The sequence below is a fragment of the Undibacterium sp. TJN25 genome (assembly GCF_049339885.1).
GTDB lineage: Bacteria > Pseudomonadota > Gammaproteobacteria > Burkholderiales > Burkholderiaceae_D > Undibacterium.
On record NZ_JBMPPM010000002.1, the window covers coordinates 563384 to 621054 of the forward strand.

Annotated in this window: 47 protein-coding genes and 1 tRNA gene (2 of these 48 running past the window's edge); 20 read left to right on the forward strand and 28 right to left on the reverse strand. The window is 56.5% G+C overall.

What is annotated here, in order from left to right:
- A protein-coding gene (locus tag ACO0LO_RS06265) for an FUSC family membrane protein (RefSeq protein ID WP_422963333.1) crosses the window boundary here: on the forward strand, positions 1-737 show its 3' portion. It extends 1471 nt beyond the left edge of the window; the window shows 737 of its 2208 coding nt (coding positions 1472-2208); the start codon falls outside the window, past its left edge; its stop codon occupies positions 735-737.
- Positions 738-837: 100 nt separating this feature from the next.
- Here the strand turns inward: ACO0LO_RS06265 and ACO0LO_RS06270 are convergent, their stop codons facing one another.
- Positions 838-1920, reverse strand: a complete 1083-nt coding sequence (locus tag ACO0LO_RS06270) for an NAD(P)/FAD-dependent oxidoreductase (RefSeq protein WP_422963334.1) — start codon at positions 1918-1920, stop codon at positions 838-840.
- 137 nt (positions 1921-2057) lie between these two features.
- Positions 2058-2381: a ferredoxin FdxA gene (gene fdxA / locus ACO0LO_RS06275; RefSeq protein WP_422963335.1), complete on the reverse strand. Its 324-nt coding sequence runs from the start codon at positions 2379-2381 to the stop codon at positions 2058-2060.
- Positions 2382-2890: 509 nt separating this feature from the next.
- On the opposite strand from fdxA, the gene ACO0LO_RS06280 reads away from it, so the two are divergent.
- Positions 2891-3871 (forward strand): 2-hydroxyacid dehydrogenase, encoded by a 981-nt coding sequence (locus ACO0LO_RS06280; RefSeq protein WP_422963336.1) that lies wholly within the window; start codon positions 2891-2893, stop codon positions 3869-3871.
- Positions 3872-3898: 27 nt separating this feature from the next.
- On the opposite strand, the gene ACO0LO_RS06285 is transcribed toward ACO0LO_RS06280, so the two are convergent.
- Together ACO0LO_RS06285 and ACO0LO_RS06290 are read right to left on the reverse strand one after the other, a co-directional pair.
- On the reverse strand, positions 3899-4153 hold the full coding sequence (locus ACO0LO_RS06285) for an acyl-CoA-binding protein (RefSeq protein WP_422963337.1): 255 nt from the start codon (positions 4151-4153) through the stop codon (positions 3899-3901).
- Positions 4154-4337: 184 nt separating this feature from the next.
- On the reverse strand, positions 4338-5036 hold the full coding sequence (locus ACO0LO_RS06290) for a UPF0149 family protein (RefSeq protein WP_422963338.1): 699 nt from the start codon (positions 5034-5036) through the stop codon (positions 4338-4340).
- Positions 5037-5187: 151 nt separating this feature from the next.
- On the opposite strand from ACO0LO_RS06290, the gene ACO0LO_RS06295 reads away from it, so the two are divergent.
- Positions 5188-6189 carry a serine/threonine protein kinase gene (locus tag ACO0LO_RS06295; protein ID WP_422963339.1) on the forward strand — a complete coding sequence of 334 codons (1002 nt, stop codon included), beginning with the start codon at positions 5188-5190 and terminating at the stop codon, positions 6187-6189.
- Between the two features lie 81 nt (positions 6190-6270).
- Here the strand turns inward: ACO0LO_RS06295 and ACO0LO_RS06300 are convergent, their stop codons facing one another.
- The 7 genes from ACO0LO_RS06300 to ACO0LO_RS06330 all read right to left on the reverse strand — a co-directional run bounded on the left by ACO0LO_RS06300 (position 6271) and on the right by ACO0LO_RS06330 (position 14892).
- Positions 6271-6810 carry a response regulator gene (locus ACO0LO_RS06300; protein WP_422963340.1) on the reverse strand — a complete coding sequence of 180 codons (540 nt, stop codon included), beginning with the start codon at positions 6808-6810 and terminating at the stop codon, positions 6271-6273.
- A complete protein-coding gene (locus tag ACO0LO_RS06305; protein ID WP_422963341.1) occupies positions 6810-8102 on the reverse strand; it encodes an HD domain-containing phosphohydrolase in 1293 nt (430 codons plus the stop codon). The genes ACO0LO_RS06300 and ACO0LO_RS06305 overlap by 1 nt, the downstream gene beginning before the upstream one ends.
- On the reverse strand, positions 8099-9577 hold the full coding sequence (locus ACO0LO_RS06310; RefSeq protein WP_422963342.1) for an ATP-binding protein: 1479 nt from the start codon (positions 9575-9577) through the stop codon (positions 8099-8101). The genes ACO0LO_RS06305 and ACO0LO_RS06310 overlap by 4 nt, the downstream gene beginning before the upstream one ends.
- Before the next feature lie 93 nt (positions 9578-9670).
- Positions 9671-10513, reverse strand: coding sequence for an HDOD domain-containing protein (locus ACO0LO_RS06315; RefSeq protein WP_422963343.1), 843 nt, complete (start codon positions 10511-10513; stop codon positions 9671-9673).
- Entirely contained in the window at positions 10506-10826 is a 321-nt protein-coding gene (locus tag ACO0LO_RS06320) for a hypothetical protein (protein ID WP_422963344.1), read from the reverse strand. Before ACO0LO_RS06320 ends, ACO0LO_RS06315 begins: the two co-directional genes overlap by 8 nt.
- Entirely contained in the window at positions 10813-13512 is a 2700-nt protein-coding gene (locus tag ACO0LO_RS06325; RefSeq protein WP_422963345.1) for an EAL domain-containing protein, read from the reverse strand. The genes ACO0LO_RS06320 and ACO0LO_RS06325 overlap by 14 nt, the downstream gene beginning before the upstream one ends.
- A gap of 51 nt (positions 13513-13563) precedes the next feature.
- Positions 13564-14892 carry an ATP-binding protein gene (locus tag ACO0LO_RS06330; protein ID WP_422963346.1) on the reverse strand — a complete coding sequence of 443 codons (1329 nt, stop codon included), beginning with the start codon at positions 14890-14892 and terminating at the stop codon, positions 13564-13566.
- 238 nt (positions 14893-15130) lie between these two features.
- Here ACO0LO_RS06330 and rpiA point away from each other — a divergent pair, with 238 nt between their 5' ends.
- Positions 15131-15802, forward strand: a complete 672-nt coding sequence (gene rpiA, locus ACO0LO_RS06335; RefSeq protein ID WP_422963347.1) for a ribose-5-phosphate isomerase RpiA — start codon at positions 15131-15133, stop codon at positions 15800-15802.
- Between the two features lie 72 nt (positions 15803-15874).
- Here the strand turns inward: rpiA and ACO0LO_RS06340 are convergent, their stop codons facing one another.
- Together ACO0LO_RS06340 and argA are read right to left on the reverse strand one after the other, a co-directional pair.
- Entirely contained in the window at positions 15875-16147 is a 273-nt protein-coding gene (locus ACO0LO_RS06340; RefSeq protein ID WP_422963348.1) for an oxidative damage protection protein, read from the reverse strand.
- Between the two features lie 102 nt (positions 16148-16249).
- On the reverse strand, positions 16250-17560 hold the full coding sequence (gene argA / locus ACO0LO_RS06345) for an amino-acid N-acetyltransferase (RefSeq protein WP_422963349.1): 1311 nt from the start codon (positions 17558-17560) through the stop codon (positions 16250-16252).
- Between the two features lie 276 nt (positions 17561-17836).
- Here argA and hrpA point away from each other — a divergent pair, with 276 nt between their 5' ends.
- The gene (gene hrpA / locus ACO0LO_RS06350; protein WP_422963350.1) at positions 17837-21982 is read left to right on the forward strand and encodes an ATP-dependent RNA helicase HrpA; all 4146 of its coding nucleotides are present in this window, start codon (positions 17837-17839) and stop codon (positions 21980-21982) included.
- A gap of 91 nt (positions 21983-22073) precedes the next feature.
- Here the strand turns inward: hrpA and pepF are convergent, their stop codons facing one another.
- From pepF to ACO0LO_RS06365, 3 genes are all read right to left on the reverse strand, one after another.
- Entirely contained in the window at positions 22074-23930 is a 1857-nt protein-coding gene (pepF, locus tag ACO0LO_RS06355; protein ID WP_422963351.1) for an oligoendopeptidase F, read from the reverse strand.
- A 198-nt stretch (positions 23931-24128) separates the two neighbouring features.
- Positions 24129-25520: an ATP-dependent RNA helicase DbpA gene (gene dbpA, locus ACO0LO_RS06360; protein WP_422963352.1), complete on the reverse strand. Its 1392-nt coding sequence runs from the start codon at positions 25518-25520 to the stop codon at positions 24129-24131.
- A 41-nt stretch (positions 25521-25561) separates the two neighbouring features.
- Positions 25562-25744 carry a hypothetical protein gene (locus ACO0LO_RS06365; RefSeq protein ID WP_422963353.1) on the reverse strand — a complete coding sequence of 61 codons (183 nt, stop codon included), beginning with the start codon at positions 25742-25744 and terminating at the stop codon, positions 25562-25564.
- A 410-nt stretch (positions 25745-26154) separates the two neighbouring features.
- On the opposite strand from ACO0LO_RS06365, the gene ACO0LO_RS06370 reads away from it, so the two are divergent.
- Both ACO0LO_RS06370 and ACO0LO_RS06375 read left to right on the forward strand, forming a co-directional pair.
- Entirely contained in the window at positions 26155-26853 is a 699-nt protein-coding gene (locus ACO0LO_RS06370) for a dienelactone hydrolase family protein (RefSeq protein ID WP_422963354.1), read from the forward strand.
- 232 nt (positions 26854-27085) lie between these two features.
- On the forward strand, positions 27086-27787 hold the full coding sequence (locus ACO0LO_RS06375; RefSeq protein ID WP_422963355.1) for a cysteine hydrolase family protein: 702 nt from the start codon (positions 27086-27088) through the stop codon (positions 27785-27787).
- A 159-nt stretch (positions 27788-27946) separates the two neighbouring features.
- On the opposite strand, the gene ACO0LO_RS06380 is transcribed toward ACO0LO_RS06375, so the two are convergent.
- A tRNA-Met gene (locus tag ACO0LO_RS06380) sits at positions 27947-28023 on the reverse strand.
- A gap of 146 nt (positions 28024-28169) precedes the next feature.
- On the opposite strand from ACO0LO_RS06380, the gene ftrA reads away from it, so the two are divergent.
- From ftrA to ACO0LO_RS06405, 5 genes are all read left to right on the forward strand, one after another.
- The gene (ftrA, locus tag ACO0LO_RS06385; RefSeq protein ID WP_422963356.1) at positions 28170-29135 is read left to right on the forward strand and encodes a transcriptional regulator FtrA; all 966 of its coding nucleotides are present in this window, start codon (positions 28170-28172) and stop codon (positions 29133-29135) included.
- A 111-nt stretch (positions 29136-29246) separates the two neighbouring features.
- Entirely contained in the window at positions 29247-30278 is a 1032-nt protein-coding gene (locus ACO0LO_RS06390; protein ID WP_422963357.1) for a helix-turn-helix transcriptional regulator, read from the forward strand.
- Positions 30279-30347: 69 nt separating this feature from the next.
- Complete coding sequence (locus ACO0LO_RS06395; protein ID WP_422963358.1) at positions 30348-33140, forward strand: diguanylate cyclase domain-containing protein; 2793 nt, start codon at positions 30348-30350, stop codon at positions 33138-33140.
- Between the two features lie 161 nt (positions 33141-33301).
- A complete protein-coding gene (gene ppnN / locus ACO0LO_RS06400) occupies positions 33302-34672 on the forward strand; it encodes a nucleotide 5'-monophosphate nucleosidase PpnN (protein WP_422963359.1) in 1371 nt (456 codons plus the stop codon).
- Between the two features lie 98 nt (positions 34673-34770).
- Complete coding sequence (locus ACO0LO_RS06405; RefSeq protein ID WP_422963360.1) at positions 34771-35727, forward strand: chemotaxis protein; 957 nt, start codon at positions 34771-34773, stop codon at positions 35725-35727.
- 125 nt (positions 35728-35852) lie between these two features.
- Here the strand turns inward: ACO0LO_RS06405 and ACO0LO_RS06410 are convergent, their stop codons facing one another.
- The 3 genes from ACO0LO_RS06410 to arfB form a co-directional block, all read right to left on the reverse strand.
- Entirely contained in the window at positions 35853-36305 is a 453-nt protein-coding gene (locus ACO0LO_RS06410; RefSeq protein WP_422963361.1) for a hypothetical protein, read from the reverse strand.
- Positions 36306-36477: 172 nt separating this feature from the next.
- Positions 36478-37515, reverse strand: a complete 1038-nt coding sequence (locus ACO0LO_RS06415) for a M14 family zinc carboxypeptidase (RefSeq protein ID WP_422963362.1) — start codon at positions 37513-37515, stop codon at positions 36478-36480.
- A 118-nt stretch (positions 37516-37633) separates the two neighbouring features.
- Positions 37634-38032, reverse strand: coding sequence for an alternative ribosome rescue aminoacyl-tRNA hydrolase ArfB (gene arfB / locus ACO0LO_RS06420; RefSeq protein WP_422963363.1), 399 nt, complete (start codon positions 38030-38032; stop codon positions 37634-37636).
- Between the two features lie 177 nt (positions 38033-38209).
- Between arfB and ACO0LO_RS06425 the strand changes: the two genes are divergently transcribed.
- From ACO0LO_RS06425 to ACO0LO_RS06445, 5 genes are all read left to right on the forward strand, one after another.
- Complete coding sequence (locus ACO0LO_RS06425; protein ID WP_422963364.1) at positions 38210-39058, forward strand: PA4780 family RIO1-like protein kinase; 849 nt, start codon at positions 38210-38212, stop codon at positions 39056-39058.
- 29 nt (positions 39059-39087) lie between these two features.
- The gene (locus tag ACO0LO_RS06430; RefSeq protein ID WP_422963365.1) at positions 39088-39324 is read left to right on the forward strand and encodes a hypothetical protein; all 237 of its coding nucleotides are present in this window, start codon (positions 39088-39090) and stop codon (positions 39322-39324) included.
- A 142-nt stretch (positions 39325-39466) separates the two neighbouring features.
- Positions 39467-41473, forward strand: a complete 2007-nt coding sequence (locus ACO0LO_RS06435) for a CocE/NonD family hydrolase (protein WP_422963366.1) — start codon at positions 39467-39469, stop codon at positions 41471-41473.
- Between the two features lie 73 nt (positions 41474-41546).
- Positions 41547-43592: a M13 family metallopeptidase gene (locus ACO0LO_RS06440; RefSeq protein ID WP_422963367.1), complete on the forward strand. Its 2046-nt coding sequence runs from the start codon at positions 41547-41549 to the stop codon at positions 43590-43592.
- A gap of 150 nt (positions 43593-43742) precedes the next feature.
- Complete coding sequence (locus tag ACO0LO_RS06445; protein WP_422963368.1) at positions 43743-44609, forward strand: lysostaphin resistance A-like protein; 867 nt, start codon at positions 43743-43745, stop codon at positions 44607-44609.
- Positions 44610-44699: 90 nt separating this feature from the next.
- Here the strand turns inward: ACO0LO_RS06445 and ACO0LO_RS06450 are convergent, their stop codons facing one another.
- Together ACO0LO_RS06450 and ACO0LO_RS06455 are read right to left on the reverse strand one after the other, a co-directional pair.
- Positions 44700-45416, reverse strand: a complete 717-nt coding sequence (locus ACO0LO_RS06450; protein ID WP_422963369.1) for a site-2 protease family protein — start codon at positions 45414-45416, stop codon at positions 44700-44702.
- An 82-nt stretch (positions 45417-45498) separates the two neighbouring features.
- Positions 45499-46446: a DUF2167 domain-containing protein gene (locus tag ACO0LO_RS06455; protein WP_422963370.1), complete on the reverse strand. Its 948-nt coding sequence runs from the start codon at positions 46444-46446 to the stop codon at positions 45499-45501.
- Positions 46447-46784: 338 nt separating this feature from the next.
- Here ACO0LO_RS06455 and ACO0LO_RS06460 point away from each other — a divergent pair, with 338 nt between their 5' ends.
- Positions 46785-47546, forward strand: coding sequence for a DNA-3-methyladenine glycosylase (locus ACO0LO_RS06460; protein WP_422963371.1), 762 nt, complete (start codon positions 46785-46787; stop codon positions 47544-47546).
- 69 nt (positions 47547-47615) lie between these two features.
- Here ACO0LO_RS06460 and ACO0LO_RS06465 read toward each other — a convergent pair whose 3' ends face one another.
- The gene (locus tag ACO0LO_RS06465; protein WP_422963372.1) at positions 47616-47882 is read right to left on the reverse strand and encodes a hypothetical protein; all 267 of its coding nucleotides are present in this window, start codon (positions 47880-47882) and stop codon (positions 47616-47618) included.
- 114 nt (positions 47883-47996) lie between these two features.
- Positions 47997-48821 carry an NAD(+) diphosphatase gene (gene nudC, locus ACO0LO_RS06470; protein ID WP_422963373.1) on the reverse strand — a complete coding sequence of 275 codons (825 nt, stop codon included), beginning with the start codon at positions 48819-48821 and terminating at the stop codon, positions 47997-47999.
- Between the two features lie 329 nt (positions 48822-49150).
- Here nudC and ACO0LO_RS06475 point away from each other — a divergent pair, with 329 nt between their 5' ends.
- Complete coding sequence (locus tag ACO0LO_RS06475) at positions 49151-49654, forward strand: DUF3016 domain-containing protein (protein WP_422963374.1); 504 nt, start codon at positions 49151-49153, stop codon at positions 49652-49654.
- A gap of 83 nt (positions 49655-49737) precedes the next feature.
- Here the strand turns inward: ACO0LO_RS06475 and gshA are convergent, their stop codons facing one another.
- From gshA to ACO0LO_RS06495, 4 genes are all read right to left on the reverse strand, one after another.
- Positions 49738-51327, reverse strand: coding sequence for a glutamate--cysteine ligase (gene gshA, locus ACO0LO_RS06480; protein ID WP_422963375.1), 1590 nt, complete (start codon positions 51325-51327; stop codon positions 49738-49740).
- A gap of 142 nt (positions 51328-51469) precedes the next feature.
- Positions 51470-52099, reverse strand: coding sequence for a 3'-5' exonuclease (locus tag ACO0LO_RS06485; RefSeq protein ID WP_422963376.1), 630 nt, complete (start codon positions 52097-52099; stop codon positions 51470-51472).
- Positions 52100-52214: 115 nt separating this feature from the next.
- The gene (locus ACO0LO_RS06490; RefSeq protein WP_422963377.1) at positions 52215-55448 is read right to left on the reverse strand and encodes an efflux RND transporter permease subunit; all 3234 of its coding nucleotides are present in this window, start codon (positions 55446-55448) and stop codon (positions 52215-52217) included.
- Positions 55449-55451: 3 nt separating this feature from the next.
- Entirely contained in the window at positions 55452-56642 is a 1191-nt protein-coding gene (locus ACO0LO_RS06495) for an efflux RND transporter periplasmic adaptor subunit (RefSeq protein ID WP_422963378.1), read from the reverse strand.
- A 499-nt stretch (positions 56643-57141) separates the two neighbouring features.
- Between ACO0LO_RS06495 and ACO0LO_RS06500 the strand changes: the two genes are divergently transcribed.
- Positions 57142-57671: the 5' portion of a Glu/Leu/Phe/Val family dehydrogenase gene (locus ACO0LO_RS06500; RefSeq protein ID WP_422963379.1), read on the forward strand. 502 nt of this gene lie beyond the right edge of the window; only the first 530 of its 1032 coding nucleotides appear in the window; its start codon is at positions 57142-57144; its stop codon lies off the right edge, out of view.

Below are 57671 nucleotides of genomic sequence, written 5' to 3' on the forward strand. Positions count from 1 at the left end.
CTGCGACGATGCAGATCCTGCTGCAGATCAACCTGCTGGTGCCCACCAATGCGCATGTCGTCAGCGAAAGGCTGACCGATACGCTGATTGGCGCCATTATCGCGACATTATTCAGTTTCGTGCTGCCCAGCTGGGAATACCGCGCGTTGCCGCAACTGGTCAAGAACGTGCTGGCGGACAATCAGCGCTACATCATTGCCGCCCGCGACCTGCTGCAAGCCAGGATTACCGATGACTTTGTCTACCGCATCAGCCGCAAGCGCCTGATGGACAGTCTGGCGGGCTTGAGTTCTGCGCTGGTGCGCATGCTGGATGAGCCTGAAAGCAAGCGCAGGGCAGTGGAGGATATCAACCTGTTCGTTGTGCAGAATTACCTTGTGATTGCGCACGTGGCGTCGCTGCGGCTGCTGCTGCGCCGCCACGTGCGCGGCCAGCCCTCCACGTATGTCAATAGCATGCTGGAAGATATCTGTGCCAGGGTATGGGACAATCTGGCCCGTGCGCAGCAGAGGTGGGATGCCATCATGCCGTCCAAGGTATCGGCGGTGGAGTCCAAGGTGGAGGGGACTTTTGACGTGGATTACGAACTGGATCCGGCCAATCCCGAGCCCGGCGTGCAGGCATGGTCCGGCTGGCGCCTGCTGCAACGGCGCAGCAAGCTGATTGCCGAGGACGCCAACAAGATCGTCATACACAGCACCGCTATTGCGCATAATCTGGTCAACGTGGAAGACTAGTTTGTCGCCAGGCGTTTGATGAACCGGCAGGCGTTGCCGGCCCCATAAACAAAAAGGCATCGCGGTTGCCCGTGATGCCTTTTATTTCAAGCGTGCATGCTTAGTCGAATACCGGTGTTTCCACGCCCAGTATCTTGTGCAGTTTCGGCGATGTCGTCGTGTACTGCATGTGGATTTTCTTTTCAGGGAAAATATACGGCGCCGCGCCGAAGGCTGCCAGCGCAGCTTCATGGAAACCGGACAGTATCAGTTTTTTCTTGCCGGGATACGTGTTGATGTCGCCCACCGCGAAGATGCCCGGTACATTGGTTTCAAACTTCTCGGTATTGACCACTTTCAACTGCTTGCGCTCTATATCCAGGCCCCATTCGGCGATAGGGCCGAGCTTTGGCGACAGGCCAAAGAAGACCAGCAGGTTGTCCAGTGGCATGCGGCGGGTTACGCCGTCAGCGCCGGTCACCTTGATTTCGGACAGCAGGTCGTCCTTGGTTTCTATGCCGGTGACCTGGCCTATTGTCAGCTGCATTTCATAGTTGTCGCACAGTTCTTTCATCTTGGCGACAGAAGCCGGCGCAGCGCGGAAATCTTCACGGCGGTGCAGCAGTACAACGGATTCGGCTTTGCCGGCCAGTGCCAGCGCCCAGTCCAGCGCGGAATCGCCGCCGCCGCAGATCACCAGGTTTTTACCATGGAACTGTGTAGGGTCTTTAACACGGTAGAACAGCTGCTTGTTCTCAAACGCATCGATGCCTTCGACTTTCAAGGTGCGCGGCTGGAATGAACCGACGCCGGCGGCAATGAAAATGGTCTTGGTAATGAAGCGCGTGCCTTGCGACGTTTCCAGGTCGAAGCGGCCATCTTCACGTTTTTGTACCAGAGAGACTTCCTGGTTCAAATGAAAGGTTGGCTCAAACGGCTCGATCTGTTTCAGCAGGTTGTCTGTCAATTCCTGGCCGGTGCAGACCGGTACGGCAGGAATGTCGTAAATAGGTTTGTCCGGATAAAGCTCCACGCACTGGCCGCCGACAACGGGCAATGAATCGATCACGTGCGCCTTGATTTCCAGCAGCCCGAGTTCAAAAACCTGGAACAGGCCAACCGGCCCGGCTCCCACGATGACTGCATCAGCTTCAATCGGATGCGCCGCCTGTCCGTTGGCGGAAGTAGATTGCTTGGTTTCCATACGACTCTTTATTCCTGATAAATACTATTTTCAGACGATAAGCTGCCAGGGACGTTCATCCCAAATATAACCGGCTATCGGTGCTACGATTTGCGCGAAGACTTGTTACGACCCTACCACGATACGCTTTTGCGCGCTTATCGTTGCAGGTGCTGCAGTTTGTCTTTGACGTCTTTCCAGTCGTCTGCGTCGGGCAGCGGGCTGACGGTTTTGGTGATCGATGGCCACTTGGATGTCAGTTCTATATTGATCTTGATATATTGCTGCTGGTCGGCAGGAACATCTTCTTCCGCATAAATGGCGTTGACCGGGCATTCGGCGACACAGACGGCACAATCGATGCATTCATCCGGATCGATTACCAGGAAATTCGGTCCTGCACGGAAGCAGTCCACCGGACATACATCCACGCAATCGGTGTAGCGGCAGCGGATGCAGGATTCGGTCACAACGTGGGTCATAACGTTCCAATCTTAAGTATTCTGGGTGTTCTAGGTGTTCTCTATGCGCATCGGGATAAAGCTATGCTGCAAAGCATTGTATTTTAAGGCAATTTCACATAACTCACAAATCAGGCTTAGATAAATTATGAATAAGCAAATGCGTTCCCGGCATTGGCCATCTGCTTGTCGCCGTCCTTGTGCACTATCCTGAATCTCCGGCAGGCCAAGGCGTGCTTGGTAATATGCTATCTATTGTCATGCATGCGCGATGGCAAAAGCCCGGGTGCCTTGGCAACTGCCTGATTTTGATGAAGCCCCCGCGGATTTGTTTGCGTGCATTTTACGGATGAATTATTTGCCGCCTGGGCTGAATAGAAATCATCTGCCCCGCAGGCGTCATGCTTGCCGCGAATCAGTTAAACTTATTTCATCGGACAGGCGTTGCGGAAATTTTATCGGCGCCGGCCTGCATTTAACCAAACAACATTTAACCGAACAACAGATGTTTTATTTTGAAAGTGGAATTCATGAAACCTGCCATCCTGGTCGCCCGCGCCGTTTTTCCGGAAGTGCTGGAGCGCCTGTCCCAGCATTTCGACGTTGAGTCCAACCAGGATGACGTTCTGTACACACCGGACCAGCTGGTCGCCAGGCTGCAGGGCAAGGCCGGCGTGATGTCCACTTCCAGCTCACGCTTTGATGCGGAACTTCTGGCCCGCTTGCCTGACCTGAAGATCGTCGCCAATATGGCGGTCGGCTACGACAATATCGACGTTGCCGCCTGCACCGCGCATGGCGTCATGGCCAGCAATACGCCAGATGTGCTGAATGAAACCACCGCCGATTTCGGCTGGGCGCTATTGATGGCGACAGCGCGCCGGATTACCGAATCGGAGCATTGGCTGCGCGCCGGGAAATGGCAGAAGTGGCGCTACGATTATTTTCTCGGCGCCGACCTGCACGGTTCCACGCTGGGCATCATCGGCATGGGCAGGATAGGGCAGGCGATAGCGCGCCGCTCCATGGGATTCGATATGCGGGTGATCTACCATAACCGCTCACGCCTTGGCGAGCAGCAGGAGGCGCATGCCAATAATGCACGCTATGTCGGCAAGGAAGAATTGCTACGCACCGCGGACCATGTCGTGCTGGTGCTGCCGTATTCCGCGGAATCGCGCCATACGATAGGCGCGGCGGAGCTGGACATGATGAAGCCGGGGGCAACGCTGGTCAACCTGGCGCGTGGCGGCATCGTTGACGATGTCGCGCTGATCGCTGCCTTGAAAGCGAAGAAAATTGCGGCGGCAGGGCTGGACGTGTTTGAGAATGAACCCAAATTCCATCCGGATTTCCTCGGCCTGGACAATGTGGTGCTGACGCCCCACATCGCCAGTGCTTCCACCCCTACCAGGAAGGCCATGACCAACCGCGCGGCGGACAACCTGATTGCAGCGCTCGACAGCAAGCAGCGCCCGCCGAACCTGCTGAACCCCGAAGCCTTCCGGTAACGCAGCGGGAAGACAGGCCTGCAGCGCTTACGCCTGCAGGTCGGTGATCAGGTCGATGTATTGCTGCATTGCGGCTTCCTTGTCCGTGCCGGCCAGCGCGGCCCACGCGTCGTACTTGGCGCGGCCTACCATATCGGTAAAGCCTGGCCTGTCGCCGCCGGCGTCGCCTGAGCTGGCTTGCTTGAACAGCGCATATATTTTTAGCAGAGTCATGTTGTCTGGACGTTCAGGCAGATTTTTTGAATCTGCCTGGGCTTGGATAAACTGGTCTTGCAGGCTCATGCGCTACTCCATGGAAAACAGGTGAAAATGGCAGGCCTGACCATAGCACAGTTGCTTTGATAGCCTGAAGCTCAACGCTAGAGGGTTTATTCGGTCCGCACGGGCATCCGGGCCTGGAATAAAAGAAGGGCGCATTGGAAGCGCCCTTGATACATGCAACGAACCGTTCGGCCTATGCAGAGGTTTAGTGGATCGTAGGCTCGGCGCCACAGCACTTTTTGTATTTCTTGCCGCTGCCGCAATCGCATACGTCGTTGCGGCCGACCTTGGGCGCTTCACGCTTGACAGTGGCGACGCCGGATTTGCGTAAAGGCGCCCAGAAACGGCGGATCTCCGGTATTGCCGCCTCCAGTTCTATCGCCAACTTGTGGCATTTCAACGGTGTATCGACCAGCACCATTTCTTCTTCTTCTATCTCTTCGGCGCCCAGCAGGTAGACAGGGCGCAGCATCGGGGCGATATTGGAGTCGCGTATCGGCTGCCAGGCTTCATCGCGCAGCTGCATGCCTTCCCAGAAACCCCAGGCCCAGGTTTCTCCGTCGATCAATTCCTTGCCGTCCTGCTCCATCACGCAGAACAGGGGTTCAAATTCTTGCGGCGCCACTTCAAACGTGATGGCAACCTCATTCATGAAGCGGGCGATCAGGCTGGTGATGCGCTCCATTTCCTTCTCATTCTTGAAATTGGGTTCGCCATCGTCCGGCAGGCCCCACACCAGCGGCAGCCATTCGGCCATGGGAATGACCTCCGGGCCTATCGCGATGGCGGTCATGTAGCCATGCAGCGCATCCATCGTCATGCCGTCATCGCCAACGCGGTCAGACATCAGGAATTTATCCAGTTCGTTGAATTCTTTATCGGAAAGGGGTTGGTCCAGATGCATATTGTGGCTCGTGGTAAGGGGTAAATACCGGCAGTGTAACCCAGCTTTTACGCCGAGGCACGCACTGTGCTCCGGTCGGCGGCGGTATCGGCATGCAGTTTTACATTGTATTCAATGCTTGGGCAGGCTGCTGGAGAAAGTACAATAGCGCATGACTGAAACTACCGCCCCCACTTCCTTTGCCGATTTAAGCCCAGACAGCGTGCTGGATGCGCTGGACTCGCTGGAATACACCGGATTTCGCTGCGATGGCCGCCTGCTGGCGTTAAATAGCTATGAAAACCGGGTTTACCAGCTGGGGATCGAAGATGGTCCGCCGTTGGTAGCCAAATTCTACCGGCCCCGGCGCTGGTCCGACGCGCAGATACTGGAAGAGCATGCGTTTGTCCAAACGCTGGTGGAGCGCGAAATTCCCGTGGTACCGGCGCTGGCAACGCCGGACGGGCAGACGCTGCACAATTACCAGGGTTTCCGTTTTTCTGTCTTTCCCAAGCATGGCGGCAGGGCGCCGGAACTGGATAATCCTGACACACTGGAGTGGCTAGGGCGCTTCATCGGCCGCATACACGCCGTCGGCGCCACGCAGACCTACCAGAGCAGGCCCTCGCTCGACATGGACAGTTTCGGCCGCAAACCGCTGGATTTTTTGCTGGCCAACGGTTTTATTCCGCCGGATCTGCTGAGTGCCTATCAAAGCACCGCGGAAATGGTGCTGGACGGGGTCGCCCGCTGCTATGACCGCGCTGGCGACGTGCAGGTGATACGCTTGCATGGGGATTGTCATATAGGTAACGTTCTATGGACCGACGCCGGCCCGCATTTTGTCGACTTTGACGACAGTCGCATGGGGCCGGCAATACAAGACCTGTGGATGCTGCTGTCGGGCACGCGTGCCGACATGACGGTGCAGTTCAGCGACATCCTTGCCGGTTATGAAGATTTCCATGATTTCCAGCCGCGCCAGCTGCACCTGGTGGAAGCGCTGCGCAGCCTGCGTCTGCTGCATTATTCCGCCTGGCTGGCCCAGCGCTGGGATGACCCCGCGTTCAAGCAGGCGTTTCCCTGGTTTAATACACAGCGCTACTGGCAGGACAGGGTGCTGGAATTGCGTGAACAGATCGCATTGATGGATGAGCCGCCGTTACAGGTGTAGCAGTGGGCTATGACAGATAAACCGAGGTACTTGTCGCATGCTCTTCATTTCCGGTTTGACTGTCACAAGCCACGGGCGGATTTAGTCCTGGCCATCCAGCAACACCGATCCACCCGGACCCCAGTTGACCTTGGTGATGCCGGGTTCGAGATTTTCCAGTTGCCGGATTTCTTTTTCTTCGACGGTCATCGTATCGCTCTGAGCACGTTGCTCATCCGCTAATTTTCGTTCTTCCACCAGTTGATCGTGGCGCGTGACAGCCAGTTGAACAATTTGCTCAAGCTCGGATGTCGTCCAGGGCTTGACGATATATCTGAACACCTCCGCCTCGTTGACCGCACCCATGATGGTGTTGAAGTCCGCCGAAGCGCTTAGCATCATCCTGACCATATCGGGCTGGATTTCCCTGGCGATACGCAGGAAACCCACGCCGTCGAGCCGCGGCATATGATAGTCCGACAGCACGAAATCGAAGCGTTCTTCGCCAAGGCGCTGGATTGCCGCTTGAGGATCAGTAAACATTTCAATATCGATGTCCAGTCTCTTTGCAATCGGCCTCAAGCTCCGATGCAAGGCGTGCAAAATATTCTGCTCATCGTCCACCAATAAAATTCTGCGCATTATCTTCTCCGGTGAATACGAATGATCAAGTGGGCATCCTGGGCTGCGCAGTATTGCACCAATTTTTCTATCATACGCTCACTCAGCACGTGTTCGGCGGGCAATAGTAAAATGCCGTCGCGCGACAGCAAGTCCCTTGAAAGTATCATGCCGGGCTGCAAATCCTGTGCAGCTACTTCGACGTCGTCGATGATCTCTTCATCGCCTATACCCATGACCACGTATTTGAAGGCTGCAGCCACCGCTTCATCATAACGGTTGCCGGCGCCCCGCAAAATCAGTTTTTGCGCTTCTTCGGCGGGTACGCGCCGCTGAAGCAGTACGCCTTGTTGCAAATTGTCATAGTCACTGGCAATCGACAGGATGCGGGAGCCCAGCGGAATGCCGTCTCCGCCCAGGCCGTCCGGGAAGCCGCCGCCGTCGTGACGCTCATGCTGGGAGCGTAATATCCGCGCCGTTACCTGCAGATCTTCCAGGGGCATCAGCAATTGTTCCGCGCGCAGCGTGTGCTTATGGAACTGGCCCAACTGATCGCCGTTCATTACATTAAGCGGGACTGCCAGCAATTCGTCCGAAAAGCCGATCTTTCCTATGTCCGCGAGCAAACCGGCCACAAATATCTCTTGCGCTTCGCGCTCGGTCATTGCCATCCTGAGTGCGATTTTCCGGGCCAGGTCCGCTACCCGGCGAGAATGCCCAGCCAGTTTGCCGCCTCGCATCTCGATGACGTTGGAAAATACCTTGATCGATGTCAGAAAATTGTTTTTCAGTTTTTCATTGGCCGTCTGAAGAGCAAGGGTGCGTTCCTGCACCTTTGCTTCCAGGCTGGCATTCAATGCTTTCAGTTCTTCATTCTGGCGCTGGGTCAGCTCTTCAAGACGCCGTTTTTCGGCTTCAAGCGCCTTGCGCTCCAGCGCATGGCGAACCACCAGCAGAATGTCATGGTCGTCCCATGGTTTCGTGATGTAGCGATAGATTTCGCCCCGGTTGATCGCATCGATAATAGACTGTACATCGGCGTAGCCTGTCAGCAGCAGCCGTACCGTATCAGGCCAACGGGACCGCACCTGCTCAAGAAATGCTGCGCCATCCATGACGGGCATGCGCATGTCGGAAATGACCAGATCCACACTTTCATTTTCAAGCAGCTCAAGGCCTTCCCGTCCGCCGGGCGCGGCCAGCACGGTGTAGCCTTTGGCACGGAACAGGCGACGCAGGGATGCAAGGATATTGGGTTCGTCATCCACGCAAAGAATTCTCGCTGGCGCAGCTATTGCGGGATCGTCCATCATTGTTCACCGCTTTCGTGGCTGTGGCTTGAACTGCTGTTGTCAACGTGCGTGATCGGCAGGACGATGGTAAATACACTTCCCTTGCCGGCTTCGCTTGAGACCAGAATCTGGCCGTTGTGTTTTTTGACTATGCCGTAAGAAAGCGACAGGCCCAGCCCGGTACCTTTTCCTATCGGCTTGGTCGTAAAAAAAGGATCAAAAATGCGGGATACCAGTTCCTTGGGAATGCCGCAGCCGGTATCTGATACTTCCAGGCTGACCGTGTCATCTTGCACTGTTGTGCGTATGCGTATGGTGCCGCGTTCGTTGCCGATGGCGTGCGATGCATTGACCACCAGATTCATGATGACCTGGTTGATTTGGGACGGCAGGCACTCGATGTCGGGTATAGGCCCATAATCCTTGATGACATCGGCCTTATATTTGATTTCGTTATTCACGATATTCAGTGTTGAATCTATTCCCTGATGCAAATTCGCCCATTGCCATTCCTGGTTATTGTCGACGCGCGAAAAATCCTTCAGGTCCTGGACGATCTTCCGCACCCGGACAATCCCTTCTTTGGATTGCTGCATCAGCACCGGTATGTCTTCCTTCAGAAAATCCAGCTCTATCTGGTCGCGCAGTTGTTTTAATCTCGCGGTCACTTCCGGGGCGGAAATATGCTGTTCACTTTCCTCGTAGGCCTGCAGCATCTGGAACAATGACGCCATGTAGTTTTCCAGCGTCCCGAAATTCGAAAAAATATAGCCGACAGGATTATTGATTTCATGCGCAACGCCAGCCGCCAATTGCCCTATGGAGGCAAGCTTTTCGGATTGCAGCAGTTGTTCCTGCGCCTTGCTCAACTGGGCGTTGAGTTCGGTCAATTCGGTGTTGCGCCTGATGAGCTCATGCTCAACGGTTTCTCTTTGCCGGATATCTGCCGCCAATTGCGCAGTTCTCTTTTTAACAAGATTTTCTAAATTGTCATGCGCTTGCCTCAGTGCGCTCTCCGCTTCACGTCTTTCGGTAATATCTTCAAGACTCTCGATTGCGCCGACGATTTCTCCCTTGCTGTTGTATAAAGGCGCCGCAGTGAAATGTATCCACAGGCCGCTTAGTCCCAGGTTGGGGAAGAAATCGTCCGCCTCATAAGCCCCCTTGATCAGCTGCGATCCCTTATATTTCTGGCTGTAAAATTCCGAGATGTGGCGTTCGGAGTCGTCGCCTATGATCAAATCGGCCAGGACCGGGCGCTTGCTGCGGTAAAAAGGTACCCATTGCCTTCTGGTCTGCACCATGGATGCGGACGAGTATCCGAGAATATGTTCGCACGCCTTGTTCCAGTGCGTGATCACATGGTCGTTGTTGATGACAAAGGTAGGAACGGGGTTGCTGTCCAGGAATTGAGAAAGTTCGAATCCCATCAGATTCAGCGCCGCCTGGTCCGGCGTCTTTTCGGCGCCAAGCAAAGAGTTGGCGGCGGATTCCACAGCAGGTTCCGTCTTGCGCCCCGTGAACGGAACTTCACCTTTGGCGGGCCCGGTTATGGGAATTTTATTGTTATCATTATTCACATCGGGCCTTTAATTGATGAGTATCCGGCAGATTTCTTCAAACTGTTTTTCTGTTTCCTTAAAAATGGCGGCGCTGTTCTCCTGAGTCAGTTTCAGCTTATCCCAGGCGTTTGTGCAGATACGGGGCACCAGCGCTTCCTCGTCTTCGGCAAGATCGAGCGCGTGGGCAATGGCATCGCCAACATGAACGACAACGGTAAGCATGTTGCTCTCGGCATGCTCCGTATCGTGATGATGCGCCACGGCCTCCTGCATTTCTTCTGGAAATTTCCAATACTCCGTCAGCGCTTTTCCTACCATCGCATGGTCGATGGCCAGAATCTCGCGTTCTGCATCCTGGATATAGCAATCGCGCTGTGCCCGCAGGAGAATGACCTGCTCATATTGTTCCTCATAGCGTGTCGCCAATACGAGTTTGCCTATGTCGTGCAGCAAGCCGGCGATAAATGCATGATCTTCGCTTGATTTAGCGTGTCGGGCCAACTGCTTCGCACAGACAGCGGTGGCGATGGAATGTCGCCAGAAGGCACGGAAATCAAATAGCCCCGACCGGGACCTGTTGAAGCTGCCTGTAATTGCCGTCGTGGTAATCAGCGTCCGGACGCTGCGAAATCCCAGCACGGCAATTGCTTCCTGGATGCTGGTAATTTTGTGCTGCATGCCGTAAAAGGAGGAATTGGCCAGCCTAAGCGTTTTCGCCGTCAGCGCGAGATCGTGGGAAATCTTTTTGGCAATGCTGTCAACATCCACTTCCTCCTGGTCCATGCTGCTCAGCAGTTCGGTTACGATAGCCGACAGCGCAGGCAGGTCCTGGATTTTCCTGATGACATCTACGGCAATAATGCTATTCATATTTTATGCCGACCCGATAAAGGCAGAGGTAATCCATTAACAGGCGGTTGGCTTTTTCCGCCTGCGAGTGCCGAAACAGCTTGGCCAGCCGGTGTTTCACGCGCTCCTGCTCCACGCGCGGATCAACGGTCGGTTCATCCGCGTCGGCGATACTGATGTCGGTCACGCCACGGCGCAGCAGCGATTTGATGGACGACGCCGTCAGAATGGTTCCCGCCTGCAGCAGGACATTTCCGTGCGCATCCTTCAGGTCGATGGCAATCTGCATGCCGTCTTCTGCCTGTTCCAGCGCAAGCTGTTTAATGCTGGCCATGGTGAACGTCCTTGAATGTGACCAGCTTTCCCCTGGATCGCGAACTTTCGCCCATGATGCGCCAGCTTACCTCGAAAGCCCGTCCTGTAATGGACATTTGAAAAACGTCCCCTTCATTGGCATGCTGCGCAAGACGGCTGAATTCGGGCAGAAAATCGTCGATATCCGCCCCCAGCATGGGCGCGGCGGTGAGAAACAGGATTTCGGCGGCGGTATTGATGAAAGCGATCATGTTGTCGTCGTCTATGCCGATCAGCGCAAGTGGAATGTGCTGCAGGGCCTCCCTGACGATTTCAAGGCTGATTTCGTCGCGTTTGATCTGTTGCTGCTTTTGAAGAAGAATGTCGGCAAGCTGGCGGTTGGCCTTTGCCAGCTCCTGGTTGCTTGCCTGTATCTGAAAGCTCAGGCGGCGATTTTCATCCGCCATTTCCTTGTAGATGAACGCTTCTTCTATATTCGCGCGAAGCTGCTCGTCGTCCCACGGTTTGGTCAGAAATTTGTAAATCGCCCCCTCATTGATGGCGTCGGTAATGGACTGTAATTCGGTGTAGCCTGACAATACGATGCGCACGGTATCTGGATGGCTGATTTTTGCTGCGCGGAGGAATTCAACGCCGGTCATATTCGGCATCCGCTGATCCGAGATGATGACATCAACCTTGTGGCTATCCAGCACTTGCAATCCCTCGCTGCCACTGTTGGCCAGCAAAATTTGATAGCCCTCACGTCGCAGCAGTCGTTTCAGGGATGCCAGGATATTCGGCTCGTCGTCGACCATCAATAAAGTACGCGGAGGCTTTTCCATGCGCAGAAGATGCGCCGGCAAACGCTGGCCGGCCAGCAACAGCATCTTCAGTTCCTGAGCAGGCAGCGGCCTGGAAAAAAAGTAACCTTGTATCTCATCGCACATCTGGTCGCAAAGAAATTCACACTGTGCTTCGGTTTCCACGCCTTCTGCGATGACCCTCAGCCCAAGGCTGTGCGCCATTGAAATCACGGCTTTGGAAATGGCGGCATCGCCTGCATTGGTATTGATATCCTTGACAAAGGATTGGTCCAGTTTGACGCAGTCGAAAGGGAAATGCTTCAGGTAGCTGAGTGCGGAGTAGCCCGTGCCGAAATCATCCAGCGCCAGTGTGATACCGAGCGTCTTGAGGTTTTTCAGGATGCTTCCGATGGAAATATTATTATTCATCAGAATGCTCTCCGTGATTTCCAGGGAAATCATGGACGGATCAATTTTTTCGGCAGATAAAATGTTCATCAATGCAGTGGCAAATTCCGGGTTCTGGAATTGTCTGGCCGAAACATTGACGGCGATGTTCGGCACGGCCAATCCCTCATTCATCCATTGCCGTATGTCGCCGCATACCTGCTTCAGCACCCAATCCCCTATGCTGTTGATGAGATTGGATTCTTCTGCGACAGGAATGAACAGTGAAGGCGGGATCATCGCCAACGCAGGGTGAAACCAGCGTACCAGCGCTTCCAGGCCGACGATTTTTCCGCTTTGCAGATTGACCTTAGGCTGATAGTGTACCAGTAGCTGGTTGCTGGCGATCGCCATGTGCAGGTCGCTGGTAATGGTTATTTTTTCCAGCATTTTTTCATTCATTTCTGATGAAAAAAACTGAAAATTATTCCGCCCCATGTCCTTTGCACGGGTGAGCGCGATATCGGCATATTTAGACAAAATGCCCGCGTCCTTTACGTCCTGCGGATACAAGGACACCCCCATGCTGCAGGTCACATGAAAGTTCTTGTCGTTTATTAAAAACGGTTTGGCAATCATGTGGGTGATTTTTTCGCAAATACGGCCGACATGGCTGGAATCGTCGATGTCCTTGAGAACAATGACAAATTCGTCAGCACCATGATAGGAGACAGTATCTCCCTCCCTGACGCATTTGTGCAGGCGCTCACCTATGCCTTTTAATATGTGATCTCCTGTCGAGTAACCGACGCCATCATTGATCAGTTTGAAATGATCCAGGCCGAGATGAATCAAAGCGACGATGCTGCCGTTCCTGTCTGCCAGCAGCAACGCCTGATGCATTCTGTCCGTCAGCAGGCTGCGATTCGGCAGTCCGGTTAGCTCGTCATGCGTCTGGCGGTAGTTGGCGCTTCCCGGCTGCCGGTCATGTTCGATTGCCTTTTGCGAAGCGATGAAATAAGAATCCAGCGCCACGCCGACATCGAAAAAAATGATCTTGGCCATGGTATTCAGGAAAGTGCTGAAGCGGCCGAAATGGTGTTCGCTTGCCTCCCATAAGACAGGGAGCAGGGCCTGAAGGTAGCTACGGTACATGTCCAGGTACCAGTCGGGGCCCAGGCCCATGTCCTGTAGTAGAAGGCCTGCGTTGATGTGTTGATGCTGATGGTTTTGCCGGCTGGAAAATTCTATCATCGACGACGAGTAAGCATCACGAATCAGCCTGAGTTTTTCGGCATCAGCCGACTGCATTAGCGCTGCCAGCCTCGGACTGGCGATCATGTTTTCGTACAGGAGTTCATCGAATTGCCGGCGGCGGGCGTGTAACTTTTCTCCCAAATTTGCCAGCGCTTCAATGTCTACCTGCTCAAGCTCCAGATAATGCCTGCGTTTGAAGTCGACACCTTCATTTCTGTCAGCGTCCCGGGGTAGGGTTTCTGTTTCATTACTGCTGCGATCGGTTTCGTCGGACATAAGAATTCGTCCCTTGTCATTGAACTGCGCTACCCGGCTGCCGGCCTGGAATCAGCCGTTCTGCTGCACAGGCAGATGTATCGTGAACGTGCTGCCTTTTTCCGGTTCGCTGTCAACTTCGATGCGTCCACCGTGTTTTTTGATGATGCCGTATGACAGCGAAAGCCCGAGGCCGGTACCGCTGCCTATGGGTTTGGTCGTAAAGAAGGGCTCGAAGATGCGGGTCAGGTTTTCGGCAGGAATTCCCGCGCCGGTATCGCTGAACCTGATCCATATCCATTGCCTGGCGTCGGCATCGCGTGTACTTCCCGTGCTGATGCGAATAATTCCGGTGTTCCTGATCGCATGCGAGGCATTGACGAGCAGATTCATGAAAACCTGGTTCAGCTGTGAAATAATGCATTTCACGGCGGGGATTTCGCCATATTCTTTTTCGATGCTCGCTTTGTACTTGATTTCATTCATCACGATATTCAGTGTGCTTTCAATTCCCTTGTGTATATCGGCCTCTTGCCAGTCGCTTTCTCCCACGTGCGAAAAATCCTTGAGAGACTGGACAATATCCTTGACGCGCTTTAGTCCGTCCATGGACTCTTCGACCAATGCTTCGGCATCCTCTTTCATGAAATCGATATCCGCTTTTTTTCTCAAGGCATCGATCAGAGGAGCGAGCTCGGCCTGTTGCGGAAACCGCTTGAATAACTGCTCGTATTGCGCAATAAGGCCGAACAGAGTCTGCATGTAGTTTTGCAGCGAGCCCATGTTAGAGTTCACAAAACCCACCGGGTTATTGATTTCATGCGCGATGCCGGCAGCCAGTTGGCCCACTGAAGCCATTTTTTCGGATTGCAGTAACTGCTCATGGGCCTCCTGCAATCTCCTGATCAGCAGTTGCTGCTCCTGTCCTTTTTTATGCAGCGCCTCTTCCATTTGCTTGCGCTGAGTGATGTCAGTCAGCGAACCTACCACTTCTATGGGTAATCCATCCTTGTCGCGGACCAGATGCAGCATGTCATGCATCCACACATATTGGCCCGACTGGCTAAGGAAGCGGTATTCATAGGTACGTTCTCCCTCTGTGAATAGCAATGCCAGACTGGAAAAAATAGAGGGAATATCGTCGGGATGAATATGGTTAAACCAGAAATTCGGGTCGGCGACCATCTCCTCGGGGTGGTAGCCCAGCACCTTGTAGGCGTTGCCGCTGACAAACGTCATCTTAAAATCCCCTGTCGGGACGCTGGTGTAGATGATCGCCGGGGTGTTGTCGAGCAGGTATTGCAGGCGAAGCGACGACGCAGCGTCATTTGCGGCTGTGCCCGATTGCACCGCATGGACATTATTTATGGAGGGAGAACTAAGTTCGTCGAATCGACTCATAGTGCAGAGACACTCTGATGAATTTCCATCGATTAGGACAGTGCAGGGTTGCCGACACCGGATAACTGGCGATACTTTCCTACATGTTAATGCAGATTAGCAAAAAATCAACCTCGAATTGATGATTGCGCCGTTTTAGGTGTTAACTGTCCATGGGGCGGCTGATTTGGCGAACAGGACACGTGCCATCCTTTACAATACCGGCATTTGAAAATTCCTAACCCTTTATTGAAATATCATGACCCAGGACGAACTGAAGCAGGAAGTCGCACGCGCCGCGATCCAGTATGTTGTAGAAAATGAAATCATTGGCGTGGGCACCGGTTCCACAGCCAACTTTTTCATTGATGAGCTGGCGAAGATGAAGGACAGGATCAAAGGCGCAGTCGCTTCCTCAGAAGCGACTGCGGCGCGCCTGCGGTCGCACGGTATCGCGGTGCTGGATCTGAACCAGGTGTCCTCGATGCCCGTGTATATCGACGGCGCCGATGAAATCACACCGCAAGGTGCGATGATCAAGGGCGGCGGTGCGGCATTGACGCGTGAAAAAATCGTCGCTTCCGTGGCTAAAAAATTCGTGTGTATCGCCGATGGCTCCAAGCTGGTGGACGTGCTGGGCAAGTTTCCACTGCCTGTTGAAGTTGTGCCTATGGCGCAGGCGGTGGTTACGCAAAAGCTGGCGCAAATCGGCGGCGAGCCACGCCTGCGCATGAAGGATGGCCAGCCGCTGCTGACGGATAACGGCAATGTGATCATCGATATGCACGGTCTGCAGATTGCAGATCCGGCCGCGATGGAAGCGGCGATCAACAATATCGTTGGCGTGGTGACGGTAGGCCTGTTTGCCCGGCAAGCGGCAGATGTGTGCCTGCTGGGAACGCCAGAGGGTGTGAAGACCCTGGTTTTTTAAATCCTCCAGCCCAGCAAAAAGCCCGCTGTGCATAGCCAGCGGGCTTTTGTATGTCTTGCCTTTACGGAAGGCTTACTCTGTCGGCGGCACGTAGCCTGTGGCAGCATCGGCGCCGTCGCCGAAGAAATGTTTTTCCATCTGCGTCGCCAGGTATTTGCGCGCGCGGGTGTCCGCCAGGTTCAGCCGGTTTTCATTGACCAGCATGGTCTGGTGCTTGAGCCATGCTGCCCAGGCTTCCTTGGAAACGCTCTCGTAAATCTTCTTGCCCAATTCGCCGGGGTAAGGAGGAAAGTCCAGGCCTTCTGCTTCCTTGTCCAGTTTAATGCAATGTATCATGCGTGCCATTTTGGTAACTCCTCAGTCTTGTCATGTTTCTTGTCGAGAGGCTGCACGGCATTTCACGCGGGCAAGCGTGCAGCTTTGCAGCAGCCTCTTCTGCGGCAGCGATTATAACTGTTTAATCAGAACTAGTGACTTGCGCTGCCAGTTGTACATCTTTTGCCTGTCCTTGGGCAGGTCGTCCACCGTGGCGCTAACGAAGCCGCGCTTCAGGAACCAATGCGCCGTGCGGGTCGTCAGCACGAACATGGAGTGGAAGCCGGCGCGCCTGGCGCGCTTTTCCATATGCTTCAGGATACGTTCGCCGTCGCCCTGACTTTGCACGTCCGGGTTGACGGTCAGGCATGCCATTTCCGCCATTTTTTCAATAGGGAAAGGGTAGAGCGCCGCACAGCCGAAAATAACACCGTCATGCTCGATGACGGAGAAGTAGTTGATTTCCCGTTCTATCAGTTCGCGGCCGCGCTTGACCAGCGTGCCATCCGCTTCCAGCGGTTCGATCAGCTTGATGATGCCGCCTACGTCTTCAATGGTGGCCTCGCGCAGGCTTTCCAGATTCTCATGGCTGATCATCGTGCCAACGCCGTCATGCGTGAACAGTTCCAGCAGCGCAGAGCCGTCCATCTGGTATGGCACGATATGCACCCTGGGCACGCCGCCACGGGACGCCTTGACCGCGTGTTCCAGGTAGAACGCGGAATCAGCCGGCAGGTAATTGGCTTTCAATTCCAGATCGGCCTGGGTGGAAGAAAGCTCACGCAGTTCATCGTTGTCCCTGTCCACCATCATCGGCGTTTCGCTGATAAAGATCAGTTTGTCGGCGCGCAGCGCGGTTGCCGCGGCTACGGCCACGTCTTCCATCGTCAGGTTAAAGGCTTCGCCGGTGGGCGAAAACCCCAGCGGGGACAGCAAAACCGGGCTGCCGGCATCCAGGATGCGGTGCATGACGTCATACGCGACCTTGCGCGCAATGCCCGTCAGTTGAAAATCCACGCCATCGACTATACCTATGGGCTTGGCGGTGACAAAATTGCCTGAGATAATGCGTACTGCGGCGTGCGCCATCGGTGTATTCGGCAGGCCCTGGCTGAAGGCGGCTTCAATGTCCAGGCGCAATTCGCCGGCGGCTTCCTTCGAACATTCCAACGCAGCGGTATCGGTAATGCGTATCCCGTTGTGGAAGCGCCCTTCGACGTTCCTCAGTCCCAGCTGTTCGGCCACTTGCGGCCGCGAACCGTGCACGACGACGATCTTGATGCCCAGCGCATGCAGCAGCGACAGATCCTGCGCCAGTACAGGCAATGCGCCGGACATGACCAGTTCGCCAGGGAAGGCGACCACAAAAGTCTTGCCGCGGAAGGCGTGGATATAAGGAGCGACCGAGCGCAGCCATTGTACGAATTGAACGGGATTTTCCATGCGGGCATTATAATCCGAGATACCCGTCTGAATTGTCGCCCGCAGGCAGCTGTTTGCATAAATTAATGAAGAAACTGCGGGGCTGGCGGCTCGACAAGGTCTACCGCTCTCTACAGCGGGACAATTGGCAGACGTAGGTTTGCTCCTGCAAGGCCGGGCAGATGTGGCAAATTTACACGCAAACCCTGCACAAACCCGTGCAAACCAAATGTAAATGATCGTTAGAGGCCGGGAACAGGGTGTCCGGGTGAAAAATCTGGGATAATCCGCAGCGCTATGTCGAATCAAACAAAAAAAACACCACTCAAAGCAGTAAGCGATTTGCGCCAGTTGCGCGACTCCCTGCGGCAGTCTTCCCCCCCAAGCCCGGTGAGTCCGGCAAGTGACGGAACACCGGCACCGGCCAAGCCTCAAGGTAAGACCCCGCATCAGCCATCCCAGCCTCGCTTGCAACGCCAGGCAGGGCAGCCGCAGGCTCGGAAAGCGCGGCCGGGTGTTGCCGCGACGCCAGCGGCGGGATCTGCGGGATCTTCGGTAGCGGCGGCGCCTGCAGGGCCTGTCCGTAATCCGCTGCCGCCGATCACCTTCCCGGAAGAGTTGCCGGTATCCGGCAGGCGTGCTGAAATTGCCGAAGCGCTTCAAAAGAACCAGGTCATCATTGTCTGCGGCGAAACCGGCTCCGGCAAGACCACGCAGTTGCCGAAGATCTGCCTGGAGCTGGGGCGCGGCCAGAAAGGCCTGATCGGCCATACGCAGCCGCGCAGGATCGCCGCCTCGTCCACTGCCAAGCGCATCGCGCAGGAGCTGAATTCGCCGCTGGGCGAAAACGTCGGTTTCAAGGTGCGCTTTACGGACACACTGAGCAAGGGCGCATCGGTCAAGCTGATGACCGACGGTATCCTGCTGGCGGAGACGCAAACCGATCCGCTGCTGAAGCAATATGACACCATCATTATCGATGAAGCGCATGAACGCAGCCTGAACATCGATTTCCTGCTCGGCTACCTGAAGCAGATGCTGCCGAAGCGGCGCGACCTGAAACTGATTATCACGTCGGCGACGATCGATGCCCAGCGCTTCGCCAACCACTTCGGCGAAACCGTCAATACGGCGGACGGCCCTGTCATCAAGCCGGCGCCGGTGATCGAAGTGTCCGGCAGGCTCTACCCGGTGGAAGTGCGCTACCGGCCGATTCAGGACACGGAGAAAGATAAAGAGCGCGATTTGATGACGGCCATCACCGATGCCGTCGATGAGCTGTGCCGCATCGGTTCCGGCGACGTGCTGGTGTTTTTGCCGGGAGAACGCGAAATCCGCGACACTGCCGAGGCTTTGCGCAAGCACCATCCGGCGCATGTGGAGATATTGCCGCTGTTTGCCCGCCTGTCGGCGCAGGAGCAGGAGAGGGTTTTCAAGATATCCAATGCACGCCGCATCGTGCTGGCCACCAATGTGGCCGAAACCTCACTGACTGTGCCGGGCATCCGTTATGTAGTCGATGCCGGCCTCGCCAGGGTCAAGCGCTATAGTTACCGCAACAAGGTCGAGCAGTTGCAGGTAGAGGCTGTGGCCCAGTCCGCAGCCAACCAGCGCGCCGGCCGTTGCGGCCGCGTTGCCGCCGGCGTGTGCATACGCCTGTACGACGAACAGGATTACCTGCAAAGGCCTAAGTTCACCGAACCTGAAATCCTGCGTTCGTCGCTGGCCTCGGTCATCCTGCGGATGAAAACGCTGCACCTCACCGATGTCGAGAGCTTTCCCTTTATCGAGCCGCCGCTGGGCCGCGCCATTGCCGACGGCTACCAGCTGCTGCAAGAGCTGGGCGCGGTGGACGACACCAATCGCCTGACACCCCTGGGCCGACAATTGGGCAAGCTGCCTCTGGACCCGCGGGTGGGGCGCATGATCCTGGCCGCCAGGGAAAACCAGTGCCTGAGTGAAATGCTGGTCATTGCGTCTGCCTTGTCGGTGCAGGATCCGCGCGACCGGCCGATGGAGGCGCAGGCTGCCGCTGATCTGGCGCACAAGAAATTTGCCGACGAGAAATCGGAATTCCAGAGCTACCTCAAAATCTGGAAATGGTTTGAAGATGCGATCGAGCACAAAAAGACCAACCGCCAGCTGATGGATAACTGCCGCGCCAATTTTCTGTCGCAGCTACGGCTGCGCGAATGGCGCGATGTCCATAGCCAGTTGCTGACAATAGTGCGCGAACAGGGTTGGCGGCTGAATGAATCGCCGGCCACATATGAGCAGCTGCATACCGCGCTGCTGACGGGCCTGCTCGGCAATATCGGCTACAAGTCCGACGAGGAAGCGCATTACCTGGGCGCGCGCGGCATCAAATTCTTTATCTGGCCTGGTTCTACGCTGGCCAAGAAAGCCGGCCGCTGGATCATGGCGGCCGAGCTGGTGGATACGACCCGCCTGTATGGGCGCTGCATCGCGCAGATACAGCCGGAATGGCTGGAACGTGTTGGCGGCCATCTGCTGAAAAAATCGTATGGCGAACCGCGCTGGGAAAAACGCACCGGCCAGGTGTCGGCGTTTGAGCGCGCGACGCTGTATGGGCTGGTGGCGTATAGCCAGCGCCGTATCCAGTACGGTCTGACGCATCCTGTAGAAGCGCGCGAAATTTTCATTCGCGATGCGCTGGTGGAAGGGGAGTTCGATACCCGCGCGCCGTTTTTTGCGTTCAACCAGAAGCTGGTGCGCGAGATCGAAAACCTGGAACATAAATCGCGCCGCGTGGACGTGCTGGTGGACGAGCAACTGATTGCCGCCTTTTACGACAAGCTGATTCCGGCGGATGTCTGCAATGCAGTGCAGTTTGAACAGTGGCATAAGGAAGCGACTGCGCAAAACCCCAAGCTGCTATACCTGAACCGTGAAGACCTGATGCGGCATGAGGCGGCCGGCATCACCACCGACCTTTTCCCAAAAAGCATGCAGGTATCCGGCGTGCCGCTGATGCTGAGTTACCATTTTGAACCCGGCAGCCCGCGCGATGGCGTTACATTGACGGTGCCTCTGTTTTCTCTGAACCAGATAGTGGCCGACCGCTGCGACTGGCTGGTGCCGGGCATGCTGAAGGAAAAAGTGCATCTGTTGCTGAAATCGCTGCCGCAAAAGATACGCAGACACTGCGTGCCCCTGCCGGACTATGCGGCCGGGTTCTGCGAGCGCTGCGATTTCGGCACCGGCAATTTCCTGGATACCCTGATCGCCGATATCCGCGAACAGACGGGCCTGCTGACCAAGACCACGGATTTCAAGTCTGAAACCCTGCAGGCGCATCATTCGATGAACTTCAAGATTGTCGATGAGCATGGCCGGCAGCTGGAAATGGGGCGCAACCTGTCTGCCTTGCGCGCCGAATTCGGTGGACAGGCGCGGGAAAGCTTCCAGCGCATTGCCTCTGCAGAGAAACTCAGCCTGCTGGATTCCGGTTCCGGCAAGGCGCCGGCACCTGCACCGGCCAAGCAGGGCAAGCAGGGTAGGCAAGACGGTAACCGGCCGGTGGCACTGTCTGCAATGGCAGCGCCTGCAGGCGCCGCCAGGCCCACAGTCAAGCAGGAAAACCTGACTGCCTGGACCTTCGACAGTCTGCCGGAGTTGCTGGAGATCCAGCAGGGCAAACAAACCCTGATCGGGTATCCGGCGCTGGCGGATAAGGTCACGCATTGCCAGATCGAGGTATTTGACGATCCGGATGAAGCCGCCAAAGTACACCGCACGGGCTTGCGCCGGCTATTCGCGCTGCAACTGAAGGAGCAGGTCAAGTTCCTGGAAAAAAATATTCCCCGCTTGCAGCAAATGGGCATGCAGTTCATGGCGCTGGGCTCGCAAGAGGAATTGCGCGACCAGATCATCCAGGCGGCCCTGGAACGGGCCTGCCTGCAAGAGCCCCTGCCGAAAAACTCCGGCGAATTCAATATCCGCAGGGAAGAGGGCAAGTCCCGCCTGAACCTGCTGGCCAATGAAATCGCCAGGCTGGCGGGACAGATACTGGCCGAATACCACGGCCTGCCGAAGAAGCTGCAAGGTCTGAAGGCGCATCCTCCAGCGGCCTCCGACATGCAGGCGCAACTGCAGGCACTGGTGACCAAGCGCTTCATTGCGGAAAACGATTTTACGCAATTGTCGCATTTCCCGCGCTATCTGAAGGCGATGACGGTGCGCATGGACAAGCTCAGGGCCGATCCCGCGCGTGACGCCAAGCTGATGGCGGAATGGTTGTCGGTCGCGCAGGCCTTTCAGCGCATGCCGAAAAAAGGTGAGCAGAATGCCGACCCTAAACTGGTCGAGTTCCGCTGGCTGCTGGAAGAGCTGAGGGTGTCGCTGTATGCGCAGGAGTTGCGCACGCCGATGCCGGTATCGGTGAAGCGGCTGCAAAAGGTATGGGAATCGATGCAGCGTTAGCAGCAAGCGTTTGCCGGAGTCATGAAAAAAAAGCCCCGCTCTGTATCAGAGCGGGGCTTTGCTTTGCAAGCAGCCTGAACGGCCGCGGTGCTTATTTGCGTTTGGCCTGGATCGCTTCGATCTGGTCCATGATCTTGTTCATGCGTGCAAACACTGCCTGGTAAGGCGCAGGTGTTGCCATATCGACGCCGGCGGACTTGACCAGCTCGTATGGATACGCGGAACCGCCGGATTTCAGGATATTCAGGTACTTGTCCTTCGCACCCGGCACGCCTTTCAGAATTTCATCCGCGAACATGGAGCCGGCAGCAATCGACGTTGCATACTGGAACACATAGAAACGGTTGTAGAAATGCGGGATGTAAGCCCATTCTATCGCGTACAGGTCGTCGATCTTGACTACGCCTTCCTTGTCGCCATGGTAGCTCTTCAGGATATCGCCGTAGATCTTGGTCAGTGCGTCGCCGGTCAGCGATTCGCCCTTGTCCACGCGCGCATGTACTTCACGCTCGAAATCGGCAAACATAGCCTGGCGGAAGAAAGTGCCGCGCAGGTTTTCCAGTGCGGAACCCAGGTACAGCAGGCGCTCGTCGTCGTTCTTCGCGATTTTCAGCATGTGGTCCAGCAAGAACACCTCATTGGTGGTCGATGCAATCTCTGCCGTGAAGATAGGATAGTCGGCAGTGATGTAAGGCTGGGTCTTGTTGGCCAGGTAGGAATGCATTGCATGGCCCCACTCATGCGCTTCGGTGGACACCGACTCGTAATCGTCATTGTGGTTCAGCAGCAGGTAAGGATGCACATCGTAGGCCGCGCCGTTCATGTAGGCGCCGGAACGCTTTTTAGGACGCGGATAGACGTCCATCCAGCGCTGGGTCACGGCCTTGGTCATGGCCTGCACATAGTCGTCGCCCAGAGGCTTGACCGATGCCAGCATCAGCTGCGTGCTTTCCGTGATCGGGTATTTCAGGTCGCTATGCACGAGCGGCGGATAGATGTCGTAGTAACGCATCTCCTTGACACCCAGCATGTTGGCGCGCAGCTTGAAATAGCGGTGCAGCGTAGGCAGGTTGGCGCGGGTCTGTTCGATCAGCATGTTGTACACGCCGACCGGCAGCTTGTTCGCATCCAGCGCCTGCGTCAGCGAATCCGGATAGTGGCGTACTTTGGCGTACACGGAATCCTTCTTCAGCATTTCATAGAAGGTGACGCCGTAGGTGCGTTCGAATTCCTTCCATTTGCCCCAGAATGCATCGAACACCAGTTTGCGGTCTTCACGGTTGCCGACTGCGCGGTATTTGGTATAGGCGGCCTGGTCGATGACGACTTCCTTGCCGTCAGACAGCTTGACCTTGGGCCATGGCATGTCGGAGCTGGACAGGGTGGAATACACGGTCTGCCCGGTATTGGTCGCCATGCCGAAGGTCGCTACCAGTTGCTCGCCTTTTTTGTCCAGCGTATGCGGTGCGCCGCGCAGGATGTCATCCATAGAATGGCTGTAGATGGCCAGCGACTTGTCTTGCGTCAGATAGGATTTGACTTTGGCCGCGCCGATGGTCAGTACCTCAGGACGCAGGAAGGAACTGGCTTCCTCTACTTTGCTGCCCAGGATTTCAGAGCGCTGGTTCAGGTCCAGGCCGGGCGTGCCGCCGGTGTCCTGGTCGTGGAACTGCGATGCGTAGCTTGCCAGACGGGAGTAGCGTTTCAGTATGTCGGCATTCAGGTCCAGGCAGGCCTTGAAGCGTTTGACGGATTCGCCCAGGTGGCCGCTGCAGCCGGCGATGTCTTTCAGCTGGCTTTCCAGCTTGACGGCATCCTTGTCCCAGTCGGCACTGGTGGCATACAGGTCCTGCAAATTCCATTTGTCGGCTTCGGTCTCCGCGAAGGCGGCCAGGGAAGGAAGTGCGATGGCTACAGAGAATAGACTACGGATGAGATACTTGTGCATGGCATCTTTTGTGTTCTAGAAGGTTGATCGGAACCAAGGCGTCCTGTTTCGGCACAATGTAGTAGCAGTTTTTCTGTGCCGACATGGTAAAGCCCGCGACTTCGGCATTATTGTGAGCTAAAAGTTCACAAATTTGAACGGGCCTTGAAAATTTTTTTTCTTTTATACGTTTTTGGCAACACTCCTGCAAATTATCGCTCAGACAACCGGGATGAAGCGCATCTTGAAGCTGCGGCCCTTGATATTCCCCTGGCTCAGTTTGTCATGGGCCTTCTGTGCAATGCCGGCTTCCAGCGCCACATAGGTCATGAACTCAAACACGTTGATCTTGCCGACTTGTTCCTTGCTGAGCCCCGCGTCGCCAGTCAATGCGCCCAGCAGGTCGCCGGGGCGCAACTTGTCTTTTTTGCCACCCATGATGCACAGGGTTACCATAGGCGGCTGCAAGGCTGCGCCGGAGGCCGGCTCCAGATCAGCCAGGCTGGACCATTGCACCGGACCTTGCTGATAGTCCTCTATCAGCTTCACCCATTTCTTTTCGCTTGGCGATGCCAGGCTCAGCGCCAGGCCTTTTTCACCGGCGCGGCCGGTGCGGCCTATCCTGTGGATGTGGACTTCGGTGTCTTTCGACACGTCCACGTTGATGACTGCACCCAGCGTCTGGATGTCCAGGCCGCGTGCGGCAACGTCGGTTGCCACCAGCACCGAGCAGCTCTGGTTGGAAAACAGCACCAGGATTTCGTCGCGCTCGCGTTGTTCCAGGTCGCCGTACAGCGCCAACGCGCTGAATCCCTGGTCGCGTAATTCTTCCGCCAGTTCCTGGCAATGGATCTTGGTATTGCAAAAAGCCAGCGTCGATACCGGGCGATAATGGTTCAGCAACTGGGCGACGGCGGCATTGCGGGTTTCCGGCGTCACGGCATAAAAGCGCTGTTCTATGCGGCTGCCATCGTGCTGGGCTTCCACCTTGACTTCTGCGGGCTCGCGCAGGAACTGTTCGCTGGCGCGGCGGATGTCGTCGGCATAGGTGGCGGAAAACAGCAGTGTCTGGCGGCGCGGCGAGCAGGCGCTGACGATAGAGTGGATGTCATCGTAAAAGCCCATGTCCACCATGCGGTCCGCCTCGTCCAGCACCAATGTCTGCACGGCATTGAGCTTGATCGTGCCACGGCTGATATGGTCGATCAGGCGGCCGGGCGTGCCCACGACAATGTGTGCGCCATGCTCCAGCGACGCTATCTGCGGCCGCATCGGCGCGCCGCCGCACAGCGTTAGTATCTTGATATTGTCGGCAAAGCGCGCCAGCCGCCGCAACTCGTTCGACACCTGGTCCGCCAGCTCGCGCGTCGGGCAGATCACCAGGCCCTGGACTGCAAAATACGTGGGGTTCAGTTTCGCCAGTATGCCTATGCCGAAGGCCGCGGTCTTGCCGCTGCCGGTCTTGGCCTGCGCGATCAGGTCTTGTTGTTGCAGGATGATGGGCAGGCTCTGTGCCTGGATGGGCGTCATTTCCTTGTAGCCCAGGCTGCCCAGGTTGTTCAGGAAGGCTGGCGACAGCGGAAGGGTAGAGAAGGAATTGATATTGTCCATGGCGGAGCGTCTGTCAGCTTTATAAGTGGGTACAGGCCGTACTATACAGGTAGTGGTAGAGGTAGTGACCCGGTATCGGCCGTGCCCTCGTCTTTTGCCCAGACCGGCAGGCCGGTCAAGTCCATATTGTTATCCCGGCTCCAAGGCGGCAAGCCGCTGGCATCGGTGGGTTCCAGCAATTCCAGCTGTTGCTGTATCGGGGAATTTCTATTTTTTTGCGACATGGCATGCCGGTTTCTTGATGCCGTGCTGTATTCCGGCTCCAGGCCGGGAAGCTCAAGAGTCTTGCAGTCTGTTATATCTCGCATCTCACGTATCTGGTCAAAAATCCTCGGGTAAGCCGCCCGGCAAACCCGGCCCGGCTTCGCGCGGGAGCGACATCTTACTAAAGAAATGCCGTCAACTAAAGCGAAAGCAGTGAATTTACCAAAACGGGCAGGTTGGACGCCTGCAAAACCTGGTCCAACGCCGGTGGAGAGCGGCGGAAAACAGAGCTTTTCGGAAAACGCTACAATGGCCGCCTCCAGACCCGCGGCCTAACCGGCGCCAGTGTTGGTGCAAGGGCTAGCCTCAGCACGGGACAGCATGCCGCGATGGAGTTGGATAACCGTTTTGCTTTAACCGAGGAAAATTTATGACCGTTACATCCCGCTGGATCAGCATACCCGCCGACGGCGGCAATTTCGAAGGATATCTGGCGTTGCCGAAAGCCGGCACCGGCCCGGCAGTCATCATCATCCAGGAAATATTCGGCGTCAATGCGCACATCCGCAGCGTTGCGGACCAATACGCGGCCGATGGCTACGTTGCGCTGGCGCCGGATATTTTTTGGCGCACGCAGCCGCGCGTCGAACTCGGCTATGCCGGCGCCGACTATGAAACCGCATTGGATATCTACAAAAAGACCGACCCGGCGTTGGCCGCTGCCGACATCGGCGCCGCTGCCAAGGTATTGCGGGCCTTGCCCGAGGTGACCGGCAAGGTCGCTGCAATCGGCTTTTGCTTCGGCGGCAGGCTGGCGTATCTGTCCGCGGCGCAGGGTAGCATAGACCTGGGCGTGGCCTACTATGGCGGCGGTATACAGGCGCAGCTTGAAGAGGCAGCCAAGATCACGGTGCCGATGCAGTTCCATTACGCCGGACTGGATGCGCATATCCCCGTATCGGTTGCCGACGACGTGCGCCAGCGTTTCCCGGGCCGCAGCGATGTCGAAGTGTTCACGTATCCAGATGCCGACCATGGCTTCAACTGCACTGACCGTGCATCGTACAACCAGCATGCGGCAGCGCTGGCGCATGGACGGACGCTGACTTTCCTGGGTACGCATCTATAATCATTGCGATACCGCGAAAGCAAAATGGCAGAAAAAGACGCTTGGCTTTGTGATGAAGTCAGGCGTTTTTTTTGAGCATGATGGTCTTCGTTGCAATCGTTTTTGATAAGGCGGGAAGCAGGGTGCTTCTCATGCCTGGCGTAGTTTTGCGGCAGGCAACTACAAGTAGTGGAATTCTTCTTATTTTGAAAATAGTGAATTTTAGAATTTGACTGTTTCGCCGATCCCGTGATTGGATCAATATGCCTGTCAGTGGCGCCTCAACTGTGTTGCGGTGGCAAGAGAGCAAGGTGCACAAGAGCAGCTGGCATATTCAGGGTTTGCCTACGGCGATCCGATTTCACACACTATCCCAAGCGGGGGCAAGATGACAAAACAGGCAATTATTGTGGTCGATATTCAGAATGACTATTTCCCAGGAGGCAAATGGATACTTGACGGCGCGGACGCCGCTGCAGATAACGCGCGCCAGGTTATCGATGCGGCAAGGAGCAACGGCGATCTCGTCGTACATATACGCCATGAAACTTTGGCAAAAGACGCTCCGTTCTTTGTGCCGCATACTGAAGGGGCGCAATTGCATCCGAAAGCCGCAAATCTGCCTCACGAGCGTGTTATCGTAAAACATTACATGAATCCCTACCGGGAGACCGACCTCCGGCAGATTCTAGAGGAAAATGGCATCCAGGATGTTGTCGTGGTGGGAAACATGAGTCACATGTGTATCGACGCGGTTACGCGTGCTTCAGACGACTTCGGCTATAAGGCGACGGTCATTCATGATGCTTGCGCAACTCACGATCTCGAATTCAATGGCGTAAAAGTGCCCGCAGTGCAAGTACATGCAGCATTCATGGCTGCATTGAGCTTCGGCTACGCGCAAGTTGTCTCGACAACAGCCTTTTTAAGTCCTGAGAGGCAAAGGGCTGCATAAAAAGAAATCGGCGGCCGTGTCTTTCGGGCTGCCGCTAGCGCGAGATCATTCAATGCCGATAGCACTACGTTGAGCGTTGAACTCTCTACCAGAATCTCTACCAGATAAGGCAACGCCACCGGGATGCTAGTGATAGCTTCCCGGTGGCGTTTTTGATTCTGGTTGCGGGGGCAGGATTTGAACCTACGACCTTCGGGTTATGAGCCCGACGAGCTGCCAGACTGCTCCACCCCGCGTCTGAAGTGGCGAATTATATAGAGCTGTCTCGATAGTCACAACAAGTATTTGAAAATAATTTATCAAAAAAGATTTTGGCGCCATTTTCGGCTTTTCGCGCCGGCTGCTATAGTGTCGTGTATTGCCCCTTCAGTCACTTCGCGCCATGAAAAATCATCTGGTTGTTGCGGTCGCTTATGATCAGCTGTGCACCTTTGAGTTCGGCTGTACTGTTGAACTGTTTGCATTGCCGCGCCCGGAACTGGGCGTGGACTGGTATCGCTTTGCGGTGTGTGCGGCTGAGCCCGGCAAAATCCGCGCCGCGGGCGGCATCACCGTGGAAGCGCCGTATACCCTGAAGCTGCTGGACAAGGCAGACACCATCATCATTCCCGGCTGGCGCAATGCGGATGAACAGCCGCCGGAAGCGCTGCTCAAAAAAATCCGTGCTGCTTATTTACGCGGTGCGCGGCTGTGCAGCATCTGCTCCGGCGTATTCGTGCTGGCCGCTGCGGGTGTGCTGGACGGTAAAACGGTCACGACGCACTGGCGTTATGCGGAGCGGCTGGCGCGGCGCTACCCGGCATTGGAGGTAAAGCCGGATGCGCTGTATGTGGACCAAGGCGAGGTCATCACCTCGGCCGGTTCCGCCGCCGGGCTGGACATGCTGCTGCACCTGGTGCGCCGCGACCACGGCGCCAAGGTCGCCAATCTTGTCGCGCAGCGCCTGGTCGTGCCGCCGCACCGCGAAGGTGGCCAGGCGCAGTTTGTGCCGCGCCCTGTGGCCGCGGATGAAGAGGGCAGGCTGGCAAAACTGATGGATATGGTCAGGGCCAGACCCGGCCTTCCGTATACGCTGGCATCGTTGGCAGAGCATGCAGCAATGAGCACCCGCACTTTGCAGAGGCAGTTCCTGCAGGCGACCGGCCTCGGGCCTTATGAATGGCTGATCCGGGAGCGAGTGGCGATTGCCAGGGAGTTGCTGGAGTCTCCTGCCACTCCTTTGCAGCAAGTCGCCGAGCTGGCAGGATTCGGATCAGAAGAGTCCCTGCGCAGACATTTCCGACGTATCGTCAAGACCAGCCCCAGTGCTTACCGCTCGCAATTCAGCGGGGCCTTGGCTGAACGGTGATGGCCGCAAGCTTGCCGGCGGCGTGAATCGCATGCCGAAGTTATCGCAAGCTTTTATCGCCGCTTCCAGATTAGGTCTATTCCTGCCCTATTAACTTGGTATGATCGCAGCATGCGAACTTACCGACCTACCACGCGTGTATTGACCGTGCTCGAACTGCTGCAAAGCAATGGGCGCATGAGCGGCGCCGAACTGGCAGCGCGGCTGGAAGTGGACGGGCGCACTTTGCGCCGCTACATCGTCATGCTGGAGGAGCTTGGCATCCCCATCACCGCCGAGCGTGGCAGGCATGGCGGTTACGCGCTGGTGGCCGGATACAAGCTGCCGCCGATGATCTTCAGCGACGATGAAGCACTGGCCTTGTCGATAGGCCTGCTGGCGGCGCGCAAGCTGGGGCTGGCCGAGGCCGCTCCCGCGGTCGCCAGCGCGCAGGCGAAACTGGAAAGGGTCATGCCGCCCGGCCTGGAAAAAAGGATCAGGGCCGTGCATGAAACCGTCAAGCTGGATTTGCCGCAGCCGAATGCGCCCGGCAATAACGATGCGCTGGCCAGCCTGAGCAGCGCTGCCCAGATGAGGCAGCGGGTGTACATGCAATACGCTTCTGCGTCGAACGAGTTGACGGAGCGGGAACTTGATCCGTATGCGCTCGCCTACCAGAACGGATCATGGTATGTGCTCGGCCTGTGCCATCTGCGGCAAGACCTGCGTTCGTTCCGGCTGGACAGGATTGCTCGCGTGAGTGTGCTGCACAGGCATTTTGAACGGCCTGCGGATTTTGATGCACTGGCGCACCTGAATTTCTCCATCGCAACAATGCCGCGTGCTTTCACGATCCGGGTTTTGCTGAGAAGCGACCTGAAAACGATCAAGGAGGAAATGTTTGAGTGGCTGGGCGTGCTGGAAGCCGGCGACGATGGAGTGATCTTGCATAGCCAGGCCGGGGACCTGCATTGGTATGCACGGGAACTGGCCAGGTTGCCGTTTTCGTTTGAGATACAGCATCCACCGGAATTGCGTGCCGCCTTGCAACAGTGCGCGATGCATTTGCTGGAGATGGCGCAGGGCGGAACCACCAAAACAGTCGTGCGAAATTTAAAGAAAAGCGTGGGTTCAGGCAAATTTTCCAAACAAAAATTAGTATGAACGCTCATGATGTAAAGATAATTCCAGTCAACAACAAAACTGTCACAGATTACGGGCATAATAAGTCGCTTGTCTGCACTGATTTCGCGCCCCATGTATTTGTACGCCCTAGACGAGGAAGTAGAACGATTACAAGCTGAGCTTGCGACCCTCACCGGGGCGGCGCGGCTGGATTTGCTTGCGGCTACTGCCTGGCACCTGCGCCAGCGCGATAGCCGGACTGCGTTGCAATTACTGGATGAGGCAGAGACGCTGCTGCGCATCAGTTCGCTGATGCCGGACCAGCGGCGCGCGGTGCGCGCGCGGCTGTCGCTGAGCCGTGCCGAGATCGCAGCCTTGTTCGGCGAATTCGACAAGGCTGAAATCTTGTTGCTGGAAGCCCGCACAGGCTTCAGCGCCGTCAACGATATCGTTGGCGAAGGCGATGCGCTTCTGGGCGAGGTTGTGGCAGCACTTGAGCAGGGACAGATGGAAAGGGCGATGCGCGCCGCGAGAGAGGCAGAAATCCGGTATGAACGGTCCGGCGAAGCACTCAGTCAATTGCTGGCACAGGCCTGGCATTTATATCTGGAGTCGTTTTCAAATCCGCATGCAGCATCCGAAGGTTTGCAGCAGTTGCAGGCCGATACTTCTGAACCCCGGCATCCCGCGCTGGAAGCGCTGATTACTGCCGCCAGGGGCGAGACGCTGTTTTCTCCGGAGCTGACGCGTTCCGCGATCCTGTTCCACCATTCCAGCGAACTAGCGCGCGAAGCCGGCCTGATCCGCCTGGCCATCATGGCTGCCGCCAATGCCGGCGCAGCGCTGCAAAAGCTCGGCGATTTCGATGAAGCAGCCGCCTGTTACGATTGGGCCGCTTCCCGTGCCCGCAAGACAGGCTGGCCGGCGCTGATCGGTTTCAGCCTGATGCGGCTAGGCGAGTTGCTGCGGCACCTGGGACAACTAGAGCAAAGCCAGGTGGTGCTGACGGAAGCGCTGCAAGGGTTCGCCGATACCAGGAGCGGCGTCAGCAAGGCCGTCGCCCATGGCGAACTGGCGCATACGCTGCTGGAGCGCGGCAAGCCGGCCGAAGCCGCCGACATGTTCAACATCGCCATTGCCTTGTATCGTGAAGCAGGTTCTCGCAATAGCCTCGCCGAACACCTGATCTGCCAGGCCAGGGCCTTGTCTGCCGCCGATAAGGCGGAGGAGGCGTTGGCAGCCATCGATGAGGCACGCGGCCTGATTATGGAGCCTGCCTGCGCTGTGCTGGGCATCGATCTGCGGGAGGCGCTGGCTGAAATCCATGCGCGGCATGTGCTGCCGCTGCCGGCCAGGATGAGCCTGCCGAATCCGGTGCTGCATTTTCTGGAGGAAGCACTGCGCGCAGGTTCCGGCATAGACGGCTGGCTGGCGCCTTCCAAGCTGCTGCTGGCATTGGGAGAAGCCTGGTCCAAGGCTGGCGACGGCAAGCAGGCCTTTGAATATGCAAAACTCGCCATCGCCGCCGACCAGCGCGAGCGCAATAAGCAGGCCAGCAACTGGGCCACGCTGATGCGGGTGCGGCATGAGACAGAGAGGGCCAAGGCCGCTGCCGAACACCATCAGCAACTGGCCGCCACGCTGACCGAGACGTCGCACACGCTGGACTTGCTGAGCAAGATAGGCCAGGAGCTGACGGCCAACCTGAATCCCGAAAATGTCTGCAATGCCTTGCACCGCCATCTGGGCACCTTGCTGGACGCTTCGCATCTGTCGATCTGGCTACTGGGACCGGACGGCAAGGCGCTGGACTTGTGCCACCATGTAGAAAACGGCATGGTTGTGGCCGACTACAATGCTGCCGCCTACCGGGATGCGTATAACGCAAGGCGTTGCATTGCTGAATGGCAAGAAATACTGCTGGAAATGGATGCCGCCAATACCGCGCCCGATGACCTGGCAAATTCCACCGATACCATCCAGATTCGTACGGCTCTGTTCGGCCCGCTGATCGTCGGTGAGCGCGTGCTGGGCGCAATGTCGATCAAGTCGGGCAACCAGGATGCCTACGGCGAGCGCCAGCGCCTGATCTTCCGCACGCTGTGTGCGTACGGCGCCATCGCACTGGACAATGCGAATGCGCACCGCGATTTGCAGGAGACAAAAAAGAAACTGGAACAGGCGCTGCGCGAGCTGGAAGACGCCAGCCTCACCGATCCGCTGACGGGCCTGCGCAACCGCCGCTTCCTGGCGCAGAATATCGAGGCCGACGTTGCCATCAGCGTGCGCAGCTACCAGGACAGCATGGCCAGCGGCACGGCGGCTCCCAAGGACGCCGACCTGCTGATGTTCCTGGTGGACCTGGATCACTTCAAACTGGTCAACGACAAGCACGGCCATGCTGCCGGCGATGCCATCCTGGTGCAGATCCGGCAACGTCTGCAGCAAGTATTCCGCGATTCCGACTACCTGATCCGTTGGGGCGGTGAAGAATTCCTGATCGTCGCCCGCGGTATTTCGCGCGAACGGGCGGATGAGCTGGCGTCCCGCGTGTGCGCGGTGGTGGCAGAGCAGGCATTTACGATAGATGAAAACACCCAGCTGAACCAGACCTGCTCGGTCGGCTTTGCCTGCTACCCGTTCGTCACCAGCCAGCCGAAGGCGATCAACTGGCAGGATGTCGTCGATATTGCCGACATTGCGCTGTACACCGTCAAGCACGCCGGCCGCAACGGCTGGGTAGGCCTGTTCGGCGAAGCGCATGCATGGCCGGACCTGTTGCTGTGCACGCTGAAGGCGGACCCTAAAAAAGTCATCCTGAATCACGAGCTGCGGCTGTCGACCAACAAATCGCAGCAAGAGATCAATGGCGCGCTGGAGCTGCTGGCGCCTGCAGCCTGATCAATATGACAGCGGTAAGGCAGTAGATATTATTGTTTTTTAGATTTACACTGTGGATGAGCGCCGCACTGCGGCTGACGTAATGAGGGCTTCTGGCAATGGCGACGCTATCAAGGGTCGCCTTTTGCTTTTTTAACGGACAAGCGAGGAAATTGCGATTTATGGAATATGAAGTAATCGATACCCAGATATCGCCGGAAGGGCGCATGGATGTACTGTCCAAGGCGGAAGTGGCCAAACTGCTGGATACCAGCCATGGCGGTTTATATAATATTTTCCGCAACTGCTCGCTGGCGGTGCTCAACGTGGGCAGCGGCCTGGACGACGGCAAGGAACTACTGGAGCGCTACAAGACCTTTGACATCAGCATCATACAGCGCGAGCGCGGCATCAAGCTGGACGTAAAGGGCGCGCCCGCCATCGCCTTCGTAGATGGCGTGCTGATCAAAGGCATACAGGAACATTTGTTTGCGGTGCTGCGCGACATCGTTTTCGTCAACGGCGAGATCGCCTCCAATCCCAAGTTTAATCTGGAGACCAGCGAAGGCGTCACCGACGCCGTTTTCCACATCCTGCGCAATGCCAATGCGATCCGCCCGCTGGTCAATCCGCATCTGGTCGTATGCTGGGGAGGACACTCGATTTCCGGCCCCGAATACGACTACACGAAGGAAGTCGGCTACCAGATGGGCCTGCGCGGCCTGGATATCTGCACCGGCTGCGGGCCGGGCGCGATGAAGGGACCAATGAAGGGTGCCACGATAGGCCATGCCAAGCAGCGCATCAGCACGGGGCGCTACCTGGGTATTACCGAGCCCGGCATCATCGCCGCCGAAGCGCCGAATCCGATTGTCAACGACCTGGTCATCCTGCCGGATATCGAGAAACGTCTGGAAGCCTTTGTCCGCATCGGGCATTCCATCGTTGTATTCCCGGGCGGCGCGGGGACGGCGGAAGAAATCCTGTATGTACTCGGCATATTGCTGCATCCAGACAATGCCGACATGCCTTTCCCGCTGATCTTTACCGGGCCTGAAAGCGCAGCCGATTATTTCCGGCAGATCGACCAGTTCATCGGCGATACGCTGGGCGTGGAGGCGCAGCGGCGCTACAAGATCATCATCAACGATCCGGTCCGGGTAGCGCAGGAAGTGCACGCCGGCATCAAGCAGGTGCGTGAATACCGCAAACTGACCGGCGACGCCTATTACTTCAACTGGATGCTGAAGATCGATACCGAGTTCCAGAAGCCGTTCGAGCCGACGCACGACAACATGCGCAACCTCGAACTGCATAAAAACCAGCCCAGCCACCTGCTGGCGGCCAATCTGCGCAGGGCGTTTTCCGGTGTCGTTACCGGCAACGTCAAAGACCAGGGGATACGCGCGATAGAGAAGTTCGGCCACTTTGAAATTTGCGGCGATGTTAACATCATGGAATCCATGGATGCATTGCTGGCATCGTTTGTTGCGCAAAACCGCATGAAACTGCCCGGAAAAGCATATACCCCTTGTTATCGCGTCATAAAATAGGATAATGGGACAACTTGCCGCAGGGATAGAACTGGCAAATGTTGCAAATGTTGGACCAGAATCTGCAGATCAACCGACTTCACCCGGAAAGATAGAATATGAGCACAGTACAACAAGAAGTGGATGAACGCACCAATTTGACCGGCTCCAACAAGTTCGAGCTTCTGCTGTTCCGGCTGGGTGCCGATGCGACCGGCGACCGCTCTGAATTGTTTGGCATCAATGTGTTCAAGGTTCGCGAGATTGTTGCCATGCCCACCATTACCGCAGTTGCCGGCGCCTTGCCGCATATGCTGGGCGTGGTCAACCTGCGCGGCCAGGTCATTCCCGTGGTGGACCTGCCTTCGGTCGTCGGTTGCAAGCCTAAAACCGGCCTGAATATCATGCTTGTTACTGAATATGCACGCACCACGCAGGGTTTTGCCGTGGAGTCCGTCGAGGAAATCGTACGCCTGGACTGGAGCCAGGTGTTGTCGGCAGAGGCCAGCGGCGCCGGCGGCGGCATGGTCACCAGTATCGCCCGTCTGGATGGCGACATCGAGAATACGCGTCTGGCCCAGGTGCTGGACGTGGAACAGATACTGCGCCAGATCACGCCTAGCGACGGCAAGGAAGTGGATGCTGCCAACATGAAGAAACTGCTGCTGAAACCGGGCACCGTGATCCTTGCAGCGGACGATTCGGCTGTAGCGCGTGGGCTGATAGAGCAGGCACTGACTGCGATGGGCGCGCCCTATGTGATGACCAAGACCGGCAAGGAAGCATGGGAAAAGTTGCAATCCATTTCCGCTGCGGCAATTGCCGAAGGCAAGACCGTACGCGACAAAGTGGCCATGGTGCTGACAGATCTGGAAATGCCGGAGATGGATGGTTTCACGCTGACACGCAATATCAAGCAGGATGAGCGATTCAAATTCCTGCCGGTGGTGATCCATTCATCGTTGTCGGGCTCCACTAATGAAGACCATGTCCGCAGCGTAGGCGCAGATGCCTACGTGGCAAAATTCGTTGCTGAAGAACTGGCTGCTACCATACGCGAAGTGGTCAGCAAGTAAGTGCAAATAATAGCCTTAAGAAGCAGATAGTCTTGACAAGCTGATGTCGCAGGGCAAATAAAAAGGGAGCGTTCAACGCTCCCTTTTTTGTCATCCCGGCCAACGGGATATTTTCATGAGGCCGCTTACCTTGGTGCGTCAACCGGCGTTTGCGGCACGCGCTGCCAGCCGCTTGGGCATGTTTTTACCGAAGGATAGTAGCCATCCGGTTTGTGGCAATAGTACCAGTCGTTGGACTGGCCAGGCTGCGAACCGCCGGCGTTGTCGGAATAGGACGGCCCGCTGATGGTAGCGCTAGGCTGCACATAGACAGTGGTTGGCGCCGGGCTGACGACCACTTCCGAGTAGGAAGGATAATAGGCGGGGCCGTAGTAGGCCGGGCCGTAGAACAGCGGGAACGGGTCCAGATACAGGCCCAAGCCGACGCGCGGACCTCCCCAGCCATGATAGCCGCCGTGATAGCCGCCGTGATAGCCGCCACGGTATCCGCCGAAATGTCCACGATCTGCCCATGCAGAACCAGCTGTCACTGAGCCCAGGGCAACGAGCACCAGCAAGCTTGCTTTAATCCACTTCATGATCAACCTCTCAAAAACTGATTTTTATATATGTACTACCTGCTCATATTGTAGTGTAGTTCGGAAATATTAGTGTGCAGGGCCGATTTACAGCTTGTTACCAATTGTTTATCTGCGATACACGATGCATGTAAATTCTCGTAAATTAGCGAACTATACGCAAATAATATGCTCAAAAGCGTTGCGCTGCAGGGTACCAGCGCGCATACGCAAGTTGCTCATGCCTGTCCCTTTCCAGCCCTCGCGGCAGCCAGTTCTGGTGGCCGCAAGCGGCGCGGGCCAGGAAATCCAGCCATACCGTGTGGCTGCGCAATACCCGCTGCAATCTGTGCCTCGCGACAGGGTTGAACATGCCTTGCAGGGACAGCAGTTGGCGCGGGTTTTTCTTGACCCATAGCCAGGAACCCATTTCCAGCGTCAGCGGCAAAAATACCTGCTCCGCGTCATGTGAGGACCTTAGGTACAGGTAGTCCCAGATGTCGCCGTGCGTCAAGTATTGGCGGCTTTGCGGTTCAAAAACGTAATTGTGGTTGGGATGGGTCTGGCTGAACAGGTCTTCCAGCGCGCAGATGTCCGGCAGGTGCGCAATCGGCCTTATGGTATGCGCATGCGGAAACCAGATACGGTCCCTCAGGCCGAAACCCGAGTGGCAATCCAGCGCGATGCTGAACTTGCGTACCAGCAGTTCGCCTTCCACGACCCTGCACAGCGCACGGTTCTCGATCTCCATTGGCATGCCGGCAGCCCCGCGGAACCAGGGAAGGCGAGGGCTGATCCGCTGGCCTCCCAGCAAGAAAGGCACCTTGTCTATCGCCTCCACCGGCGCATTCCGCATCAAGTCGACCCCCTGCGGGTTGCTGCGCGATGAAAGCCACATGCCGCCGGGATTGATCAGCGGCATGAACACCAGCCTGACCTTGTCCAGTTGCTGGTGCAGCAGGTGGTCCCAGCGCAGGCGGGCCAGCAGGCCGCTGAGAAAGCTCAGCAGCACCTGCGTGCCTATCCGTTCCAGCCCGTGGATGCCGCCGAAAAATCCTACTGCCGGCACGTCGGGGCTGGGATTGCCCAATGCCAGCGAGTACACCGGCAACGCGCGCCCCTGCATCGGAATCTCGCATTCCGAGCGGACCTCCAGCGGTATTGAAGCCTGGGCAGCCTTGTCAATCAGGCGTTCCAGTTCTACCAGTTCAGGCAGTTTGCTTTCCAGCATGGCGTTGACGGGCTTTATAGTGAATTTCAGCGTTCAATTCACCATCATGCGCGTATTTTTAACCGAACGCCATCCCGGCAAGCCTGGCTGACGCCGAATGTGGAACCCGGCCACAGATTCAGTCGGAAATTTTCCCGCGCATGGCTTTGATAGCCCCGCGGCTGCTCTTTCCGTCCAGACGCCTCGTCTGGGAGCTGCGGGTGGGCCGGGTCGGCCTCCGTACCTTGGGGAGCGTGGCGACGCTGTCCACCAGCTCCTGCAGGCGCAGCATGGCTTCTTCCTTGTTCCGGTCCTGGCTGCGCTGGGTCTGCGCCTTGATGACGATCACCCCTTCCCGGGTAATCCTCTGGTCGTTCAAGGCCAGCAGCCTTTCCTTGATATGCTCCGGCAAAGACGAGGCCGCGATGTCGAACCGTAGGTGGATGGCGCTGGATACCTTGTTGACGTTCTGCCCGCCGGCGCCCTGGGCGCGGATGGCGGTCAATTCGATTTCACTTTCGGGAATGGGATTAATCATTTATATGGATACAGTAGATGCATTACCGGTAGCGGTTTGCTGCAGGTAATGCAATTATCCCGCCTTTATAGCAGGGAATACAGCTTAACGGCGGTCTAATTACCCCTGCGCGACAGCATATCTTGATACACTCCGTTGTCCGCACATTTTCGGATTATTTCGAAGTCAACATTTTCAATGAAAATCCCAAAAAGAATACAGCCGCTGGTGGATGAAGGCCTCATCGATGAAGTGCTGCGCCAACTGATGAGCGGCAAGGAAGCGACTGTGTACGTGGTCCGCTGCGGCGAAGAAATCCGCTGCGCCAAAGTCTATAAAGAAGCCAGCCAGCGCAGTTTCAAGCAGGCCATCTCTTACCAGGAAGGCCGCAAGGTAAAAAACAGCCGTCAGGCGCGCGCGATGGAAAAGGGCACTCGCTACGGCCGCAAGATGCAGGAAGAAGTCTGGCAGAACGCCGAAGTCGATGCCCTGTACAAGCTGGCAGCGGCAGGCGTGCGCGTGCCGCGCCCCTACATCTGCTTTGAAGGCGTGTTGCTGATGGACCTCGTGACCGACGCCGCCGGCAATGCCGCACCACGCCTGAACGATGTGGAACTCAGCGAAGCCATGGCGCTGGACTACCACGCGCAATTGCTGAGGCAAGTGGTGCTGATGCTGTGCGCCGGCGTCATTCACGGCGATTTGTCCGAATATAATATCCTGGTGGACGAGCATGGGCCCGTCATCATCGATTTGCCGCAGGCAGTGGATGCAGCCGGCAATACCAGTGCCGAAATGATGCTGGAGCGCGACGTTGCCAACCTCGCTACCTATTTCAGCCAGTTTGTGCCGCAGCTTGCCGCCAGCCAGTACGGCAAGGAGATCTGGAAACTGTATGTGGCAGGCCTGCTGCAGCCGGACAGTGTGCTGACCGGCCGCGTCAAGCTGGACCAGCGTCCGGCGGATGTCGGCGCGGTACTGCGGGAAATGGAAATCGCCCGCCGGGAAGCAGAAGACGAGCTTGCCCGCCGCGCGGCGCGGGTATAAGGCTATGGCAATTAATAATGGAGTAAAGAATGACCTACGAAGAATACCTTGATGAAGTAACGACGCTGCTGACGGAAATGTACAAACTGTCCGACGAAGCTGCGATCAAATATGTGATGCGCGCGCAGGCTGCCGATTACTTCAGCCTGCATGACGACGATCCTGCGATGCGAACCCAGGAACGCGCTGTGCACGATGCCAAGACCGTCTACGAACAGAGAAATAAGTCCCGCCCCGAGATTTATCGTAAAAATAAGCCAAAATAAAGCAAAAAGCCGGGATAGAAAACGGCAATTTGTTGTCTATAGTCGCTTGTTGCCCCATTTTGGGAATAAGCCTGCGCCCCGCTCATCATGAAGTGGGGCGTAATTCATCTGATGTCCGTCTCCGTAAAAAACCGAAAAAGCCATGGTTCGATTCCGCAAGCTTTCCTTTTCCCTGTTTTCTGCTTTTCCACTTTCCTTGTTTCTGCTGTCTTCACCTGTGCTGGCCGGTACCTCGGCACAGGCTGGCGCAGCTACTGCCGCCGCTGCCGCCGACTCCGGCGATGAACCCAAATACGGATTGCGTGAGCACTACACCAAGTATGAATACCGCATCCCCATGCGTGACGGCACAAAGTTGTTTACCGCCGTCTATGTGCCCAAGGACGGCTCCAGGAGCTATCCTTTCCTGATGAGCCGCACGCCTTACGGTGTCGGGGTGCAGGACCAGGGGCAGTCGCATTATGGCGTGGGCTATTATCCTGCCGCCCTTGGACCTTCGCGGGAGTTTGAGAAAAGCGGCTATATTTTTGTCAGCCAGGATGTGCGCGGGCGCTATATGTCCGAAGGCCGCTGGCAGGAAATGACGCCGCACCTGAAGGCAAGACCGGAGCAGGGCGAGGGCAATGAAAGCCAGGATATGTACGACACCGTGGAGTGGCTGCTGAAGAATGTGCCGAACAATAACGGCAAGGTCGGCATCTGGGGCATCTCCTACGGCGGATTCTATACGTCTGCCAGCATTATCGACTCCCATCCTGCGATCAAGGCTGCATCGCCACAGGCGCCCGTGACCGACCTGTTCATGGGCGACGATTCCTACCATGGCGGCGCTTTCATGCTGGCGGCCAATTTTGATTTCTACTCGGCGTTTAACGAGGAAAAAAATCCGACTCCGCTACCGCGCCGCTGGGAAGAATTCGACTACGGCACTGAAGACGGCTATGAGTTTTTCCTGGGGCAGCAAACCTTGCAAAACATTACCGGCAAGCTGACGGACAAGCAGCGTGCATTGCTGGTGCCTACGATAGAGCATTCCACCTATGATGAATTCTGGCAGACGCGCAATATCGCGCCGCACCTGAAGAACATCCATGCTGCGGTGCTGACGGTCGGCGGCTGGTACGATGCGGAAGATGTGCAGGGGCCGTTGACGACCTATCGTTCCATCAAGAAAAACAATCCCGGCATCTATAACGGCCTGGTCATCGGCCCATGGTCGCATGGCGGCTGGGCCCGCAATGACGGCAAATCGTTGGGCAACGTCGGCTTTGATTCCAAGACGGCGGAATACTATCGCAAGAACATCGTCTTTCCATTTTTTGAGCAATACCTGAAAGGCGGCAAAGAGAATGCAAGTCCGCAGCCGGAGGCACAGGTATTCGAGACTGGGACCAACGTCTGGAAAAGCTATGCATCATGGCCGCCGCTACAGGCGCAGGCGCGCACGCTTTATCTTGGCGGCAATGGGCGCCTGACATGGCAGCAGCCGCCTGCGGATGCGCCGGCGTATGATGAATATATCAGCGATCCCAAGAAGCCTGTTCCTTACATAGGCTATGCCGCGACTGCGGTGCCGAGGGAGTACATGGTATCCGACCAGCGCTTTGCCTCCACGCGGCCCGATGTGCTGGTGTACCGCAGCGAGGTGCTGGAAGAGGATGTGACGCTGGCCGGCCCGATCCAGCCCAGTTTGTTTGTTTCCACCACCGGCACCGATGCAGACTGGGTCGTCAAGCTGATCGACGTCTATCCGTCCGAATATCCTTCCGGCAAAAATAGTGACGACAAGCTCAATGACGTACCACCTCCTTCGTTGGCGATGGCCGGGTACCAGCAACTGGTGCGCGGCGAACCCCTGCGCGGCAAGTTCCGCAACAGCTTTGAAAAAGCCGAGCCGTTCACGCCCGGCAAGGTAGAGAACCTGAGCTACAGCATGCCGGACATCAACCATACCTTCCGCCGCGGCCACCGTATCATGGTGCAGATACAGAGTTCCTGGTTTCCGCTGGTGGATTTGAACCCGCAAACCTTCGTGGATATTCCACATGCAAAGTCGGAAGATTTTCAGAAGGCTACGCAGCGGGTGTATCACGCACCATCGCAGTATTCCGGCATCGTGGTGCAGGTATTACCGGCGGCAAAGCCGTAGGGCAGTACACACCATACCAGTATGATCGGCAGCATGGAAAAAAGCAGTACAACAATTTATTGAAAGGGATATCGTGCATCAAAATAAAAAAACCTTCCTTCGCCGCAGCCTGCTGGCGACTTTGCTGTGTTTCTCCTTCTCTGGCTATGCGGCGACCAGTAACAATCTGGTGCTGGAATCAAAGACCATGGACAAGAGCATCGACCCCTGCACGGATTTTTTTGCCTATTCCAATGCTAAATGGCTGGCGCAAAATCCTATTCCCGCCGACCGTTCACGTTACAGCGCGTATGACGAGGTAACGGAACGAAATCTGGCCGCGTTGAAAGGCATCGCCGAAGCGGCCGCAGCAGCGCCGGATAGCGGCAGCCTGGCGACCCGCCTGGTGGGTTCTTACTACCGCAGCGGCATGGATGAGGCCAGGATAGAGGCAGAAGGCAGCAAGCCGCTGGCGGACGAACTGGCCCGCATCAATGCGGTAAATGACCGCAGCCAGGTGCTGCCGCTGATCGCCGCGCAACACCATACCGGCGTGGGTTCATTGTTTAATTTCTATGTGGACCAGGATGCCAAGAACACTACCCGCTATATTCCTCAGCTGGGTCAGGGCGGCCTGGGCTTGCCCGACCGCGACTATTACCTGAAAACCGATGCAAAGACCATCGAGATACGCAAGCAGTATGCGGCCTATGTCGAGAAGATGTTCGTCCTGCTAGGCGACACGCCTGAAATCGCCAGGAAAAATGCCGCAACGGTTATTGCGTTGGAATCTCGCCTGGCCAAGGCGTCGATGACCAAGGTGCAATTGCGCGACCCGCTGGCCAGTTATCATTTGCTGGACCTGAACGGCCTGGAAAAAATCGACGGCAAAACACCATGGAATATCTATTTCAAGGATGTCGGCCTGGCGGAACCTGGCCAGTTCAATGTCGGGCAGCCTAAATTTTTTGCCGAAGCCGGCAAGATGCTCAATACCGTGCCAGTGGCTGACTGGAAAACTTATTTGCGCTGGAACCTGGTCAACGCCAGGGCCAAGGACCTATCCTCGGCATTCGTCAACACCAATTTTGACTTTTACGGCCGTACGCTGGCCGGCACCAAGGAATTGCAGCCTCGCTGGAAACGCATCCTGACCAACATCGATGCCAATATGGGAGAAGCGATGGGTGAATTGTACGTGGCCAAGTTCTTCGGCCCCGAAGCCAAGGCCGGTGTGCTGGAAATGGTTGGCAATATCAAGGACGCGATGCGCGAAAGCATCAGCAAGCTGGAATGGATGTCGGCGCCGACCAAGCAACAGGCGTATAAAAAGCTGGATACGCTGGTCGTGAAGATAGGCTACCCCGACACCTGGCGCGACTACAGCGCCCTGAAGGTGGATCCGGCGTCCTATGCAGACAACAACAAGCGCGCGGCGGAGTTTGAATTCAACCGCGTGCTGGCCAAGCTCGGTAAGCCCATAGACCGCAATGAATGGGGCATGACACCGCCTACCGTCAACGCTTATTACAATCCGACCATGAATGAAATGGTCTTCCCTGCGGGCATCCTGCAGCCGCCGCTATACCATGTCAACGCCGATGCCGCTGCCAACTATGGCAACACCGGCGCGACGATAGGGCATGAGCTGACACATGCTTTCGATGATGAAGGCCGGCAGTTCGATTCGCAGGGTAACCTGAAGAGCTGGTGGACCAAGGAAGACGAGAAAAAATTCCTGGTGCGCGTGGCAGCGATAGAAAAACAGTTCGACGAATTCAATCCTATCGACAAACTGCACATCAACGGCAAGCTGACCGAAGGTGAGAATATCGCCGATCTGGGCGGCATGAAGATCGCGCTGCAGGCACTGAGGAAAGCCCAGGCTTCCAAACCGCAGCCCGCTGAAATTGACGGCCTCACGGTAGAACAGCGCTTTTTCATTGCCAATGCCCAGAGCTTCAGGGGCCTGATGCGTGACGAAAAACTGCGCCTGCAACTGGCAACCGACCCGCATGCGCCGGAGAAATACCGTGTTCTCGGGCCTATCGCCAATATGCCGGAATTTTCACAAGCCTTCAGCTGCCCGGCAAAAACCTCGCCGCTCAGGCCGGAAGCTACGCGCGTCAATATCTGGTAAGCAGCTGTTTGACATCGCGGCATAGGTCTTCCCGGACGAAATTTCGTTCGGGAAGACCCTCGGGGCCGTAAAAACAGCACATAAATCAAATCGCCATACGCGGCGACAAGCTTGTACAATTCTTATCCTGTATTTACTCAAGGACAAGAATTGCTGACCACCTTTCTTTTGCTCGGTGTGGCGATGTGTACCGCATGGCTGAAACCGATTCCGCTGGCGGGTCGGTTTGCGTTGCATCCCTGGCTGTTGATGTTCAGTTTCAGCATCATCAGCGGCGTCTATGCCAATATATTGACAGGCCCGGCGCTGGTGGCGCTGGTCATATTTACGGTTTTAGCCTATCTGACGGTATGGCCGGGCGCGCGCAGGACACAGCGGGTGCTATGCGGGGCGCTGACTGCCGTTCTCGCGCTTGCACTGGCAATGCATAAATTACCCGGTTTTCATAATCCGCTGCTGATAGACGGCGCCAGGTTTTCCGCCGATGCTGCGGCATTCAGGCAATATGCCAATTTTGACAAGGGCGCTGCAGGCCTGGTGCTGCTGGCGTTGCTATGTAAGCGGGCCCAGTCTGTAGAAGAGTTGAGCGACGTTTTTCGCCGCGCTTTGCCAGTCGCCGGCATGACGATCGTACTGGTGATGGCGGTTGCGGTGCCCATTGCTTACCTGAAGCCGGACTTCAAATTGCCCTCGTATACGCCGGTCTTCCTGCTGGCCAACCTGTTCCTGACTTGCGTAGCGGAAGAAGCTTTTTTTCGTGGATTACTACAGGAGAGACTTACCAGGTTGCTGAGGAAGATACGCTGGGGAGCACTGGTGGCAATGCTGTTTTCTGCTTTGCTGTTCGGCCTGGTCCACCTTGGAGGCGGCATGCAGCTGGCCTTGCTCGTCAGCATAGGCGGAGCGGGCTATGCTTACGCCTATAACATCACCAGGAAAATCGAAGCGGCTATCCTTGTGCATTTTCTGCTGAATGCAGCGCACTTCGTTTTCTTTACCTATCCATCGCTGCAATAGCGGGAAGCCGACAGAAAAGCTCCGATCAGGCGAGCGCCATCAAGCCACTGCGATTAAAACAGGCATGCAGGCGTGCTCAATAAAGGAGGCTCAACCCGCGCCCAGTTGCTGATGCAACTCATAGCTCATGACGGCCAGAAAAGCCACCAGGCCCAGATATAAAACACCGTAGTTGACACGCGTGTTGACCGGCACATCGTAAAAGCCCTCTGGATGCCCGGCGGCGCCAGGGTCTTTTGCAAACGCCATCTTCAGTTGCGGATACGCCAGGAGAGCGATCAAAATGAGCATGGGGCTGGGCCGGTACAGGAACATGCCTATCAGCAGGGGCACACCCGCCAGCCATACCTTGGGTGAAATGATGGCGGTGATCCTACCGCCGTCCAGCGGCATGATCGGAATCAGGTTGAACAGATTGATCATAAAGCCGGAATAGGCAATCGCCATCATCAGGTTGCTGTCCGTATCTCGCGCATACCAGTAACAGCCGATGGCCGCCAGCGTGCCTGCCACCGGGCCGGCGAATCCTATGTAGGCATCCGTCTCTACATCGTGCGGCATGTCTTTCAGTTCCACCCATGCGCCGACAAATGGGATAAATGTCGGCATCCCCACATTCAGGCCGCGCTGGCGCGCCGCGACGTAGTGGCCCATCTCATGGATAAACATCAGCACTACAAAGCCTACCGCGTACTTCCAGCCGTACAGCCACGAATAGGCGAGGATGGAAAGCAGCATGCTGCCGCCGGTCAGCCATAGCTTGCCCAGCTTGCCCGCTACAAAAAGCCAGCTCAATAGTTTTAACATGGTCGTCTATAAGTTGGATGTGCCCGGTCTCGGAAAGACCGGGCAGAAACCTGGTAAATGATAAGCGATGAAACAGCGCCTTTTATGCCTGCGTGCTGTCGGCGTCCTTCTTCTTGCGGCCAAACAGCTTGGCGACCGCGCCGCCGATTGCCACCAGGCCCACCAGCACCAGTTTCTTGGCGACCAGCAGCAGCGCAAGCAGTTTTCCGAAGAAACCCAGTTTGGCGGCAACACCACCGGCAACCAGCGCTGCCAGCCCGTATTCGGCAACCTTGTCGGTAGAGCCGTCGAAGTCGCTATACCCATTGCCTTTCGTGAAGTCGGTGAAAGCAACGACGTCTTTCATTCCTGTCTTGACCTGGCTTATCTGGTTCATGCCGGCGACCGCATTCAAGACCAGCACTCCCTTGCGTCCCAGCACGCGGATGTTGTAGTTCAATGAATGCCTGCTGTCCTTTTCCACCGCCAGTTCCTTGGCCCAGTAGAATTTATGTCTTGCCTTGTCGTAGCGGGGGCTTTCAGCCCAGCCAACCAGCGTCATCGCATCGTAACCCAGCTTTTTGCGCTCTTCGTTGCCGGCTTGTGTGGATTCCTGCATGTCCTTCAGCAGCTCATCGTATTTGATGCTGTCGGCATCGTCGTCCTTGACATGGCCGTCTTCATTGTAGGTAATGATGACGCCCCAGCTGGTTGGGCTCAACGGGTTGACATCGCTGGGGAAAAGCATGCCGAGGGTTTTTGCGCCGGGCGGATTACCCCAGGCATCGACGAGGACGCGTTCTGTGTCCTCCGGCGGCAGATAGCGGAAAGTGGGCGGCAAATCCAGTGTAGCGATATTATTGGGGAGCGTGATCTTGCCGTGCTGAAATTTGAGGGAAGCCTCAAACTGCTCTGCCGGCATGCTTTTGCCGGTTTCGGCGGCACTCGCTGTTGCTGGAGCCGGATCTGCCGCGTAAGCCGCCGGCGCAAGGAGCAGCGGCGTGGAGAGGGCCGCTGCCAAGGCCAATGCGAGCGTTGATTTGGTAAACATGATTTTCCCCGGCTATTTTTATCGTTGTAAATGGCGCTGACTATCCCTGTCTGCGGAACGGTTAGCGTTCGTTGTGTTTTTAAATTTCTAAAAACACAATATATTACCTCGAAATTTGCCCGAAGCAACAAATATATGAACAATAAAACAATGGGTATGCTTGTGGCTGGCGTGACCGCATTAGCTTCTCGGTTTGACCGGAGACGGCGGCGCCGGAACACCATTGAGGCGCATGGGGCAGTAAAATGTCAAAGCGAACCAGGCAAGACGAACGGCAATTCTCGCCGGGATATCAATGTGGCATCCAGGCTGGAGCGGAGCATCGAAGGAACTGTTGAATGAAAGACTTCATGGGGGACGGAAGGGTAGGCGCCGCCCGGTTTCATCTATTGGAGAGCGGCTTCTTTGATCAAGACAGCCCGGCACTTGCGCGGGCATTAATCGGCAAGGTGTTGCGTCGGCGCTGGAAAAATCAATGGCTGTCCGCGCGCATCATTGAAACTGAAGCGTACCAGCTTGACGAAAAGGGCAGCCACGCATCCCTCGGCTATACGCATAAAAGACGCGCGCTTTTCATGGCTGGCGGCACCATCTACATGTACTACTCGCGCGGCGGTGACTCATTCAATATCAGCGCGGCGGGGCCCGGCAATGCGGTGCTGATCAAGTCGGCTTTTCCCTGGATTGATTCTATCGCCGGCGATGCGGCACTTGCCGTCATGCAGGCAGAAAACCCGGGCCCTGGCGGTGCAGTGCGTCCTTTGCATCGCCTCTGTGCGGGACAGGTCCAGCTGTGTCGCGCACTGGCGCTACGGGTGCCGGATTGGGATGCGCATTCGTTTGACACCAGGGAGCTATTTATCGATGACGTGGATGAATCTCCCGAAATTTTGATTCAAACCACACGCCTGGGTATTACGGCAGGGCGAGATGAGCACTTGCCGTATCGCTTCGTAGATCCTGCCTATGCGAAATTTTGCACACGCAACCCACTTCGCAGAGGACAAAAAACGCCCGAGCATTATTGCTGGATTGACCGAAACGGAAATATGGCCTCTCATCAAGGCTTTCCACCTGAGCTTATTTCCATCCCGGAATGACACTTAGGTAGTCTAAGCAATAAACAACAAGGGAACACCTGGCTGGTCTGCCAGAGGAGCGGCGGCGGCTCAGATTTTTTCCATGTCCTCCGGGTCCAGCGCGATAACATGGGTTTGCAGCATGCCGTGTTCATCATGCCATTCCTTGATGACGCAGGGTTGGCCGTATTCGTCCACATCGATCAATTTGAAAAAATTGCCGACCATCGATTCGATCAGGATGCGCTCGTCGACTGGAAAGCTTTTGATGAATTGCTTGCTGAGCGAAACGATGCGAACAATATCGCCTACTGCCACAGCCTGCCCTTTGCAGTCTGTCATTTTGGGGTCTTGCATATCTGCGTCCTGATGTGAAAATTATTTAAAAGCCGTTGCAACACGGGGCCGGCGTTATTGCTACGCCAGGTCGTACTAATGCTGCCTTCGTTGTCGCGCCTAACCAGCCCCGTCTTACAACAAGTTCTTAGGCCTGTGGGCATCTACCAGCGCGCCGGAAACCGACACGCCGATGGGATAGTCCGGAATCGGGTTGCCAGGGCCGAACCATTGCGCATCGGCGATTTCGCTTTCGTCCAGTACGATATTGCCGGATACATACTCAGCGGTAAAGGCAATCATCAGTGAATGCGGGAAAGGCCACGACTGGCTGCCGAAGTATTGCAGATTCTTGACGTGCAAGCCAACCTCTTCGAATACCTCGCGGTGAATGGCTTCTTCTATCGACTCGCCGGCTTCCAGAAACCCGGCCAAAGGTACGTAGCGTGTGGTCGGAGAAGCGGTATGCTTGGCCAGCAGGATGTGTTCGCCTTTTTTGATCAGCACCATCATTGCAGGAGAAATCCGCGGGTAGGCAACCATGCCGCAGGCCGGGCATTTATAGCAGCGTTCACCGCGGGCCAGTGTCATCGGCGTGGCGCAGGTGCCGCAGTATTGATGCGAGCGCGCCCATTCAGCGATCTGGAAGGCACGGCCTGCAAGGCCCAGCAGATCGTCATCCATTTCACCGAACAGAGGTCGCAGTTTGGTAAAAACATAGCCCTGAGGTGCTTCGGCATTTTTTGCGGTCCAGGCCGTGCGGCAATAGCGTTGATTCAGCAAGCCCAGTGGATGGATGTGGCTGTCGTCAATATCCAGGAGCGTGAATGTCTCCAGATCCGGCAGGCTCAGGTCGGAGGAACGCACCAGTAATTCGTCGCCACGAAAAATGAAAGACAGCGGATTTTCTGATTGCTGCGGATGCAGCAAAAGCTGGAATTGATCAGGAGTTTTTAGCATGGCTGAGGGTATCGCTGAGGATCAGAGAAAAAGGGCGCAGGATGGGCGGCATCAAGAGAGTGCAGCAATATGCCGCTATGATACCTTTGTCTTGCCGAATCCGCATTTGTTACTGCTGTGCCAGATGTCCCAATTGCGCGGGAACCTGTTTTTTTGAAAGCATCAGGCTTGAAATAGTATGAGCGGCAGAACCGTTTCGGCTTGAAACGGCATTACCGATATGTGTTAGGGTAAGGTTTAGCATACGTGCATATTTATCTACGATAACAATAGATCGATTCATGACGATGCATTTCAGCATCCGGTATATCTTCTTAATTAGGCAGAATATGATGAAAAAATATATTCTCGGCACCTTCGCAATCATGCTGGCAGGTTCCGCAGTTGCAGGAGAAGCCAAAGTCACATGGCAAAATCCCGATAGCTATACCGACGTGCGGCCCAGTAACCAGACCAAAGCGGGTTTTGAGGCCCGGGTATTCAAGAGCCTGGACGAGGTGTTCGACAAGCTTGCGAAGCAGTTGCCGGACGGTTACTCGCTGCTGGTCACGGTCACCGATCTGGATCTGGCCGGCGATGTCCGGCCGGGGCGCGGGCCGGGCGGACAGGACATCCGCATAGTCAGGGATATAGACTGGCCGCGTATGTCATTCAGCTACGTGTTGAACAATCCACAGGGCCAGCAGGTCACGGCAGGCAAGGAAGATTTGAAGGATATCAATTTCAGGTCCGGCATCAGCATCAATACCAGCGACAGCTTTTATTACGAAGAAAACATGCTGAAGAATTGGTTCAACAAGCAGCAGGAGAAGAAGGTTTTCCCCGCGAAATAGGGATTTGCAGCCGGGATGAAAAATGCCGCTTTTTTTCAAAAGCGGCATTTTTTTGCGGCAGGCTGAAGTTTAGCCTTGCCTGCTCAGATCGTGGCGGACTGGCAAAGCTTGCTGTCTTTATAGGCGGCGACGAAATCGTCGAAGCTGCCCTGGTCTTCCTGCTCTATAGCCTGTTGCTGCGCCAGTGAGTCGCTTGCCATCTTGCTGAAGTAGGCGTCTTCCTCGGCTGTCGGCGGGCGGGATTTGAAGTAGCGCGCATGCTGCTCGCTTTGATGCAAGCCGAAGCGCAGGAAGGAATTGCCGTGCTCTTGCAATGCGCGCATGACGCGGGCTGAAGGAGTCAATTCCGGGTCCTGCAATTTTTCCGCCTGGATATGCATGGCCAGCGCATGGACATCGCCGCCTACCGGCGCATCCATCAATTCGGCAATCGGCTGCATGCGTTGCAGTAATTCTTCACCCCAGGCTTGCAACGTGATTTCCTGGCCGTCGCGTTGCAGCGTCAGGCCGGGTCGGCGGCCTTCCTTGACGACGGCGCCGAAATTCTGCGCATAGACCTGCCCTTGTTCCGGCGTGATCGAAGGGCTGTCATCCAGTGCACAGAACAGCAGGAACACATCCAGGAAGCGCGAGGTTTCCAGATTGATGCCCACCGGTTCAAACGGGTTGACGTCCAGGCAGCGGATTTCCACATACTGCACGCCGCGCGCGCATAGTGCCTGGATAGGGCGCTCTCCGCTGCTGATGACACGCTTGGGGCGTATTGTGGAATAGTATTCGTTTTCTATCTGCAGCAACGTGGTGCTGATCTGTATCCATTCGCCGTCACGTTTGGTACCGAACTTTTCGTAAGGCGGATACGGCTTCGCAACTGCACTGTTCAGGCGGGAGATGTAGTCATCCAGGCTGTTCTCTTGTGGCGTCAGGCCGGACTGCGCATCGTTCTGGTAGCCCAGGTCGCTCATGCGCAGGCTGGTGGCATACGGCAGGTACAGCGTGTCTTCCGACAATTCCTGCAACTGGTGCTGGCGGTCACGCAGGAAACTGCGTGACAATACCGGCGAGGCGCCGAACAGGTACATCAGCAGCCAATTGTAGCGACGGAAGTTTCGTATCAGTGCCAGGTAGCTTTCCGACTGGAATTGTCCAGGCGTGCCGGCTGTGCCTTCCTTGGCCTGCAATACCTTCCACAGGGTTTCAGGCAGCGAATAGTTATAGTGGATGCCGGCAATGCACTGCATGGCCTTGCCGTAGCGCAGCGCCAGGCCGCGGCGGTATACATGCTTGAGCATGCCTATGTTGGACTTGCCGTACCAGGCGATTTCTATCTCCGGTTCCGGCGGCAGTGCGCAGGGCATGGATTCGCTCCACAGCATTTCATCGCCCAGCTTGCTGTAGGCAACGCGGTGGATGGTGTCCAGCTTGTTCAGGGTCAGCGCAATATCGGATTCCGCAGGAGTAATGAACTCCAGCAGGGTTTCTGCATAGTCGGTAGTGATCTGCGGATGGGTGAGGGCGGAACCCAGCGCAACAGGATGGGGCGTGTGCGCCAGATCGCCAGTGGCGGTCACGCGCAAAGTCTCTCTTTCTATGCCCCGCAGACCCTGGCCCAGCAGCGGGCGATGTTCATCAGTGGCCAATAGTGCCAGACGGCTGGTCAATTGACTATTCATAAGCTTTCCCTGTAATTATGTACTGCATATTCAGTGGACGAGAGATTAACCGAAAATGCGATTTCGCGTATTGGGGAGCGTGTTTTTTGCGTGGTTTGCGCGGCTTGACTTTTATATCGGAGTCATGGGTAAAAGAACAATTTTACGCTGCCGTGACGGAATCCCGCGAGGTCGCCTGCTTTTGCAGCTTCAGCCACGTTCGGTAGACCAGCAGCGCGACCTGGGCATCATCCGCAGCGTACTTGATCTGGCGCTCGCTGAGTTCGGCCGCGGCCCAGTTGGACGTAGAGGTTTTCTTCGATTTTTGCAGCTTCATGCCGAAGTATTTGGCGACAGCCGTCTTGGCGCCCATATCATTGCGCTTTGTTTCACGCATGGCGCGGGACAGATCCAGCACGTTGGCGATTTGCATACCGAGGCTGGTATGCAGGCGGCGGATGTCTTCACTCAGGCCGAAGCCCACTTTCTGGATATCGGCTGATTCCAGTATGGCCTTGACCGGCGCAAGGTCGGCCAGCCGCAGCACAGGAAACAGGAAGGCGGCGGTATCGGTGGCCAGCTGTATCAGGTGTGGACCGCCGGAATCCTGGCCTTTCAAGAACGTCGGTTTGGATTCAGTATCGAACCCCAGCACGTCGGCGACGCTAAGCGCCGTATAGGCGCGCTGCATATCATCGGTTGTGCGTACCAGCAGCACATCCTGCGGCTGGATACCCGGATAGGGCGGCAGCTCGGGGGCAGTCTCGGCAGTCATATTGTTTATGTCGGTCATATAACAAAGATCATGACACAGAATACAGGCTTTTGATTTGAGGAAAAGAGGTGGCTAAAGAAAAAAGGACCGCTGTTTCGCGGTCCTTTGTGGTCTTTCTGCCTTGCAATCAGCACTAGTGGTTTTCCAGTACAGCTTTTGCTATCGCTTCAGGCTGCCGGGGCGAGCGTCCCATGGCCAGCAGCAACAGCCATTTCAGCATACGGTAGATAAACCTGACCAGCACCAGCGTCAGCAATGCTTCGACAAAAGTCGTAACGAAAGCGAATACCGTGTTCCAGCGTTCCGCGCGCCGGTTGAATTTCGCAATCGCCCTGTCGCGTGCGATCTCTATGCTGTCGTAGAAGGTCGGCACGACCAGCAGCGTCAGGATAGTGGAAGTGATGGTACCGCCGATGATTGCCACTGCCAGCGGCCTGTAGAACTCGCCGCCTTCTCCTAGTGCAATGGCGACCGGCATCATGCCCGCTATCAAGGCAAAGGTTGTCATCAGGATCGGCCGCAGGCGCATGCGGCCGGCGTACATCAGTGAATCTTCACGGTCGTAGCCTTCCGCTTCGCGCTTACGGGCACAATCCAGCAGCAAGATCGCGTTTTTCGCTACCAGACCCATCAGCATGATGACTCCGATGAAACTCATCAGGTTCAGCGTGCCCTTGGTCAGCAGCAGGGAGATAACGACGCCGATCAAGCTCAGCGGCAGGGACAGCATTACCGCCACCGGCGCGGTAAAGGAGCCGAACTGCATCACCAGGATCAGGTACATCAGGCCGATGCCGGAGACCAGCGCGATCAGCATTTCGGTGAACAGTTCTTTCTGGTCGCGCGCCGCGCCGCCCAGCTGGATGCCGAACCCGCTAGGAAATTCTATGGCCTTGGCAATTTTCAGTGCATCTGTCGTCACTTCGCCCGGTGAACGGCCCTGGGCATTGGCAGAAACCGCGATCATGCGTTTGCCGTCCATATGCTGTATCTGCGCCGGGCCCTTTCCCATGGTGATAGTGGCGATCTGGTCCAGCGGCACCATCATGTTGCTGCCGCCAACGGCAATCGGCAGATGCTCGATGTTTTCAGGCTTGACGCGGTCATCCGGGTGCAGGCGCACCGCCACGTCGCGCGATTCGCCGTTCGGATCCACCCAGTCGCCGACTTCGACGCCGGCAAACGCCACGCGCAGAGCCTGCGCCGCATCGTTGACCGAGATGCCCAGCGAATTGGCCAGGCCGCGGTTCAGGTCTATCTGCAGCTCATCCTTGGGGTTCAGCTCGGACAGGCCCACGTCCACCGCACCCGGCACCTGGCTCAGCTTGGCCATGAAATCGCCGGTGATGGCCATCAGGCGGCGCGAATCGGGACCGTAGAACTGGATTTGCACCGGCTTGCGGGCGCCATTGTTCAGGTCATCCAAGACGACGAACTCGCCGCCTATCATTTGCGCCATCAGCTTGCGCAGGTCCACTGCGATTTCCACTGCAGAGCGCTTGCGCTGTGTGCTCTTGCCTATGTCCACATAAACGCGGCCGCCGGAAGGCGTCACGTTGCTGTTGGTGGCAACGGCTTCAGGCAAAGTCCGGGCCAATTCAGCCGCTTTTTCCACCTTCAGGCGCGCATAATCCAGGCTGGCGCTGGACGGCGTGCGGATATCGATGGCAATGGTGCCGAAATCGGACACCGGCAGGAAGCTGGAGCCGCCAAATACGATATGCAATGCCACGGCAGCCGCAAGACTGAGGGCGGCGATGATCGCCATCCAGCGGCGGTGGTGCAGGGCCCAGGCGATGACATTGCCATAGCGGTCTGCCTGGTGATCGAACCATTTATTGAAATACGATAGCCACAGGCTGATGCCGCGTTTCGGTTCCAGATGGTGGCCGACAGGGTCGCCCCAGTAAGCAGACAACATGGGGTCCAGCGTGAAAGAGATGAACAGGCTGACCAGCACCGAGCTGGCAACCGTCAGCGCAAACGGACGGAACCACTCGCCGGAAACGCCGGGCATGAAGGCCACGGGAATGAATACGGCAATAATGGAGAAAGTCGTCGCTGCCACGGCCAGGCCGATCTCACGCGTGCCGGCGCTGGCGGCAGTGCGCCGGTCAGAGCCCATTTCCATGTGCCGGACAATGTTCTCCCGCACCACGATCGCATCGTCAATCAGCACCCCGATGGCAAGCGAAAGCCCTAGCAGCGTCATGAAGTTCAGCGTGAAGCCGCACAGCCAGACAGCGATGAAGGCGGCAATAACCGAAGTCGGCAGGCTCATCGCGGTAATCAGCGTGGAGCGCCACGAGTTGAGGAATACGTACACGACAAAGATGGTCAGCACCGCGCCGAACATCAGCGATTCGATCACATTGTTCAGGCTGCTCTCGGCATCCTTGCCGCCGTCCTGCGTAATTTCCAGCGTCGTGCCTTTTGGCAGCGTCTTGCTGACTTCCGCCACCAGGTCGCGCACCTTGTTGGCTACGGTCACGGTACTGGCATCGCGCGAGCGGGTGATGGAAAGACCGACGTTGGGCAGGCCGTTGCGCACGCTGTAGCTGGTCAGTTCTGCAAAGCTATCGGCCGTGGTGGCAACCTGCGCCAGACGGATGACTTCGTCGCCACGCCGCTTGACGACGATCTGCTCAAAATCGACAGGGGATTCTATGCGGCCCACCAGGCGTATGCTTTGTTCGTCCAGCGTGCCGCGGATTTTACCCACTGGCGCGGTGGTGTTCTGGTTGCGCAGGGCATTGACCACGTCATTGATCGACACATTGTATTCACGCAGTTTTTCCGCGCGCAGCAGCACACTCAGTTCGCGCCGCAGCGAGCCGCCGACGTCCACCGTTGCCACGCCGTCGATGCCGCGGAACTTGTCCGACAGTTCATCTTCCGCCAGGCGCGAAATCTCTGCATGCGTCTGCACCTTGGACGACAGCGCCAGCTGCATGATGGGCTGGGCCGATGGGTCTATCCTTTGCAGGATGGGCTCGCGCATCTCGGTCGGCAGCTTGTAGCGCACCGACGCAATTGCATTCCTGACTTCATCGGAAGCCTCGATCATGTTTTTGCTGAAGTTAAACTGCAGCACTATCCTGGCACTGCTTTCGCTGGCGGTGGAACTCATCTGGTACACGCCGGTGATGCTCTGCAAGGATTTTTCTATGCGGTTGATGATTTCCCGCTCTACCGTCTCCGGTGAGGCGCCGGGGTAGGGTACGCTGACCACCAGTACCGGCAGGTCCACGTCCGGGCTCTGGTTGACGCGCAGTTTCTTCAGGGCCAGCAGGCCCAGGCACATCAGCGCGATGATGATGACGATCATCGCGATGGGGCGTTTGATACTGAAATCGGATAGGAACATGGTTTATTTCCCCGCTGAGCCTGAAGAGGCGCCGCTGGACGGCGCTGCCGCTGCGGCAGTCGCCGCCGTGGCCGATGGCGACAAGCTTACTTTCTGCTTGTCTTTCATAGTCGATACCGGATTGCGCACCACCTTGTCGCCGTCAACCAGGCCGCTGCGCACGACAAAGTCGCCGCGGCGCTGGTCGCGTTCGCCCAGCACCAGGTTAACCTTGTTGACCACGCCATCCTTCACGCGCCAGGCAAAAGGCTTGTCGCCATTGCGCACCAGTGCGGCTTCGGGGATCATCAGCGTGGAAACGGTGGCCGCTTCTATACGGCCTTCGGCATATAAGCCGGAGACTTTGGGGCGGTTGCTGTCGGCAAAGTTGACCAGCACTTCCACCTGGCGTGTCGTGGCATTGGCTGCCGGATCCACCCGTTTGACTTTGCCGGAAAACAGCTGTTGGCCGTAGCCGTTGACCCGGAAGTCAACCGGCTGGCCGATCTTGACGCTGCTGATCCGGTCGGCCGATACAAAGCCCTCAAAGCGCATGCTGTCCGGATCGATGACCTTGACCAGCTCCTTGCCTATCTGCGCAGTGTCGCCGTTGGACACCTTGCGTTCGCTGATGATGCCTTCAAACGGCGCGCGTACCTCGGTGCGCTGCAGTTGCTGGCGGGCCTGTGCGGCGCGGGCCTTGGCGCCTACCAGGTCACTTTGCGCATTATTGCGGCGGATTTCAGCGTCTTCCAGCTGCGACGTCGATGTCATGCCGGAAGCGCGCAGGGTTTTAAGCCGCTGGAACTGGCGTTCAGACTGGTCCAGCGTCTGTTCCGATGCGCGCACGGCGGCTTCGGCGGATGTCAGGCTGTCGCGTATGGATGTATCGTCCAGCCGCACCAGCAGATCGCCGCGTTTGACCGCTTCACCGTTTTCCTTCAGCACCTGCAATACCACGGCGGAAACCTCGGCGCGCAGATCGGCGCGGCGCTCTGGTTGGATGGAGCCGGTAATGACGGGGCCGGAGGACAGCGCATTGTTTTGTACCGTGATCAGGTCTTCAGGCGAGATCAGCAAAGCGACGTCAGCCGGGGTGGACGCGGATTTTACGGCTGTGCCTGCATCAGCACCTTTCCCTCCTTTGTCGGATCCTTTGCTGCACGCGGCAAGGGATAGGGCAATAGCAACAGCTAACAGGGTCTGGCGCAGCATTTGTGATCTCCACTAATGTAATAAGAGTGATTGGAGCGGTAAAAGTAAAAGAAGTTCAACCGCAAGGGCGAAAGTATCCGTGAGGCCATGACACGATGTCAATTGGCCTGCTCCGATATACAACATTAGTGGGGGATTTATTATTTTTACTTCACGCCGGGTGCATTTGAAGTGCTTTTTGTGGACAGCGCACCGTGATTCTGAAGCTATTTGGCTGGATTGACAAGTGGTTCTGCGGATAAGTTTGCGCAGGGGGAATGATTTTGGGCAGAAATGATCGGCAGCGTCTGCCGCTCGGAAATCCGCGGCCCTTCTCCGGGGTGCCCATATTGGTTATACTCCGGTGCGCGACATAATCGCCATCCGTATCGCCTGCCGGCAACACCCTGCCGCCCGGCTGATCAATGTTGTATTTGATTTTGACCATTAACCCTAATTACTGCGGTAAGCATCGAAGGCCTGATCAGGCTCAACGATACATCCGCGCGGAGCCATAAGCATGACCGCTTTCATTTTCAACGAACTCAATTTCGACAACCACGAGCAAGTGGTATTCGTCTCCGAAGCAAAATCCGGACTGAAAGGCATCATTGCCGTCCACAATACCAACCTCGGCCCTGCGATGGGCGGTTGCCGTATGTGGAATTACGCGTCCGAAGCGCTGGCAGTCAATGACGTGCTGCGCCTGTCGCGCGGCATGACCTATAAAAACGCCGTGGCCGGCCTGCCTATCGGCGGCGGCAAGAGCGTCATTATCGGCAATCCCAAGACAGACAAGACCCCGGCACTGTTTGAAGCGCTGGGCGAGGCACTGGAACGCCTGGGCGGCCGCTACGTCACCGCGGAAGACGTGGGCACCAGCCCTGCGGACATGGCCCACGTCGCCGCCAAAACCCGCTATGTTGCGGGCCTGGGCGATAGTGGCGACCCGTCTCCGTTTACCGCGCTGGGCTGTTTCGTCGGCGCCCAGGCTGCGGTCAAGCATCAACTGAAACGCGACTCCATGGAAGGCCTGGTCGTGGCGCTGCA

What these genes read in the sequence shown, in the direction of transcription:
- ACO0LO_RS06270 (WP_422963334.1), bottom strand. Translation starts at nt 1,920, where the DNA reads ATGGAAACCAAGCAATCTACTTCCGCCAACGGACAGGCGGCGCATCCG.
- fdxA (WP_422963335.1), bottom strand. Translation starts at nt 2,381, where the DNA reads ATGACCCACGTTGTGACCGAATCCTGCATCCGCTGCCGCTACACCGAT.
- ACO0LO_RS06280 (WP_422963336.1), top strand. Translation starts at nt 2,891, where the DNA reads ATGAAACCTGCCATCCTGGTCGCCCGCGCCGTTTTTCCGGAAGTGCTG.
- ACO0LO_RS06285 (WP_422963337.1), bottom strand. Translation starts at nt 4,153, where the DNA reads ATGAGCCTGCAAGACCAGTTTATCCAAGCCCAGGCAGATTCAAAAAAT.
- ACO0LO_RS06290 (WP_422963338.1), bottom strand. Translation starts at nt 5,036, where the DNA reads ATGCATCTGGACCAACCCCTTTCCGATAAAGAATTCAACGAACTGGAT.
- ACO0LO_RS06295 (WP_422963339.1), top strand. Translation starts at nt 5,188, where the DNA reads ATGACTGAAACTACCGCCCCCACTTCCTTTGCCGATTTAAGCCCAGAC.
- ACO0LO_RS06300 (WP_422963340.1), bottom strand. Translation starts at nt 6,810, where the DNA reads ATGCGCAGAATTTTATTGGTGGACGATGAGCAGAATATTTTGCACGCC.
- ACO0LO_RS06305 (WP_422963341.1), bottom strand. Translation starts at nt 8,102, where the DNA reads ATGATGGACGATCCCGCAATAGCTGCGCCAGCGAGAATTCTTTGCGTG.
- ACO0LO_RS06315 (WP_422963343.1), bottom strand. Translation starts at nt 10,513, where the DNA reads ATGAATAGCATTATTGCCGTAGATGTCATCAGGAAAATCCAGGACCTG.
- ACO0LO_RS06320 (WP_422963344.1), bottom strand. Translation starts at nt 10,826, where the DNA reads ATGGCCAGCATTAAACAGCTTGCGCTGGAACAGGCAGAAGACGGCATG.
- ACO0LO_RS06325 (WP_422963345.1), bottom strand. Translation starts at nt 13,512, where the DNA reads ATGTCCGACGAAACCGATCGCAGCAGTAATGAAACAGAAACCCTACCC.
- ACO0LO_RS06330 (WP_422963346.1), bottom strand. Translation starts at nt 14,892, where the DNA reads ATGAGTCGATTCGACGAACTTAGTTCTCCCTCCATAAATAATGTCCAT.
- rpiA (WP_422963347.1), top strand. Translation starts at nt 15,131, where the DNA reads ATGACCCAGGACGAACTGAAGCAGGAAGTCGCACGCGCCGCGATCCAG.
- ACO0LO_RS06340 (WP_422963348.1), bottom strand. Translation starts at nt 16,147, where the DNA reads ATGGCACGCATGATACATTGCATTAAACTGGACAAGGAAGCAGAAGGC.
- argA (WP_422963349.1), bottom strand. Translation starts at nt 17,560, where the DNA reads ATGGAAAATCCCGTTCAATTCGTACAATGGCTGCGCTCGGTCGCTCCT.
- hrpA (WP_422963350.1), top strand. Translation starts at nt 17,837, where the DNA reads ATGTCGAATCAAACAAAAAAAACACCACTCAAAGCAGTAAGCGATTTG.
- pepF (WP_422963351.1), bottom strand. Translation starts at nt 23,930, where the DNA reads ATGCACAAGTATCTCATCCGTAGTCTATTCTCTGTAGCCATCGCACTT.
- dbpA (WP_422963352.1), bottom strand. Translation starts at nt 25,520, where the DNA reads ATGGACAATATCAATTCCTTCTCTACCCTTCCGCTGTCGCCAGCCTTC.
- ACO0LO_RS06365 (WP_422963353.1), bottom strand. Translation starts at nt 25,744, where the DNA reads ATGTCGCAAAAAAATAGAAATTCCCCGATACAGCAACAGCTGGAATTG.
- ACO0LO_RS06370 (WP_422963354.1), top strand. Translation starts at nt 26,155, where the DNA reads ATGACCGTTACATCCCGCTGGATCAGCATACCCGCCGACGGCGGCAAT.
- ftrA (WP_422963356.1), top strand. Translation starts at nt 28,170, where the DNA reads ATGAAAAATCATCTGGTTGTTGCGGTCGCTTATGATCAGCTGTGCACC.
- ACO0LO_RS06390 (WP_422963357.1), top strand. Translation starts at nt 29,247, where the DNA reads ATGCGAACTTACCGACCTACCACGCGTGTATTGACCGTGCTCGAACTG.
- ppnN (WP_422963359.1), top strand. Translation starts at nt 33,302, where the DNA reads ATGGAATATGAAGTAATCGATACCCAGATATCGCCGGAAGGGCGCATG.
- ACO0LO_RS06405 (WP_422963360.1), top strand. Translation starts at nt 34,771, where the DNA reads ATGAGCACAGTACAACAAGAAGTGGATGAACGCACCAATTTGACCGGC.
- ACO0LO_RS06410 (WP_422963361.1), bottom strand. Translation starts at nt 36,305, where the DNA reads ATGAAGTGGATTAAAGCAAGCTTGCTGGTGCTCGTTGCCCTGGGCTCA.
- ACO0LO_RS06415 (WP_422963362.1), bottom strand. Translation starts at nt 37,515, where the DNA reads ATGCTGGAAAGCAAACTGCCTGAACTGGTAGAACTGGAACGCCTGATT.
- arfB (WP_422963363.1), bottom strand. Translation starts at nt 38,032, where the DNA reads ATGATTAATCCCATTCCCGAAAGTGAAATCGAATTGACCGCCATCCGC.
- ACO0LO_RS06425 (WP_422963364.1), top strand. Translation starts at nt 38,210, where the DNA reads ATGAAAATCCCAAAAAGAATACAGCCGCTGGTGGATGAAGGCCTCATC.
- ACO0LO_RS06430 (WP_422963365.1), top strand. Translation starts at nt 39,088, where the DNA reads ATGACCTACGAAGAATACCTTGATGAAGTAACGACGCTGCTGACGGAA.
- ACO0LO_RS06435 (WP_422963366.1), top strand. Translation starts at nt 39,467, where the DNA reads ATGGTTCGATTCCGCAAGCTTTCCTTTTCCCTGTTTTCTGCTTTTCCA.
- ACO0LO_RS06450 (WP_422963369.1), bottom strand. Translation starts at nt 45,416, where the DNA reads ATGTTAAAACTATTGAGCTGGCTTTTTGTAGCGGGCAAGCTGGGCAAG.
- ACO0LO_RS06455 (WP_422963370.1), bottom strand. Translation starts at nt 46,446, where the DNA reads ATGTTTACCAAATCAACGCTCGCATTGGCCTTGGCAGCGGCCCTCTCC.
- ACO0LO_RS06460 (WP_422963371.1), top strand. Translation starts at nt 46,785, where the DNA reads ATGAAAGACTTCATGGGGGACGGAAGGGTAGGCGCCGCCCGGTTTCAT.
- ACO0LO_RS06465 (WP_422963372.1), bottom strand. Translation starts at nt 47,882, where the DNA reads ATGCAAGACCCCAAAATGACAGACTGCAAAGGGCAGGCTGTGGCAGTA.
- nudC (WP_422963373.1), bottom strand. Translation starts at nt 48,821, where the DNA reads ATGCTAAAAACTCCTGATCAATTCCAGCTTTTGCTGCATCCGCAGCAA.
- ACO0LO_RS06475 (WP_422963374.1), top strand. Translation starts at nt 49,151, where the DNA reads ATGATGAAAAAATATATTCTCGGCACCTTCGCAATCATGCTGGCAGGT.
- gshA (WP_422963375.1), bottom strand. Translation starts at nt 51,327, where the DNA reads ATGAATAGTCAATTGACCAGCCGTCTGGCACTATTGGCCACTGATGAA.
- ACO0LO_RS06485 (WP_422963376.1), bottom strand. Translation starts at nt 52,099, where the DNA reads ATGACCGACATAAACAATATGACTGCCGAGACTGCCCCCGAGCTGCCG.
- ACO0LO_RS06490 (WP_422963377.1), bottom strand. Translation starts at nt 55,448, where the DNA reads ATGTTCCTATCCGATTTCAGTATCAAACGCCCCATCGCGATGATCGTC.
- ACO0LO_RS06495 (WP_422963378.1), bottom strand. Translation starts at nt 56,642, where the DNA reads ATGCTGCGCCAGACCCTGTTAGCTGTTGCTATTGCCCTATCCCTTGCC.